The following is a 43,131-nucleotide window of genomic DNA, read 5'->3' on the forward strand; positions in this document are numbered from 1 at the left end:
GGGATAGCCTTTCTAAATGGTTTATTAAGCAATTCTATTTTACCAAGACTATCGCAACCATGCAAAAAGCAACGGCAAAAACCGTTGCTTTTTTGATAGAATCGAGACACTATTGTCCCAGACTCTTATTTGATATTCTTTACAATTTCATTAAATGAAGATATAATTTTTCCTTGTTTTTCTTTGGGTAACCTTGTTAAATTTTCAAAAAGTATTTCTGGGGAGTCTTCTCTTTCTGATGCATATGATTGTAGATTAAAGAACTCCTCGACCGTTAGATTTAGGGCTTTGATCACGGATTCAAGAGTTTTTATCTTAAAATCATACTTCATGTTCTCTATATTTTGAATCGCTTTAACACCTAGGCCAGCGATTTCAGATAACTTTTCCTGACTTAATCCTTGTGCTTTTCTACACTCACGTATGCGAAATGCGATATGCTTTTGTAATTTATTGTATTCCATGTTATATACCATTTTACTATCTGTTTTCTCTAAAAATAAGTATAATAAACTATCCAAAAACGATAAAAGTATGGTAAAATAGTACTATAGTTTAATAAAATGCATAGGGCATTGTACAAAAGGAGTTAATAAATGTCAAAAGCTACGGAAAATAGTCATAGTACTGCTAAAAAATTGTATACAGGTACGGTTATTTCTGCCATCGCAGCAACTGGTCTTGTCGGCACAATCGGAACTGCTCACGCAGATACAGTAGAGCTTCCATTACCTACAACTGCTAAAACTGAACCAGCTTTGGTTGAAAAAGAAGCACCTAAGAAAGTGGAAGTGAAAACTCCTACTAAGGAAGAAGTTGCTGAACTTGGTGCTACTGCTAAACAAACCCAAGAAGATGCAGATAAGGCAAAAGAAGTCTTGGATCAAGCGAATGAAACATCTGATAAAGCAGAAAAGAAAGTCGCTGACTTGAAACAAGCTAAAGACGATGCTCAAAAGATTGCGGACAAAGCAACTCCTGAGGTTATTCAAGGTGCTGAGAAGAAAGTGGAAACTGCGAAAGCAAACGTTCCTACCAAAGAACAAGGGGTATCTTCTGCGCAAACTGAACAAGATGATGCAGACCGTAACGTTGCTATTCAAGGCAAAACTGTTGGTACAAAACAAGCAGAAGTGACTCAAGCGCAAAATGGTGTGACTGATGCTAAAGCAGAAGTGAAAAGCGTTGAGGATGCTTTGAATGGTGTTGGTCTTGCAAATGCTAAAGAAGCGCAAGCAAGTGCAATCAAAGAGGAAAGTGACAGTAAGCAAGCTCAAGCTGATGCGCAAACTTCTCTTGACGCTGCTAAGAAGTTGGACGGTGAGCTTGCTGACCAACTAAACCAAGCTGAAAAGACCGTTAAAACTGCTACAAAAGATGTAGAGCGTACTGAAAACGAAGCTAAAGAAGCGAAAACTAACCGTGATAATGTTCTTGCTACTTATAATCAAGCGGTATCAACTCTTGATGCTCTTCAAGATAGCTCTAAGAAACAAACCATCACTCTTTCACCAGCTTTCATTCAAGCAGTTAAAGATGAAATGGAACTCATGCGTCAAATCCGTTCAGGTGTCGAAATGACTGAGGAAGAACGTAATGCTAAGAGCGATGCCATTTATGACCGTATCGTTGGTTCACAAGTAGAACACAAGAAACTCAATAAATATGTTCCAAGCAAAGCAGACCAAGCAGATGAAACTCGCTACGATATTAACAATCTCCCACAAGAGATTAAAGATGAGTTGAACTACTATGTGGTTGACCTGATTAACCAAATGCGCCGCCAACTTGGACTTTCAGATGTTGTTCTTTCAAAAACTTCTCTTGAATTTGCTGATAAGGTTGCTAAAGAGTATGTGAAAGCGAACTTCTCTAAAGCTATGAAAGATGACTACCGTGCTAAAGGTGGTGTTGGACACTACGCCATCGGTATTAACAAGGTTGCCAAAGAATATGGCATGCCTACAACAGATGCAGAGGAAGAAAACAAAGGTCAACAGTATTATGAGAATACTGTAACGACTTATACCTTCCATAACTTTGACGATGCTGATGGGGTTTACCGTAAAACTCTTGGTGAAATGAAAGAGAAGTTGTACGAAGACCTTGTAATGCTCGTTTCAACTAAAGGTGATTATGGACATACACAGGGTATCCTACAATTTGACTATGCGAATGAAACTATTTACTTCGGTGGTGTCGCACAAAGTAAGACAGATGATTTCTATACTACTCACTTCTTAACTGCTATTCGTAATGAAGAAGTAAAGGACTCTAAATGGGATAAAACACCTATTGCAAACCCACTTAGCGATGAAGTGATTGAGCGCAAATTGAGTGAAGCTCGTCAAGCACTTGCTGATGCTATGACTGCTCGTGATAACACACAAGCTACTTTTGAAGCAAAAACAAAAGCAGAGTCAGATGCAAAACTTGCTCTTACAAATGCTGAAGCTAACTTGACTGCTTTGAAGAATGGTGAAAGTCCACTTGCCAACGCTCAAAAAGCCTTTGATGAAGCGAAAGACCGTCATGATAAAGCAGTTGTAACCCTTTCTAATGCTAACGCTCTTGTTAATAATTTGACTGTTTCTAAAGCTACAAAAGAAGCAACTCTTAAACAAGCGCAAGAAAAATTGAAAGACGCTGAGCAAGTTCTTAAAACTGCACAAGAAGCTCTTAAAGCAGAAGAAACTAAGATGGCTGAACTTGAAGCAATTGCTGAAAGCAAAGCCCAAGCGGTATCAACTGCTAAGAAAGCACTTCAAGATGCACAAGAAGAAGTTAAACAAGCTGAAAAAGAGCTTGCAGACCTTAACGGTGCGCACACTCGTTTGAAAGAAGTAAAAGCAGAGCTTGAAAAAGCAGAAGCAGAGCTTAAAGATGCCTACAAAGCACAAAACGAAGCTAAAGTAGACTATGAGGTTAAGAGCCTTGCAGCAGACCAAGCACAAACTGCTTACGAAACTGCCAAAGCGAAGTTTGAAGAAGCAGAAACAAAACGCTTGGCTGAACTTGCAGACGCTAAACGTAAAGAGCTTGAAAAAGCTGGCTACCAACCAGTTCCAGTTGTAGATAATAAAGGGAATGTTGTGGATTATACAGCAGAAAAAGTAACCGTAGGAACTAAAGACGATAGAACATATCAAGCTCCTGCACAAGCTACAAATGCAAAAGCAGAACCTAAGAAACAACTTCCAAATACAGGAACAAAGGATTCAGGACTTTTAGCATTGCTTGGAGCAAGTGTTGGACTATTTACTTTAGCAGGAAAACGAAGATATAATAGATAAAAAGAAAGAGAGCGGTGGCTCTCTTTTTAATAAATGAAAGGATTGACGATATGAGAACCCCTAAAAGATACTCAGATTTACTCAAACGAAAAGAACTCACTAATGCTATTATTGCAGAATGTATATACTCTGTAAATAAGCGAGCTAAAAACTATCGCGACAAGATAAAAGAATATAAAAACGCAAGATATTATTTACATCAACAAAATAACATTGAAGATGCTGAAGAAAATATGGAAAAATACTATGATATGAAAGAAAAACTATTGAGTAAATATAAACCAACAATGATTCATAAACAGTATATAGGAGAGAAAAAACAACGAGTCTATAGTTATGAAAAAAATTATGAAAAGCTATATAACGAAAAAAGAAATGCTATAGTTTGGAAAAATAGTTACTATGACTATGACACTAACAAGGAAATTGAATTTTTTGATTATAGTTTAGGTAAGAAAGAATATCTTTATTTTTTGTACTATGAAATAGGTGAATATAGTTTTCATTCTCCAATTGATGAAAAAAGAGTAAAAAATTCTCAATTAGAAATCAAAGAGATAGATGAAGACTTTCAAACTCGTGGAGCAGATATTGTGGATTTACTATCAAAACAATTTGTACAAAAAGTAATAGATTTGTTGGAAAGTGGAGAGTATACATTGTTGGAATAGGAAAAAATTGTTCATCAAACATGTATAGTGATAAATTAAAAGAGAGCAGTGGCTCTCTTTTCTAATGAATGGAAACAAATTAGTATATATGTGAAAATTTTATATAAGGGAAACTTTTGATATTCTGGTTCGATTTTTGCTTATTTTTGATGAAAGTTTACCTTATTTTGATGAAATTACTTAAAATTAGTTGAAATTTTATTTTTTGAAAGCTTATGAAAACGTTGATTTTAAAACACTTTGAAATTAGATGAAATAAGTGGTGCCCCAACCAGGTCTTAAGAAAGCTCGTAAAGCATCACAATTTAGTAAACGTTAATTCGAAAGAATTACTGTACTTACAAAGAGCACCTTTCGGGGTGTTCTTTTTTTATTGACACCTTGTGGATTTATAATTAGAAATCTCCTTGAAGGGTATCAGGTAAATGAAAAATTTGGCGATCATATCCTATTTCTTCGTACTTTAGTCTAATACCTATAATGTAAAAAACTCTAGCTATCAGGTAGTTGATAGTTAGAGTTTTTTCTATTCATATGATTTAATGAGATTAAATAAGGCTTCTACTTCTGATGACAGTGTAGCTGATTTGAGATAAGCGTAATAAACTGTAAATGTTATCTGGTCCTCCGGTACTAGAGGAATTTTTATTAAATCATCATCTTCATCAGAAAGTGCGATATCAGCCAGCAAACTAAGGCCAATCCCTTTCTTTAAAAGTTCTTTAATGATGACAATGTCGTCACTCTTAAAGAATATTTCTGCCTTGTTTTGATACTTTTGATTAAGCAGTTCAAAAGCTTTCAAGTGAACAAAGTGTTCGTCTAAAAGTATAAAGGATTGATCTACTAAATCTTCAAAAGTGAGGGAAGGAGCGGTAGCAAGAGGATGGTTCTTAGACAAAACGACATACAGTTCTTTATGAAAGAGTTCATGTGTCTCTATTGAAGGATGATTGAGTGGTTCAATCAAGCCGAGTAGACTTGCATCAAGGTCTCCTTTGAGGAGAAGATTTAATAATTCTACGGAGCCACCGCGGATCGGGCGTACCTTTTTTAAAAAATCGAATTGATCTTTTTCGCTTAAGGCAGCAAAGAGATACTGAATGATAATAGGAGGGAATCCTACAGTAGAGTATTGGGCCAAGGAACGATTGATTTCTTTGCGAGTAGAAATGACCTCAGGTAAGATCTTTTCTGTATGCTTTAGAAGGATTTGTCCTTGAGGAGTGAGTTTGAAGGAACGATGCGAGGGATCGTGGTGAATCAATTTGCAATTAAAAGATTCTTCTAAGCGCTTGATGGCATAAGAAATAGATGGTTGGCTGACTTTGTGTTGTTTTGCAACTTCCGTATAGGATTGAAGCTGGCAGAGGTCATAAAAATATTGTAGATCTTTTAAATTCATAGGGGCTCACTTTCATTAGTTGGAGAAGGAAAATAAGTGGAAATCACCAGATAAATACTTTTTATCCGTATCCCACAATTTGACTATACGAGTATTCGCTGGTTAAAATGTAAGTGAGTCAGGGATATCAAAGGTTATCTAAGATACTTTCAAAAATGACCAACATCTTTTCTCGTTTATCAATAGGGAGTTGTTTAACCTTCATGTTGATTCTTTTGAGTGAAAGATTGTCGGTCTTATCAGAGGTTGATTCAAGGCTATCAAAATTGAAAAATTCCTCTGGGGTCATCTTTAGGGCGACAATCAATTTTTCAAGACTGTGAATGGTCAGATTCACATTTTGGTTTTCAAGTTGATTGATATACTTAAGCCCGAGACCCGCTTGTTCCGAAAGTTCTTCCTGGCTCATTTTTTTCTGTGTTCGAAAATATTTCACTTTTTGGGAAATATATTGTTGTAAATAGTTTTTATTCGTCATATAAATAGAATACAAGTTTTGCATGACAAAAAAACATCTTAAAAAATACAAAGTATTGTATAACAAACTTATATAATATTTATTTTAATTCGGATTGCCAATTTGTATGATTAGTTTCTTTTACTCGAAACTTTTAGTAAAGAGTGATCATCGAGAGTTTTATGAGTTCAGAACTTTATAAAATATAACAACTTAAAGTGCCATTAACAATAGTGTTTTAAGTATAAAGAGCTTATTAGAAAATTGTCTTCGTAGACTCATTATAACATATGCGTACACAATAGTATTTTTTAAACAACAAAGTTTTCCAAACAATTCATTTTAAGTGGTATAATAGGAGTAAAAAGGAGGTTGCACTATGACTGCACATGATATTTTAAACAACCCTTTCCTTAATAAGGGAACTGCCTTTACCTTAGAGGAGCGAAAGGAACTAGGTCTTATTGGTTTACTGCCACCGTATGTTCAAACGATTGAAGAGCAAGCGGCGCAAACTTATGCACAAATGCAAACAAAAGCCAATGATTTGGAAAAGCGTCTTTTCCTAATGGAAATTTTTAATACCAACCGGACTCTTTTCTATTACCTCTTTTCTCAACATTTGGAGGAATTCAATCCAATTGTATACGATCCAACCATTGCAGATACCATTGAAGGCTATAGTGACCTCTTTGTAGACCCCCAATATGCGGGATATCTTGATATCAATCATCCTGAAAATATTGAAGCTACTTTGAAAAATGCCGCTGGGGATCGCGAGATTCGTCTCATTGTTGTAACAGATGCAGAAGGAATCCTTGGAATCGGTGACTGGGGAACAAATGGTGTCGATATTTCTGTTGGGAAATTGATGGTCTACACGGGTGCTGCTGGAATCGATCCTTCTATGGTTCTTCCTTTAGTTATTGATGCAGGGACTAACCGCGAAGAACTTCGTAACAATCCTAATTACTTAGGAAATCGTCACGAACGGGTTCGCGGAGATCGTTACTACGACTTCATTGACCAATTTGTTCAAACAGCAGAACGTCTCTTTCCTAAACTCTACCTTCACTGGGAAGACTTCGGTCGCTCGAATGCTGCCAATATTCTTGAAAAATACCGAAAACAAATTCCAACTTTTAATGATGATATTCAAGGTACAGGAATCGTTACCCTAGGTGGTATCTTTGGTTCACTGGATATTAGTGGTGAAAAATTAACAGATCAAGTTTATCTCTGCTATGGTGGTGGTACTGCGGGCGCAGGAATTGCCGCTCGTGTTCTTCGTGAAATGGTGAGTGAAGGTCTTTCTGAAGAAGAAGCCTATAAACATTTCTTTATGGTTGATAAACAAGGTCTTCTCTTTGATGACATGGATGACCTGACCCCTGAACAAAAACCGTTTGCTAAGAAACGTGCCGACTTTAGTAACGCAGACAAGTTGACTGACCTGCTTGAAGTAGTGAAGACTGTGAAGCCAACCATTCTTGTAGGAACTTCAACTCAACCTAATACCTTCACTAAAGAAATAGTAGAAGCTATGTGTGAAAATACAGAACGTCCGATGATCTTCCCTTTGTCAAATCCAACCAAACTAGCAGAAGCTAGTGCCAAAGATTTGATTGAATGGTCAGATGGCAAAGCTTTTGTCGCAACAGGAATTCCTGCTGATACAGTTTCTTATAAAGGTGTCGACTATGTGATTGGTCAAGCCAATAATGCCTTGATTTACCCAGGTCTTGGTCTAGGTATGCTGGCTTCTGAAGCAAGTCTTTTGACTGATGAAATGATTGGAGCAGCAGCTCATTCATTGAGTGGTATTGTTAATCCAGGCCAACCAGGAGCTCCTGTCTTGCCACCATTTAAGTATGTAGCAGATGTTTCTATTAAAGTAGCAGAAGCAGTCGCTAAAAAAGCACAAGAGCAAGGTCTTGCGCGTGCTAAGGAAACAGATATGGCCAAAGCAGTTCGTGATTTGAAGTGGTATCCAGAGTATAAATAATTCACTGCTGCTGTCTATCCTTCGCTAGCGACAGATTTGTATGGGCTGTGGACTTAAGTAATTTAGAAAGGATACCTATGTCACTCTTTTTAACCTCGATTACGAGTATCATTCCGATTATCGCTATCATTGTTTTGGGGTATATTCTTCAGGTGAAGGGATGGTTTGGAGATGCCTTTGGACCTAACCTATCTCGTTTGATCATGAATGTAGCTTTGCCAGCGTCAATCTTTGTGTCAGTAATGAAATACCTAACACTAGATAAACTAATCAGTCTTTCTGGAGGTCTCCTTTATACATTTGTGGCCTTTATCTTGGGCTATATCGTAGCTTATATTGTAGTTATGGTTTTCAAGGTTCGTCCAGGACGGCGAGGAACCATGATTAATACCTTTGTGAATGCCAACACTATTTTTATTGGTTTACCTTTAAACGTTGCTCTTTTTGGGGATCAGGCTCTTCCTTATTTCTTAATTTACTATATCACCAACACGATTTCCACTTGGACATTGGGCGTGTATTTGATGACGAGCGATAGTAAATCGGGTCAAAGCAAGAAGGAAACTAAATTTGATTGGAAGAAATTACTACCAGCCCCGCTTGTAGGTTTTCTTGTTGCTCTGCTATTTTTGATTCTCCGAATCTCTATTCCAGATTTCGCAACGAATACCTTAACCTATGTTGGAAATATCGTCACTCCCCTATCTCTGATTTATATTGGTATCGTTCTTGCAAAGGCAGGTTTGAAAACTATTACTTTTGATAAAGATACAATTGTCACTTTAGTTGGACGCTTTATCCTAGCTCCTCTAATCATGCTTCTTGTATTGAAGTTCTTTGCACCAAATATGGCGACAGTAGAATTTAAGACCTTTATGATTCAGTCCGCTACACCAGCTTTAGCTGTTCTTCCGATCCTTGCTAATCAGGGAAAAGGAGATGTGGAATTCTCTACGAATGTGGTGACTCTAAGTACGGTTCTATTTATCGTTGTTATTCCAATATTACAAACTTTGTTAGGATAAGAAGGAAGAGATAGGATTGAAAGTTTTGCGTTAAGAAATTGCACTATTTTAGATACATAAATTCTTATTTATTGAAATAGAAATCAGAAGAAACTCTTCGGACGTTTCCTATCAAGCGCTTTTGAGCTTTCCTAAAAGCCAGACTTTTCAAACCAGGATTGAAAAAAGCTTGTAAAGCTAGCCAGTTCTCTAAACGTTAATTCGTTGATGGGTAGCAGAATACAAACGAAAACACTTTGCATCTTGCAAGGTGTTTTTTTCTATGAGAACTGGCGGTGCGCAATTAGGATAGCTCTAGCGACTTTAGTCGCTTACAAATGTGGCTGCAACCTGACGAAGTCAGTTGCCTCAAAAGGTTCATCAACACGATACTATCAACGTTTCGAAACACTTCGTGGTTCATGCCAAGGGGTATTTTTTGATGGTTTTTAGCAAAATTCACACCACTAGTCTTTGTTTTATACAATTTCTTCCTAGTATCAGTTTAGTATGATATAATTAAATACGAATAATATAAAGGAGTTATAAATGAAAATAGGAAAAGGCATCAATTGGATTTTGATTCTGTTAAGTTGCTTAATTGCTATAGTACTGATAAGTTTTATGTTCTTCTTTAATCATAAAAAGCAAGATGTAGAAGCAGTAAATGCTACAACAGAACAGGTTTCTACCACTAGTACAACAACCACTAGTACAACGACTACTCAAGATAGTGTTACGACTACTGAGGAAAAAATCTCGACACAAGAAGAGCAAACGAATGCTGAATCACAAAAAATAGATGAGCAAGCCATTCTAAATGGAGATTTCTCGACTCTAGTTGGAACTTGGAGAAATGGACTTGGGCAAGAATTTACATTCGATAAAAATGGACTAGTAAACAGTAGAAACATTGAAAAAAAGAGCATGGGTAGCCATGGAACGATTGAATTTAGCATTAGAGATGGTATCTCAGGCTATGGAATGAGTATTTATCCTGCTGGACTTATTATGCCTGGGTTAGATACTGATTTAACTCAAAATAGGCTGATTGCTGGTCAAGCTGCTCCAACCAGATCAGAACAAGTTTTTTATAAAGTAGACTAAATGATTAACCATCTCATCAAATTTGAGATGGTTTTCTTCTTTATTTGTAAGTCATGATTATTTTATGAAGATGAAGCAAGTAGGGTTCAAAAACAACTTTCAGAGGCGTTCCAGCCTGTTTAGCAAGATGTTGGAGTTTATGAGGACCTTGCTGGATATTATTTTTCTTCATAGTATGTTGTGTTATAATGTAGATACGATATGAAAAAATTAAGATAGCTCTGTAAATTCTGTAAATGTCACTTTGTGTGAACATGAGTAAATTTGAGTTTAGAGAATGATAGGAGATGGTTTACAATGATAAGGTTAGAGTTGATGTCTGAAGAAAATAGTATAGATATTTATTCTTTTGAAAAAGAAAATCGGGAGTATTTTGAGCGAAGTTTACCTCCTAGACCAGCTCACTATTTTGACTTAGAAGGTTTTAAAGAAATTACAAGGGAATTGTTAAGGGAACAAGAGAGCCATGATGTCTACATGCATCTTATTAGAGATGCACAAGGCATTATGGTCGGAAGAATCAATTTAAGTATTTTAGGGAAGGATAGAAAAACAGCAGAACTTGGATATAGGATTGGAGAAAATGTTACCAATTTAGGATATGCAAGCGAAGCAGTTAAACTCGTTTTAGAAAAGGCCTTTACTACTTATGGTTTACATAAAATCATTGCAGGAACGGCAAGGGACAATCAGGCTTCTCAGAGAGTGCTTTTAAAAAATGGTTTCACCTTTAGTAGAATCATAGAGAATGACTTTCAAATGCATAACGAGTGGATTCATACGGCAGTATTTGAGATAAGGAATCTATAGCATCATCATTCCCAGTCGTTTGCCAAAACTAAACATTTCTAGTAGACATTTGTCTACTTTTATACGGAAATTATAGTAGAATGAATCTAGAACAGTACACCAAGACTGCTAAAAATGTTTTAGAATCTATATTGTACTACTCTAAGTTCAATCCACTATAGCATTCTTTGTTCTTGTTTTTAGTCCTCTATCGTCATGATTACAAGCCAATTTGTATCTATAATATCTCTTTATTAGCCTTGTTTCTTGTCAAACTTTTTAATCCTCAGATCAAGACGAATATCTTATCAGCTAGTTTTGCTAGGGGATTTAATATTCTATTAAATGCTTTAATTTTCTTTTGTCTTTATTTTTTTGAATTAAGGAATCTTAGTTTTAGTCTTTTCTTATTCTTTTGTTTACTATATTTTATAAAAATTTTTATCATTCCTTTATGTTTGGTTTATAGTCAAAATTCTAAGTATGATCCTTATCTGGTACATAGTAATTTCTTTAAGAGGAATGCTTCATATGTGATGCATGTTTAATTTTATAAAAATGCTGACTTTCTACTTTTTGGTAGGAAGTTTTTTATTATTTCCATATCGAAATAGTTGACAGATGTAATTTAGGGTGTTACAATAATTAAAAAGTTCGATATAGAATAAAAAAGGAGACAAAATGGACAAGATGTTAGGAGGTTACCAAGCTCTACAGATTCGATTGTTAAACGGGCGTATCTTTCAAAAACTCTTGAGCAATGAACCAGATGCTCAATACAGAAGTGAACAGGGAAAAATTTTAACGATTTTGTGGAAGCAAGAGTTAGGGTGCGCTACAGCGACCGATATCGCTCTTGTGACGGGTCTAGCCAATAATACATTGACCAGTATGGTTAAGAAATTGGAAGAACAAGGCTTGGTCACGATTGAACCTTGCACACAAGATAAAAGGAAAAAATATATCTCTTTGACAGACCTCGGTTGGGCGCAAAAAGAAATTGGAGACCGTGTTAGCAAAGAATTGGGTGAAATTTTCTACCAAGGCTTTTCGGATCAAGAAATCCAAGAATTTGAAGCTTATCAAGAGCGTATTATCTCAAATCTAAAAGCTAAAGAAAATGACATCTAGGGAAAGGAAGTAACAGTTATGATCGGAATTACAGGTGTAACAGGGAAATTAGGCTCCTATGTGGCTGATCTTGTTGATAAGAAAGGAATCGCTTCAGTCCATCTAGCAAGAAGCCCAGAGCGTGCAAAAGTTTATGCGTCTGCGGAAATCCGTAGATTGTCCTATACCAATACTCCAGAGGTGGTTGAAGCCTTGAAGGGGATCGATACTTTGTTGATGGTTTCTGCTAGGGAAAATCCAGAGCGTGTCAAGGAGCACAAGGAGTTTTTAGATGCTGCAAAACTAGCAGGGGTGCAACATATCGTTTATACCTCCTTTTATGGGGCAGATGAGAAAGCAACTTTTACCTTGTCTCGAGATCATGCCCAGACGGAAGCCTATATCAAGGAGTTAGGGTTCACCTACACTTTTTTGAGAGATAATTTTTATTTGGATTTCTTGATTGATATTGCACTTGAAAATGGAGAGATTCGTGGTCCGGCCGGCAGTGGTCTTGTGTCAGCTGTTGCCCGTAAGGACACATCTAGGGTTGTAGCAGAGATTCTTTTAAATCCTAAGGACTGGGAAAATCAAACCTTGAATTTAACAGGGCCAGAGGATCTTTCCATGGAAGAAATCGTAGCGCTTCTCTCAAAAGAGACCGGTAAGACCATCGCGTATGTGGATGAAACAGTAGAAGAAGCTTATGAGTCACGGAAAAAATGGCCAGCACAAACTTGGGAGTACGATGCCTGGGTCAGCACTTATACAGCTATCAAAGTTGGGGAACAAGCTGGGGTTTCAACAGATATCGAAAAAGTTCTAGGGCATCCGGCAAGTAGCCTATTGGATATTCTTAGAGATAGAAAACTTATTGAGGAAAAACATGATTGAATACAAACATGTGGCCTTGCGCTACACGGATAAAAATATTTTAAAAGATGTCAATCTCCGCATTGAAAATGGAGAATTCATGGTGCTAGTGGGTCCTTCAGGATCTGGTAAGACCACCATGATCAAGATGATTAACCGTCTCTTGGAGCCAACGGATGGTAATATCTATATGGATGGGAAACGCATCAAAGACTATGACGAACGGGAGTTACGTCTCAGTACCGGCTATGTCCTTCAAGCTATTGCCCTATTTCCAAATTTAACAGTTGCTGAAAATATAGCATTGATTCCTGAGATGAAGGGTTGGAGCAAGGAACAAATTGCCTCTAAAACAGAAGAACTCTTGGACAAGGTGGGTCTGCCTGCTGCAGAGTATGCAAAGCGCATACCTAGTGAGTTATCTGGTGGGGAGCAACAGCGGATTGGGATTGTGCGGGCCATCATTGGGGAACCAAAGATTCTATTGATGGACGAACCTTTTTCAGCTTTGGATGCTATCTCCCGCAAGCAGTTGCAGGCTCTTACCAAAGATTTGCACAAGGAGTTCGGTATGACTACCATCTTCGTTACTCATGATACGGACGAGGCCTTAAAATTAGGCGATCGAATTGCTGTTTTACAGGATGGGGAGATTCGCCAGGTCGCAGAACCTGAAACAATTTTACAAGCGCCTGCGACAGACTTTGTAGCAAACTTGTTTGGAGGTAGCCTTCATGTCTAATTTGATTTCAACCTTTCATGATCGATTTAGTGAATGGGTAACAGCTCTGGGACAACACTTACAATTATCTCTTTTGACCTTATTGGTCGCTATTTTTCTGACCATCCCACTTGCGGTTTACCTAAATGCTCATAAAAAAGCAGCGACCTGGGTGCTACAAGTTGCAGGTATCTTCCAGACCATTCCTTCAATGGCCTTGTTGGGGCTCTTTATTCCTTTCATGGGGATTGGAACCTTACCAGCACTCACAGCCCTTGTCATTTACGCTATTTTCCCGATTTTAGAAAATACAATCACAGCCCTGAATGGCATTGATCCTAGTCTTGAGGAGGCCGGGATTGCTTTTGGGATGACCAAGTGGGAGCGACTCAAGAAGTTTGAAATTCCACTTGCCATGCCTGTCATTGTATCGGGGGTTCGAACAGCGACCGTTATGATTATTGGGACAGCGACTCTAGCAGCTCTTGTGGGAGCTGGTGGATTGGGCTCCTTTATCCTTTTGGGAATTGATCGTCGGAATGCTAGTCTCATTTTAATCGGTGCAATCTCATCAGCTATTTTGGCCATTCTCTTTAATGTTGTTCTCAAATGGTTGGAAAAGGCAAAGTTGCGTACGATTGTTGCAGCCTTTGCGGTGATGCTCCTTGGTTTGGGAGTTAGTTATGCTCCAAGCATGATTCCTCAGACAGAAAAAGAAAATCTAGTCATAGCTGGGAAATTGGGGCCTGAGCCTGAAATTCTCATGAATATGTACAAGCTTCTCATTGAGGAAAATACGGATATGACGGTGACGGTCAAGCCTAACTTTGGGAAGACAGATTTCCTTTATCAAGCGCTGAAAAAGGGTGATATCGATATCTATCCAGAATTTTCTGGAACAGTGACAGAGAGTCTCCTCCAACCATCTCCACAAATTGGGCATGACCCAGAAAAGGTTTACGAGGTGGCTCGTGATGGCATTGCCAAACAGGATCAACTAGCCTTTCTTAAACCCATGGCTTATCAAAACACTTATGCTATAGCAGTTCCCAAAAAAATTGCGCAAGAATATGGACTTAAGACGATTTCAGACTTGAAAAAAGTGGAAGGACAGCTCAAGGCAGGATTCACTCTAGAGTTTAACGATCGTGAGGATGGAAACAAGGGCTTGCAGTCTGTTTATGGATTGAATCTCAATGTGGCAACCATGGAGCCAGCCCTTCGCTACCAAGCCATCCAGTCAGGGGACATTCAAATTACAGATGCTTACTCGACAGATGCTGAAATTGCTCGTTATGATTTAGTGGTTTTGGAGGATGATAAACAACTCTTCCCTCCATACCAAGGCGCTCCACTGATGAAAGCTAAATTACTCGAAAAACATCCTGAGTTGGAAGCAGTCCTCAATAAACTAGCTGGTAAAATCACCGAGAGCCAGATGAGTCAGATGAACTATCAGGTTGGTGTGGAAGACAAGTCGGCAGAAACAGTAGCGCGTGAATTTCTCCTTCAAGAAGGAATACTTCAAAAATAAATATAGAAATTACTTTATACTAACAAAAACCCCATCTTGCTTTTTAGATAAGATAGGGTTTTTGTATTAGAATAAAAGTAGTATAAGTGTCAATACTATAGCAAATGTAATTCTGATGATATGGTGAGACTTTTTAAAGGTTCCTTTCTGTTTGTCATTCCAATAGGCCCCGTAGCAAATTAATCCACAGCCAATCAGCCAAAGAGATAGTGCGACAATCGACAAAAAGAAGTAGAGAAAGATAGATAAGGTTGCAAAGAAGTAGAGGAAGATAGATAAGGTTGCAAAGAAGTAGAGGAAGATAGATAAGGTAGCAAGGATACTTCCGATAAGGAGAAGCTGATTTCCTAGGGGATTCCTGCCTTTTCTTAATTCTGAAAGGCTAGCCAATAAATGATGAAGAGGAAAAGCAAGAAGTAAGAAGGCTATCAAAATAACAAGAATAATAACGAAGTTCATAAGATTTCCTCTCTAGCTAGAATAATGATGATTTATTTTTGTTTGTTTGTCATTTCCATGACGTCTAAGTAAAATCTCACTATTTGATCTTCCTTATAAGATTTCCCTTTTTTGAGCCACCAAGTCAATGTTTCGATGAAGTTAGTTACGACAAAATGCTTGAGATAGGAAGCAGGAATATTAGGGTAAGAAGCTTGCAAGTCCTCTACGACCATGGGGTAGACGTGGTGTTCCAATTCTTTCTGTAATTGGCGGAGGAAGTAGTCATTTTTTGAGAAAAGGAGGCTGGTGACGTGGTCTTGATTTTTCTTAAAATGCGAAAAGATATGGGACAAATAAGCTTCTGTAGATATATTTTCCTCGCGTTCAAAAAGATGATGAAAGAGATACCGGCAGAGCTCATCTAGGAGTAATTCCTTACTCTCATAGTGACTGTAAAAGGTGGAGCGACCAACATCTGCCAGGTCTATAATCTCCTGAACTGTGATAGTTTCGTAATCTTTTTGATTCAATAATTGTAAAAAAGCAGTATAGATAGCTTTTCGTGTCTTGGTAATGCGGCGATCTTGAGCAACCATATGGACAATTTGAACAAATTGTTCAGTAACTTACAAAGAGAACAGTTTGCCCCTATCCTTTCTTTTCGGAGTAAGAGATAATACTAGTAAAGGGAATATTTATACTACTATTATACCAAAGGAGGATGAAAAAATGACAACGAAACGTGCTGTTTGGCTGGCTTTTTTCTTAAATTTGAGTTATGCAATTGTCGAGTTTATCGCTGGTGGAGTATTTGGTTCGAGTGCTGTGCTTGCTGACTCCGTTCATGACTTGGGAGATGCAATCGCAATTGGGGTATCAGCCGTTCTTGAAACAATTTCCAATCGTGAAGAGGATAGTCATTACACCTTGGGTTACAAGCGCTTTAGCCTTCTAGGAGCTTTGATAACGGCTGTGATTCTCATGACAGGATCTGCTCTAGTCATTTTGGAAAATATAAGGAAACTATTTCATCCACAACCTATCAATGATGAAGGAATCCTCTGGCTTGGAATTATTGCGGTTAGTATAAATGTGCTAGCAAGTCTAGTGGTTCGTAAGGGGAAAACGAAGAATGAGTCTATTCTTAGCCTGCATTTTTTGGAAGATACCCTGGGTTGGATAGCAGTCATCCTGATGGCAATTATTCTACGATTTACCGACTGGTATATTCTGGATCCGCTCTTATCTCTTGTCATTTCCTTCTTCATTCTGTTAAAGGCTATTCCACGTTTTTGGTCTACACTCAAGATTTTCCTCGATGCCGTGCCAGAAGGAGTGGATATCAAGCAAGTAAAGAGTGATTTGGAACGGTTGGAGTATGTGGCTAGTATCAATCAGCTTAACCTATGGACCATGGATGGTTTGGAGAAAAATGCCATTATCCATGTTTGTCTAAAAGAGATCGGACAGATGGAGGTTTGTAAAGAATCCATTCGAACCCTACTCAAAGATTGTGGTTTTCAAAATATTACCATTGAGGTAGATGCAGACTTAGCAAGCCACCAGGTTCATAAGCGTAAAATTGAGGAGTTGGAAGTAGATAAAAGTCATGAACATCATCATTAATGAGATGTAGTATAAGTGAGCGAAAGCTAAATAAAAAGTGTATACTAAAGGTAGTTACATAGAGAGAGGAAATTTTTAAATGAAATCAGCAATTTATACCAAGGCAGGTCAGGTTGGTATTGAAGAGGTTAAACGTCCAAGCATTCAAGAAGCAGATGATGTGATTATCCGTGTGGTACGTGCTTGTGTTTGTGGTTCGGACCTTTGGAGCTATCGTAATCCAGATATTAAAGAGGGTCACAAAAATAGTGGACACGAAGCAATTGGAATCGTTGAAGAAACTGGAAAAGCCATTACAACAGTCAAGCCCGGTGATTTTGTGATTGTACCATTTACTCATGGCTGTGGGGAATGCGACGCCTGTCGTGCTGGATTTGATGGTTCTTGTGACAATCATATTGGAAATAATCTAGGAGGAAATTTCCAGGCTGAATATCTCCGCTTCCACTACGCCAATTGGGCCCTTGTTAAAATTCCTGGACAACCGTCTGACTACACAGAAGGGATGCTTAAATCCCTCTTGACTCTGGCTGACGTTATGCCAACAGGCTATCATGCAGCGCGTGTAGCTGGTGTAAAACCCGGCGATAAAGTTGTGGTTATTGGGGATGGTGCTGTTGGTCAATGCGCTGTCATCGCAGCTAAGATGCGTGGAGCATCGCAAATTATCCTTATGAGTCGCCACGAAGACCGTCAAAAGATGGCCTTGGAATCAGGTGCGACAGCAGTCGTAGCTGAACGTGGGGAAGAAGGCATTGCCAAGGTGCGAGAAATTCTCGGTGGTGGAGCAGACGCCGCTCTTGAGTGCGTCGGTACTGAAGCGGCTGTTGAGCAAGCACTGGGTGTACTCCACAATGGAGGGCGCATGGGATTTGTAGGGGTTCCACATTATAAGAATCGTGCCCTTGGTTCGACCTTTGCTCAAAATATTTCAGTGGCAGGTGGAGCAGCATCAGTTACTACTTATGACAAACAAGTTTTGTTAAAAGCAGTTCTTGACGGTGACATCAATCCAGGACGTGTCTTTACTTCAAGTTACAAACTAGAAGATATTGACAAAGCATATAAGGCCATGGATGAACGCAAGACCATTAAATCTATGATTGTGATGGATTAAAAAGAAAAACCTAATAGGATTTGAGAAACTCTATTAGGTTTTTTTTATGTTCAAGTGTTGTGCTTAATGCAAGGTGCTTTCTCTTAAAGTCAGTTTGGTTCCTAGCATAGTAAGGCTTGGAATTTTACGGCCGTGAAGGACTTCTCTGTTCAAAATATCCATTCCTGTGCGTCCCATTTCTTCGGTGTAGACTGTGATACTGGAAAGTGGTGGGAACACTTGCTTGGTCAGAATAGTATCATTAAAGGAAATAATGCTGACGCGCTCCGGTATGCTGATGTTGGCTTCTTGGAGGGCGCGAAGGGCACCAATGGCCAAGCTATCACTGGCTGCAAAAAATGCCTGTGGAAGCTTCTCTCCTAATTTTTCGATAGCCTCTTTCATTAAGTCATATCCAGATTGGGCAGTAAATAGACCTTGGAAAACGAATTTCTCGTTATAAATCCCTTTTTCTTGCGTATAGGATTTAAAGTAATCTAAGCGTTTATCTGCGATGACTTCCTCTTGGTCAGTGGTCGTTTCAAGTCCGGATAAGATACCAATCTTTTTAAGCCCATGATCTGTAAAGTAATCAACAACCTGGTTAACAGCATTATAAAAATCTGTAATGACACAGGTATGACCAAGAGCAATCGTATCACTGTCTAAAAATACTAGGGGTTTGTGGTATTCCTCAAATGATGCAATCTGTGCTTGGCTAAATTTTCCAATACAAAGGATTCCAATCACTTCTTCACTGAGCGTGAAAGGTTGGTCGTTAAAATAGCGCAAAATGTCATAGTCTAACTCTTGAGCTCTCTTTTCAATTCCAAGACGGATCTGGTAGTAGTAGAGATCTTCTAATTCTCCTTGTTCGCTCACCCACTGGATGATAGCAATTTTTTGTTTGAGTTTATGACTTTCGCCTGTTTTGAGATGTTTTGTATACCCTAGTTCTTCTGCGACGGTTAAGATACGATGTCGAGTTTCTTCTGTAACAGATAGGCTCTGATCGCGGTTGAGAACGCGGGATACAGTTGCGATCGAGACAGAGGCTAGCTGAGCGATATCTTTGAGTGTAGCCATAATTCCCCTCCTTTTTAGGTTATTATAGCATATTTTTGTTGCTTTTTACCTATAGTTTAGTAAAATATAGGTAAAAATGTTGACCAAAGCAAAACCCTTAGGTACAATAGAAGAAAACGATTACAGGTGAAGTTTTTTTACCTAACAATTGTCAAAGGAGAATTCATATGACACAACATCTTACTGCTGATGCACTTCGCAAGGACTTTCTTGCTGTTTTTGGTCAAGAAGCAGATCAAACCTTCTTTTCACCAGGCCGTATCAACTTGATCGGGGAGCATACTGACTACAACGGTGGCCATGTTTTCCCAGCAGCTATTTCACTAGGAACTTATGGGGCTGCTCGCAAGCGCGATGATCAAGTTTTGCGTTTCTACTCAGTAAACTTTGAGGATAAAGGAATTATCGAAGTTCCTCTAGCTGACCTTAAATTTGAGAAAGAGCACAACTGGACTAACTATCCAAAAGGTGTTCTTCATTTCTTGCAAGAAGCTGGACATGTGATTGATAAAGGTTTTGATTTCTATGTATTTGGAAATATCCCAAATGGAGCTGGTTTGTCATCTTCAGCTTCTTTGGAGTTGTTGACTGGTGTTGTTGCAGAATACCTTTTTGACCTAAAATTGGACCGTCTAGATTTAGTAAAAATCGGGAAATTGACAGAGAATAATTTTATTGGGGTTAATTCTGGTATCATGGACCAATTTGCTATCGGTATGGGGGCAGACCAACGTGCTATTTACCTTGATACAAATACTTTAGAGTACGACTTGGTTCCACTTGATTTGAAAGACAATGTCGTTGTTATCATGAATACCAACAAACGCCGTGAACTTGCAGACTCTAAATACAATGAACGTCGTGCTGAATGTGAAAAAGCAGTAGAAGAACTCCAAGTGGCTTTGGACATTCAAACCTTGGGTGAATTGGATGAGTGGGCTTTTGATGAATACAGTTACCTCATCAAAGATGAAAATCGTTTGAAACGTGCTCGCCATGCTGTTCTTGAAAACCAACGTACACTTAAAGCACAAGCGGCTCTTCAAGCAGGAGATTTGGACAAGTTTGGTCGTTTGATGAATGCATCTCACGTTTCTCTTGAGCATGATTATGAAGTGACTGGCTTGGAATTAGATACCCTTGTTCACACTGCTTGGGCTCAAGAAGGTGTTCTTGGTGCTCGTATGACAGGAGCTGGCTTTGGTGGTTGTGCGATCGCCTTGGTTCAAAAAGATGCTGTTGATTCCTTTAAAGAAGCTGTAGGCAAGCACTATGAAGAAATCGTTGGCTACGCTCCAAGCTTCTATATCGCTGAAGTGGCAGGTGGAACTCGCATCCTAGAATAGTCAAAAGGAGGTTATTAAGTGACCTTAATAGAAAATTTTGTGACCAAAGTCATTGCAGAAAGTAGCTTTGAAGAGTTGGATCGAATCTATCTAACCAATCGTGTTTTAGCGCTGGTGGGAGATGGAGTTCTTGAAGTTGAGACTGACCAGGATGATTTGATTGAACTAAAAGATCAGCTTGTCGAAGAAGCCGTTCGATTGGAAACAATTGAAGATAGTCAGGCTGAGCGTGAGATTCTCGGTGCTGACCTCATGGACTTGGTAACGCCTTGTCCAAGTCAGGTTAATCGTGACTTTTGGGATACCTATGCCCAGTCACCAGAGCAGGCAATTGCGGATTTCTACCAACTCAGTCAGAAGAATGACTACATCAAACTGAAGGCTATCGCAAAGAATATTGCTTATCGTGTACCATCTGACTACGGTGAACTGGAGATTACCATCAATCTCTCTAAGCCTGAAAAGGATCCAAAGGAGATTGCGGCAGCTAAGTTGGTTAAATCCAGTAACTATCCTAAATGTCAGCTCTGTATGGAGAATGAAGGTTATCATGGTCGTGTCAATCATCCAGCTAGAAGCAATCACCGAATTATTCGTTTTGATATTTCTGGGCAGGAGTGGGGCTTCCAATATTCGCCTTACGCTTACTTTAATGAGCACTGTATTTTCCTAGATAGCAAGCATCGTCCTATGGCCATTAGTCGCCAAAGTTTTGAACGTTTGTTAGCAATTGTGGAGCAATTTCCAGGCTACTTTGCTGGTTCGAATGCAGACTTACCAATCGTGGGTGGCTCCATCCTGACCCATGATCATTACCAAGGTGGTCGTCATGTCTTTCCAATGGAAGTAGCTCATTTACAGAAAAAATTTACCTTTGAAGGTTTTGAAACTGTCAAAGCAGGGATTGTTCAGTGGCCTATGTCTGTGATTCGACTAACTTCAGATTCTAAAGAGGATTTGACAGAACTAGCAGATAAAATCTTACTGGCTTGGCGTCAGTATTCTGACCCAAGTGTACAGGTCTTAGCAGAAAGTAATGGAACACCGCATCATACTATCACACCGATTGCGCGTAAACGAGATGGGCAGTTTGAGTTGGATTTGGTCTTGCGGGACAATCAAACCTCTCCAGAGCATCCAGACGGCATCTATCATCCCCACAAGGATGTCCAACATATCAAGAAGGAAAATATCGGCTTGATAGAGGTTATGGGCTTAGCAATCTTGCCACCACGCTTGAAGGAAGAAGTAGAGCAAGTAGCAGCTTATCTAGTCGGAGAGGATGTTTTAGTAGCCGATTATCACCAAGAATGGGCAGATGAGTTGAAAGAAAGTCATCCTGGATTGACTGATAAAGACCAAGCTCTCGAAATTGTCCAAGAATCTGTGGGTAAAATCTTCGCTCGGGTATTGGAAGATGCAGGAGTTTATAAGCAAACAGAAGAAGGACAGGCAGCCTTTATGCGTTTCGTGGAGCAGGTTGGGATTTTACCTGAATAAGTGCTTCTCCCTTGCACAGAGTCATGAAAAGTAGTATCATAGTGTCGTTTGAAACATCAGGAGGAACGTATGAAAGATTTTCACTTTGACGCTATATCTGCCTTTGAAAACTATGAAATTGAAAAAATGAGAGATGGTCACGTTGTGGTAACGACAAAAGTAGTGGACTCCTCACTCAACTATTATGGGAATGCCCATGGAGGCTATCTATTTACCCTTTGTGACCAAATCAGTGGTCTTGTGGTGATTTCGCTTGGCTTAGATGGAGTGACGCTCCAGTCTTCTATCAACTATCTGAAAGCTGGAAATCTAGGGGACATTCTCACTATCAAAGGAGAATGTGTCCATCATGGACGCACCACTTGTGTCGTCGATGTTGATATCACTAATCAAGATGGCCGAAATGTCTGCAAGGCAACCTTCACCATGTTTGTCACAGGCCAACGATCTGAAGATAGACAGGTGAGGATATAGATAAACAAAAAAGAGGCGTCTGCCTCTTTTTTATGTTTCTTTTTCCACTGTAGTGTAATTCTATTCACTAAATCTTAAAAAATAGCCATCTGGGTCTAAAACTGCAAATTCATGAGGGTAGATATATTGTTTACCAACTCGAAATTCTCTTTTAGTCAAAGGACGATAGATGGGATAGTTGGCTTCCAGCAGTTTTTGGTGGAGCTGAGGGACATCCTTGATACCAAAGGAAATATTGACACCACGACCAAAGGGGTAGTTTAGTTCAGCTAGTTCCTCCTTACTCCCCTCCTCTAGCATAAGTTGGCAGTCTTCAAGCGAAAGGAAGAGAAATTTTTCCTCTGGACGCTCGTATTCGACAGAGAATCCCAATAAGTCGCAGTAGAAGTGACGCGATTTCTCGATATCCGATACGACAAATTCAGGGATGACAGCTTGATAGTCCATTCGTTTTCTCCTTAGAAATCAATCTCCAAGACAATCGGTGTGTGGTCTTGGCGTGGGCCTGAGTCAATCATGTCTGACTTGGTAACCTTGTCTGCTACACGGTTACTTGTGAGCCAGTAGTCGATTCTCCAGCCTGTGTTGTTGATTTTTGAAGTCTTGCTGCGTTGTGCCCACCAAGTATAGCGTTCTGGCACATCGCCATGGATATGGCGGAAGGTATCTGTAAATCCTTTGGCTAAAAGGTTTGTAAATCCTTCACGTTCTTCGTCTGTAAATCCTGGTGAACGGCGGTTGCTGGCTGGGTTGGCAAGGTCAATTTCCTTGTGGGCAACGTTGTAGTCTCCGGTTGCTAGGACAGGTTTTTGCTTGTCTAGTTGAGCCAAGTACTCTGCATATTTGACATCCCAGACTTGACGTTCCTCCAAGCGTTTGAGTCCATCACCAGCGTTTGGTGTGTAAACTTGAGTCACGAAAAATGTATCAAATTCTAGAGTAATGATGCGACCTTCCGAGTCCATAGTAGAAGGGGCGCCAATCTCTGGGAAGCTAACAGTTGGGATCAGTTCTTTCTTATAGAGGAACATGGTTCCAGCATAGCCTTTACGGGCAGGCTCTTGAGAGGAACGCCAGGTGTTTTCGTAACCTGGGAAGAGTTCTTCCAGTACCTCAAGGTGTTTTTTAGTAGGACCTTTAGCTGAAAGCTTGGTTTCCTGGATAGCGATGATATCAGCATCTTCGGCTATCAAGGTTTGTAGGACATCTTGTGATAATTTCGCACGCGCAGAATCACTCGTCAGTGCTGCATTGAGGGAATCAATATTCCATGAGATTAGTTTCATAATGTGTACCTTTTCATTCAGATTATAGACAATATTATACCAGAAAAGAATACATTTCCCCAGCGTATAGTTTGAAAAATCAAGGTCATTCCTTTATAATAAAGAATGATTTATGTAAAGGATTGAAAATAAATGAAATTTTACTCATATGAATATGTCTTGAGCCAGATTGGCCAACAAAATAGTGTCATGATTGGCTTTGGAATATTCTTGCTTGCCATCACTGGATTTTTTGCTTTTAAGGCTTACCGCGACCATCGAGGAACCAAGTTTCGCGAGTTGGTGATGATCTCATCTTTGGCTTTACTGGCTGTCATTCTCGGTATTATATCTACTTATCAGTCAAATCAAGCTTCTAATAATCAATTTCAAACTTCACTCCATTTTATAGAAGTTGTTTCTGAGGATTTAGGGGTGGATAAATCAGAAGTCTACGTCAATACTTCTGCAGCCACAGATGGTGCACTTCTCAAGGTAGGAGACAAATACTACCGTGCTTTAAGTGGGAGTGAACCGGATAAATATCTCTTGGAAAAACTTGACTTGTATCAAACAAGCGACATTGAATTAGTGGAGGCAAACAAATGACATTTAACTATATCGAGATTCTTATTAAACTGGCTTTAGGTCTTGTATCTCTTGTCTTTGTTATCAACATGACAGGGAAGGGAAATCTAGCGCCCAACTCAGCAATTGACCAAATCCAAAACTATGTTCTTGGGGGAATCATCGGTGGGGTAATCTATAATAGCTCTATTACCATCCTTCAGTATGCAGTTATCTTGATTATGTGGACGATTTTAGTTTTGTCGCTTAAATGGCTTACGAACAATGTTGGTTTTGTGAAACAAATGATTGATGGAAAACCAACTCTACTCATCAAAAATGGGGAAATCGATCCAGAAGCCTGCCGTTCTGTCGGATTATCAGCTTCTGACGTAGCCCTTAAACTTCGTAGCCAAGGTATCTTCCAGCTTAAAGAAGTCAAGCGTGCTGTACAAGAGCAAAGCGGTCAGCTGATTGTAGTACAAAATGGAGATGAAAATCCTAAGTATCCTGTCATCACAGACGGTGTCATTCAGTCGGATGTCCTCGATACTCTCAGCTTAACGGAAGAATGGCTCTTAGATCATCTGAATAAGCAAGGATATGATAATGTGGCCAATATCTTTATCGCTGAGTATGATAAAGGTCAACTAAGCGTTGTCACCTATGAATAAGAAAAACCTGGGGTTCATGCCTCAGGTTTCCATTTGTCATTAGAAAGGAATTTTATGTCCATCATCCAAAAACTCTGGTGGTTTTTTAAATTAGAAAAACGCCGTTACCTAGTTGGAATTGTAGCTTTGGTTTTGGTTTCTGTACTAAACCTTATCCCACCTATGGTCATGGGGCGCGTGATTGATGCCATTACTTCGGGACGATTAACACAAGATGAGCTCCTGCTCCATCTCTTTTATCTCCTGCTGGCAGCTTTCGGGATGTATTATCTGCGTTATGTTTGGCGCATGTATATCCTAGGGACTTCCTACCGACTTGGACAAATCATGCGTTCAAGACTATTTGAACATTTTACAAGGATGTCTCCCGCTTTTTATCAGAGTTATCGGACTGGGGATTTGATGGCTCACGCAACCAATGATATCAATGCTCTGACTCGTTTAGCAGGTGGTGGTGTCATGATGGCAGTGGATGCCTCTATCACAGCCTTGGTAACTCTCTTGACTATGCTCTTTAGCATTTCTTGGCAGATGACCTTGGTTGCCATTCTGCCCTTGCCATTTATGGCCTATGCGACTAGTCGTCTGGGGAGAAAGACCCATAAGGCTTTCGGAGAATCACAGGCAGCCTTTTCTGAACTCAACAATAAGGTTCAAGAATCTGTATCAGGTATCAAGGTAACCAAGTCCTTTGGCTATCAGTCTGATGAATTGGCATCTTTCCAGGAAGTCAATGATTTGACCTTCCAAAAGAATCTGCAAACTATGAAATATGATAGTCTCTTTGACCCCATGGTTCTACTCTTTGTTGGTTCTTCCTATGCCTTAACTCTCTTAGTCGGTGCCTTTATGGTGCAAGCGGGACAAGTAACCGTTGGGAATCTTGTCACCTTTATCTCTTACTTGGATATGTTGGTCTGGCCCTTGATGGCTATTGGTTTCCTCTTTAATATTACTCAAAGAGGGAAGGTTTCTTATCAACGAATTGAGAGCATCTTGTCTCAAGAGTCACCTGTCAAAGACCCAGCATCTCCACTTAACGGGATTGAAAATGGGCGCTTAGACTATGCCATTGATCGTTTTGCCTTTGAAGACGAAGAGACGCTGAAAGATATCCATTTTAGCCTCGAAAAAGGGCAAACCTTAGGCTTGGTTGGACAAACTGGTTCAGGGAAAACAGCTTTGATTAAATTGCTCCTACGTGAGTATGACGTTGACAAAGGAGCTATTTATCTAAATGGTCATGACATTCGTGACTATCGACTAGCTGACTTACGTGGTTTGATGGGATACGTTCCACAGGACCAATTTCTCTTTGCTAGTTCTATCATAGAGAATATTTGTTTTGGAAATCCTGACCTACCTTTCTCTGCAGTAGAGAAAGCAACTCAGTTGGCTCAAGTCTATCAAGACATTCAAGCCATGCCTGAGGGGTTTGATACAGTTATCGGGGAAAAAGGTGTTAGTCTATCTGGCGGGCAAAAGCAACGTCTGGCTATGAGTCGGGCTATGATTTTAAATCCTGATATCTTGATTTTAGATGATTCCTTGTCAGCTGTGGATGCTAAGACAGAGTTCGCGATCATCGATAATCTCAAGGAAACTCGCAAAGATAAAACGACTATCATCACTGCCCATCGTCTCAGTGCAGTTGTTCATGCAGATTTGATTTTGGTCATGCAGGATGGTCGCATCATTGAACGAGGTAGGCATGAAGACTTACTAGCCTTGGATGGTTGGTATGCCCAGACCTACCAGTCTCAACAGTTAGAAATGAAAGGAGAAGAAGATGCGGAATAAACAAGAACAATGGGTTGTATTGAAGCGTTTGTTGTCTTATCTTAAGCCCTATGGGGTCCTCACCTTTTTAGCCCTTGCTTTTCTCCTTGCGACGACTGTTGTTAAGAGTATTATCCCCCTAGTAGCTTCGCACTTTATCGACCAGTATCTAAACAATCTCAATCAACTTGCTGTTACAGTTCTGCTAGTTTACTATGGTCTTTACATTCTTCAAACCATTTTCCAATATGTGGGGAACATCCTCTTTGCGCGCGTGTCCTACAGTATCGTTAGAGATATTCGACGTGATGCCTTTGCCAATATGGAAAAACTAGGTATGTCTTACTTTGATAAAACACCTGCAGGCTCTATTGTCTCTCGTTTGACCAACGACACTGAGACCATCAGTGATATGTTCTCAGGGATCTTATCTAGCTTTATCTCGGCAGTCTTTATATTCGTGACGACCCTTTATACCATGTTAGTTCTGGACTATCGTCTGACTGCTCTAGTCTTGCTCTTCCTACCTTTGATTTTCCTTTTGGTCAATCTCTACCGTAAAAAATCTGTCAAGGTCATCGAAAAAACCAGAAGTCTACTGTCAGATATTAACAGTAAGCTGGCAGAAAATATCGAAGGGATTCGCATTATTCAAGCCTTTAACCAAGAAAAACGCCTGCAAGAAGAGTTTGATGAGATAAACCAGGAACACCTAGTCTATGCTAACCGTTCAGTAGCCTTGGATTCTCTCTTTTTACGTCCAGCTATGAGTTTGTTGAAGCTGTTGGGATATGCGGTTTTGATGGCTTATTTTGGCTATCGCGGACTTTATCTAGGAATAACGGCAGGAACTATGTATGCCTTTATCCAGTATATCAATCGTCTCTTTGATCCCCTCATCGAGGTAACGCAAAACTTTTCTACTCTTCAGACATCCATGGTATCAGCAGGTCGTGTCTTTGCACTGATCGATGAGTCCAACTATGAACCGGTCCAAGAAAATGGCCAATTCAAGATTCAAGAAGGGAATATCCGCTTTGAACATGTGTCCTTCTCTTATGATGGAAAACACCAAATTCTCGATGATATTTCCTTTACCGTCAATAAAGGTGAAACCATTGCCTTTGTCGGACATACAGGATCAGGAAAATCATCTATCATTAATGTTCTCATGCGTTTTTATGAATTTCAGTCAGGTCGGGTTCTCCTAGATGATGTGGATATTCGAGAGTATAGTCAAGAGGAGTTGAGAAAAAACATCGGTTTGGTTCTACAGGACCCCTTCCTCTATCATGGGACCATCAAGTCCAATATCGCCATGTACCAAGATATCAGCGATGACCAAGTCAAGGCTGCAGCAGAATTTGTCGATGCAGATTCCTTCATTCAGGATCTTCCATTAGGCTATGATGCTCCTGTGTCTGAGCGTGGTTCGAGTTTTTCAACCGGTCAGCGTCAACTTCTTGCCTTCGCAAGAACGGTTGCCAGTCAACCGAAAATTCTGATTTTGGATGAAGCGACAGCCAATATTGACTCTGAAACAGAAGCCTTGGTTCAAAATTCTCTAGCCAAGATGAGACAAGGTCGGACAACCATTGCCATCGCCCATCGCCTTTCTACTATCCAAGATGCCAACTGTATCTATGTCCTAGACAAGGGACGAATCATTGAGAGTGGCACACACGAGGAACTTTTGGCCTTGGGTGGAACCTATCACAAGATGTATAGTTTGCAAGCAGGTGCTCTTTCCTAGGGAAGAATTCCTTTAAAACACAGATTTCTTGCACCGCCTCTTTCATTTTGTGGTATAATGTAGAATGTTTAAAGATTACATATTAAAAAACAGAGGAGAATGTGCATGCTGAAATGGGATGAACTACCTCAGGAGATGCAATTGAGCGAGGTAAAACCATATTACCAGCTCGTCTCTAGAAGAAAAGGTTCACTGATTCTCAAGCGTTGTCTAGATTTGTTTCTAGCCTTGGTCTTGTTAGTCTTGACTTCACCCGTATTTCTGATTCTAAGCATTTGGATTAAGCTAGATAGCAAGGGTCCAGTCATTTACAAGCAGGTGCGGGTAACCCAGTACAACCGACATTTCAAGATTTGGAAATTCCGGACCATGGTGACAGATGCGGATAAAAAAGGAAGTCTGGTGACTTCTGCAAATGATAGCCGCATCACCAAGGTTGGAAATTTCATTCGTCGTGTTCGTTTGGATGAACTTCCACAATTGGTCAATGTTCTCAAAGGAGAGATGTCCTTTGTGGGAACTCGTCCAGAAGTACCACGCTACACAGAGCAGTATAGCCCTGAAATGATGGCTACCTTGCTCTTGCCTGCAGGGATTACATCGCTTGCCAGCATTAACTATAAGGACGAGGATGCCATTATCAGTCAAATGACTGCAAAAGGTATGACGGTTGACCAGGCCTATGTCGAAAGAGTCCTCCCAGAAAAGATGCACTATAATCTAGCCTACCTACGTGATTTTAATTTCTTCGGGGATATCAAGATCATGTTCCAGACTGTATTTGAAGTTTTAAAATAAAGTAGTCGTAAGATTGAAACCGATCAAAGGAGTAAAACAATGACAAATTACAATATTCCATTTTCACCACCTGATATTACCGAAGCTGAAATTGCTGAAGTAGCAGATACCCTCCGTTCTGGTTGGATCACAACAGGTCCAAAGACAAAAGAATTGGAGCGTCGTCTATCTGTCTATACTCAGACACCTAAGACAGTCTGCCTCAACTCTGCAACAGCAGCTCTTGAATTGATCTTGCGCGTGCTTGAAGTGGGCCCTGGCGATGAAGTTATCGTTCCAGCTATGACTTATACAGCATCATGTAGCGTTATCACTCACGTAGGTGCTACACCAGTAATGGTTGATATCCAAGGTGATACCTTTGAAATGGACTATGACAAGCTTGAACAAGCGATTACTGAGAAGACTAAGGTTATCATCCCAGTAGAACTTGCAGGGATTATCTGTGACTATGACCGTTTGTTCCAAGTTGTTGAGAAGAAACGTGACCTCTTTACAGCTACTAGCAAGTGGCAAAAGGTCTTTAACCGTATCGTTGTTGTCTCAGATAGCGCCCATGCTTTGGGTTCAACCTATAAAGGGCAACCAGCTGGTTCCATTGCAGACTTTACGTCATTCTCTTTCCACGCTGTCAAGAACTTTACAACTGCTGAAGGAGGAAGTGCTACTTGGAAAGCTAATCCAGCTATTGATGATGAAGAAATGTACAAGGAATTCCAAATTCTTTCCCTTCATGGTCAAACAAAAGATGCTCTTGCCAAGATGCAACTGGGTTCATGGGAATACGATATCGTAACACCTGCTTACAAGTGCAACATGACAGATATCATGGCTTCACTTGGTCTGGTTCAGTTGGACCGTTATCCTAGCTTGCTTCAACGTCGTAAAGAAATTGTGACTCGCTATGACCGTGGATTTGCAGGAACTCGTATTCACCCATTGGCGCATGAGACAGATACTGTTGAATCTTGTCGTCACCTTTACGTTACCCATGTAGAAGGTGCTAGTCTCGAGCAACGCAATCAAATTATCCAAGAATTGGCCAAAGCTGGAATCGCAAGTAACGTTCACTACAAACCGCTTCCTCTTTTGACAGCCTATAAAAATCTTGGCTTTGATATGGCAAACTATCCTAAGGCTTATGCCTACTTTGTAAATGAGATTACACTACCGCTTCACACCAAATTAACGGATGAAGAAGTAGATTATATCATTGAGACTTTTATCCGAGTTTCTGAAGAAGTTCTAGGCGCTTCACAAAAATAATTAAAAAAATTAGTAAAAAATTAGTGAAAACGGTTGACAAAGAAAAAACAATAACATATAATTATCTCAACAAATCAGAAAAGTAATTATTTTTAATCTTCAGGAAGCCTGTGGTTACTGTGAACAGGTGGTTGGAACTAGTGAAATTGGGCTGATTTTAAAAGTGAATTTGAAACAATGAAAATTCGGTAGGCACACCTTACAGTGCAACTTGTTGTTAGACAAGGCAGAGATGTAAAGGGGATATTCTCTTTACAATTGAGGTGGTACCGCGTTACAAACGCCCTCACATGGAAGCAAATTCCGTGTGTGGGCTTTTTTCTTATCTTGGAAACAGTAGAAAAGAGGAATCTTATGACAACTAAAGGTTATTTTGGAAAATTTGGTGGTAGTTTTGTACCAGAACCAATTCAGGCTTTATTAGATGAGTTGGAAGTGACTTTTGATAAATACAAGGATGATCCAGAATTTTTGGCAGAATATCGTCATTACTTGAAAGATTATTCAGGTCGTGAGACTCCGCTCTATTTTGCAGAAAGTTTGACGGATTATCTAGGAGGTGCTAAGATCTATCTCAAACGTGAAGATCTTAACCACCTTGGTTCACACAAACTTAACAATGTCCTTGGACAGATTCTTCTTGCTAAACGCATGGGTAAAAAACGTGTGATTGCAGAGACAGGAGCTGGCCAGCACGGTGTTGCGACAGCTGCTGCAGCAGCCAAATTTGGTATGGCCTGTGATGTCTACATGGGGGCAGAAGATGTGGAACGTCAACGTCTCAACGTCTTCCGTATGGAGATGATGGGAGCAACTGTTCATGCAGTTGAAACGGGAACACGTACTCTGAAGGATGCGGTCGATGCAGCCTTTGGTGCGTGGATGAATGACCTTGAAGCTTTCTACGTTTTAGGTTCAGCTGTAGGCCCTCATCCTTATCCAACGATTGTCCATGAATTTCAAAAAGTCATCAGTGAAGAATCACGTCGTCAAATCTTGGAAAAAGAAGGACGTCTGCCAGACTACGTTATTGCCTGTGTAGGTGGTGGTTCGAATGCCATCGGAGCTTTTTCACAGTATGTAGCTGATGAAGAAGTAAAATTGGTTGGGGTAGAAGCTGCTGGTCACGGTTTAGATACCGACAAACACGCGGCAACAATGACCAAGGGCAGTGTAGGAATTGTCGATGGAATGAAAACCTATGCAGTCTTTAAGGAAGATGGAGAGCTCGCGCCAGTTTACTCTATCTCTGCTGGTTTAGACTATCCAGGGGTTGGACCAGAACACGCCTTCTTTAAAGACTCTGGTCGTGTAGAGTATGTTGCAGCGACTGATGAAGAAGCTGTCCAAGCCTTGCTTTTACTTAGCAAGACTGAAGGAATTATTCCAGCTATTGAAAGCTCTCATGCTATCGCAGAAGCAGTCAAACGAGCACCAAAACTAAGTAAAAATGAGATTATCGTCATTAATGTCTCTGGTCGTGGAGACAAGGACGTAGCTGCCATTGCAGACTACCTTGAAGCTAAAAAATAAAAGATGGAAAAATTATAGCTGTTTCTCTCTCAGAGAGCTTGTGGTTGCTGAAAACAAGCAGAGAAAGCTGTAAGGTTGGGTCCATCTGAATTGAGAGAAGAAAACATGATTCTCAAGGGAGTGCCCTTTATCGCACAGCCTGTTACAAGAAGGTTCTGAGACAGGAATAAGAGATAGGAGAAATCCTATAATTGAGGTGGCACCGCGAATTTCGTCCTCACGCAAGTTATTTTGCGTGGGGATTTTTTGTAGAATAAACACGGGATTTAAGAAGAACTGAAAGGGAAATTACAATGGAACGAATCATTCATGGAGATGTTTTATCACCAATCTTGGCTTATATGCGTTTGAACGGACAACACAAGGTCATACTTGAAAGTATCCCAAGAGAAAAGGAAAATGCTCGTTTTTCTATCTTGGCCTATAACCCAGTTTTTGAGATTAAGTTTGAGAATGGAGTTCTTTATCAAAATGGGCAAGTGATTGATCGTGATCCTTTGGATTTCCTCTATGAGGTGACTTGTAAGAGTCAGCACCATTCAGACCTACCTTTTGGTGGTGGAGCTATTGGTTTTGTGGGTTACGATATGATTTCGCTTTATGAAGAAATTGGTCAAATTCCTGAAGATACAATTGGAACGCCAGACATGCATTTCTTCATCTATGAGAGTTACATTGTCTTTGACCACAAGAAGGAAAAAATCCATGTCATCGAGGATGCTCTCTATAGTGAGCGTAGTCAAGAAGACTTGGAAAAAGCCTTGAACCAAGTGCTTGAGGAATTACGCATTCCTGCTCCAAATGAATTTGAAGATTTGGACGTTTCTCCACTTCAGTTTAGACCACATATTGCACCTCAGAAATTTGAAGAAATGGTAGAAACAGCTCGCGACTTGATTCGCAAGGGAGATATGTTCCAATGTGTGCTTAGCCAGCGCTTCTCCGCAGAGGTAACTGGAAATCCTTTTGACTTCTACAGAAATCTTCGAGTGACCAATCCATCAAATTACCTCTACTTTTATGACTTTGGAAATTATCAAATTATCGGTGCCAGTCCTGAGAGCTTGGTTTCCGTCAAAAATGGCATTGTGACAACCAATCCAATTGCAGGTACGCGTCCTAGAGGTGCCAATGACGAGGAAGATGCGACCTTAGCAAATGATCTACTTTCTGATGAAAAGGAAACGGCAGAACACCGAATGTTGGTGGACTTGGGACGAAATGATATCGGTAGAATTGCTGAAACAGCAAGTGTCCAAGTAACCAAGTATATGGAAGTCGAACTTTTCCGCTATGTCATGCATTTGACCAGCGTGGTTAAAGGACGTTTATTACCAGAACTGACTGCCATGGATGCCTTGAAGGCGACACTTCCGGCAGGAACAGTATCGGGAGCACCAAAGATTCGGGCCATGAAACGCATCTATGAACTAGAAACAGAGAAGCGAGGCGTATATGCAGGAGCTATCGGTTACGTATCAGCAACTGGAGATATGGATTTCGCCATTGCTATTCGAACCATGATTCTTAAAAATAAAACAGCCTACGTACAGGCTGGTGCAGGAATTGTTTATGATTCCATCGCTCAGAACGAATACCAAGAAACGATTAACAAAGCTAAATCTATGACTAGAATGGGAGAACTAAGACCATGATCTTATTGATTGACAATTATGATTCATTTACCTATAACCTGGCTCAATATATCGGGAATTTCGCAGAAGTTCAGGTTTTGAGAAATGATGACCCAAACCTTTATGAAGAAGCTACAAAGGTAGATGGATTAGTTTTCTCTCCTGGCCCAGGTTGGCCAGCTGATGCTGGGAAAATGGAAGAAATGATTCGTGATTTTGCAGGTAAGAAGCCTATTCTTGGGATTTGTTTGGGGCACCAAGCCATCGCAGAAGTCTTTGGTGGTAAGTTGGGCTTGGCTCCTAAAGTTATGCACGGTAAACAAAGCCATATTCGATTTGAGACTCCATCAGTTCTCTATCGAGGAATTGAGGACAATCGTCCAGTCATGCGTTACCACAGTATTTTAATTGAAGAGATGCCAGAAGAGTTTGAAGTGACAGCTCGCTCGACAGATGACCAAGCTATTATGGGTATTCAACACAAAACCTTGCCGATTTATGGCTTGCAGTATCATCCAGAAAGTATTGGAACGCCAGATGGTCTATCTTCTATTCAGAATTTTATCGAGAAAGTTGTAAAGTGAGGAACACAAAATGAGAGAAATTATTGAAAAATTAGCGAACTTTGAAGATCTATCAAGTGTTGAAATGACAGATGTTATCGAACGCATCGTGACAGGGCGAGTGACAGAAGCACAAATCGCTTCACTACTTTTAGCTCTTAAAATGAAGGGAGAAACACCTGAAGAAAGAACAGCCCTCGCTCAAGTCATGAGAGGACATGCTCAACACATTCCAACAAATATTCAAGATGCTATGGATAACTGTGGTACAGGTGGAGATAAGTCATTTAGCTTCAACATTTCTACAACTGCAGCCTTTGTCTTGGCAGGTGGAGGAATCCACATGGCCAAACATGGAAATCGCTCTATTTCTTCTAAATCTGGGTCAGCAGATGTCTTGCAAGCTTTGGGAATCAATATTGACCTCAAACCATCACAATTGGGTAAGGTGTTTGATCAAACAGGAATCGTCTTTCTCTTTGCCAAAAACATGCACCCAGCCATGAAATACATTATGCCAGCTCGTTTGGAATTGGGAATTCCAACCATCATGAATTTGACAGGACCGCTCATCCATCCAATGATTTTGGAAACACAGCTTCTAGGAATCAGTCGTCCTGAACTTCTGGAAAGTACTGCTCAGGTCTTGAAAAACATGGGTCGCAAACGTGCCATTGTAGTAGCTGGTCCAGAAGGATTGGATGAAGCTGGTTTGAATGGAACTACCAGCATTGCCCTTCTTGAAAATGGTGAAATTACTTTATCAACCTTTACTCCAGAAGATTTGGGAATGGAACGCATTGCTATTGAAGACATTCGTGGAGGAAATGCTCATGAGAATGCAGCCATTCTTGTCAGTGTTCTTAATAACGAACCAAGTCCATTCTTGGAAACAACAGTCTTAAATGCAGGTCTCGGATTCTACGCCAATGGGAAAGCAGACAGTATCAAGGACGGAGTTGAATTGGCACGTCAAGTGATTGCCAGTGGTAAGGCCCTTGAAAAACTCAGACTACTACAGGAGTACCAAAGATGAGTCAGGAATTTTTATCACGTATCCTAGAGCAAAAGGCGCGTGAAGTTGAAAAGATGGAGCGAGAGGAGCTTCAATCCTTGCGTCAAACTTATCGATTGAGTGAATATTTAAAAAATCACCAAGACCGTTTGCAAATCATTGCTGAGGTCAAAAAGGCAAGTCCAAGTCTAGGTGATATCAATCTTGATGTGGATATCGTAAAACAGGCCCAGACTTACGAGGCTAACGGAGCAGTTATGATTTCTGTTCTGACAGATGAAGTTTTCTTCAAAGGTCATTTGGAGTACCTTCGTGAGATTTCTAGTCAGGTAGAGATTCCGACTTTAAACAAGGACTTTATCATTGATGAAAAGCAAGTCATCCGTGCTCGCAATGCAGGTGCGACCGTCATCTTGCTCATCGTAGCGGCCTTATCTGAAAAACGACTCAAGGAGCTTTATGACTACGCGACAGATCTTGGTCTAGAAGTTTTGGTGGAAACTCATAATCTTGCTGAACTGGAAGTGGCTCATAGACTTGGAGCTCAAATTATCGGTGTCAACAATCGCAACTTGACCACCTTTGAAGTCGACTTACAGACCAGTGTAGACTTGGCCAAATATTTCAAGGATGATTGCTTCTACATTTCCGAATCTGCTATTTTTACAGAGGAGGATGCAAAACGAGTAGCACCATACTTTAACGGAATTTTGGTGGGAACAGCTCTCATGCAAGCTGAAGATGTAGCCCAGAGAATCAAGGAGTTGCAGATTGACAAAGGTTAAGATTTGTGGACTATCGACCAAAGAAGCCGTAAAAACAACTGTGTCGGCTGGTGCAGACTACATTGGTTTTGTCTTTGCTCCTAGCAAAAGACAGGTGACCGTAGAACAAGCCATAGAGCTGGCTAAGTTTATTCCTAGCCATATTCAAAAAGTTGGAGTATTTGTTTCACCCAGTCGGGTAGAACTGTTAGAAGCGGTAGACAAAGTTGGTTTGGATTTTGTACAAGTTCACGGTCAGGTAGTAGATAAACTATTTGAAAATTTACCTTGTGGTAGCATTCAGGCTGTTCAGGTCGATGAAGGGGGGCATGTACCCAATTCTCAGGCAGATTATCTACTCTTTGATGCACCTGTCGCAGGAAGTGGTCAAACATTTGACTGGGGGCGACTGGATACGACAGAACTGGCCCAGCCTTTCTTCATCGCAGGCGGGCTAAATGAGGACAATGTAGCAAGAGCAATTCAGCATTTCTATCCCTTTGCAGTAGATGTATCAAGCGGAGTAGAAACAGACGGACAAAAAGATCATGAAAAGATTATAAGATTTATAGAGAGGGTAAAGAATGGCATATCAAGAACCAAATAAAGATGGATTTTACGGAAAATTCGGTGGACGCTTTGTCCCAGAAACATTGATGACAGCAGTATTGGAGTTAGAAGAGGCTTATCGTGAAAGTCAGGCAGATCCAAGTTTCCAAGAGGAGTTAAACCAACTTTTGCGCCAATATGTAGGTCGTGAAACACCTCTTTACTACGCAAAAAACTTGACCCAGCATATCGGCGGAGCCAAGATTTACCTTAAACGTGAAGACCTCAACCATACAGGCGCCCACAAGATTAACAATGCCTTAGGACAAGTTTTACTGGCTAAACGCATGGGCAAGAAGAAAATTATCGCTGAGACAGGTGCTGGTCAACACGGTGTGGCAACTGCAACAGCTGCAGCTCTCTTCAACATGGAATGTACTATCTACATGGGCGAGGAAGATGTCAAACGCCAAGCCCTCAATGTTTTCCGCATGGAGCTTTTAGGAGCTAAGGTAGAGGCTGTGACAGATGGTTCGCGCGTGCTCAAGGATGCGGTCAATGCAGCCCTTCGTTCTTGGGTTGCAAATATCGATGATACCCACTATATCCTTGGTTCTGCCTTGGGGCCCCATCCTTTCCCAGAAATTGTTCGTGATTTCCAAAGTGTTATCGGAAGAGAAGCCAAACAACAGTACCGTGAATTGACAGGTGAAAATTTACCAGATGCCCTAGTAGCCTGTGTTGGTGGTGGCTCTAATGCCATCGGACTCTTCCATCCATTTGTGGAAGATGAGGCAGTAGCTATGTATGGTGCTGAAGCAGCAGGACTCGGTGTGGATACAGAGCACCACGCAGCTACCTTGACCAAGGGTCGTCCGGGTGTCCTTCACGGTTCTCTCATGGATGTGCTCCAAGATGCCCATGGTCAAATTCTTGAAGCCTTCTCTATCTCAGCAGGTTTGGACTATCCAGGTATCGGTCCAGAGCATTCCCATTACCACGATATCAAGCGTGCGACTTATGTGCCAGTGACAGATGAGGAAGCCTTGGAAGGATTTCAACTTTTGTCTCGTGTGGAAGGAATTATCCCAGCTTTGGAATCTAGCCATGCCATCGCCTTTGCGGTGAAATTAGCCAAAGAACTTGGACCAGAAAAGTCTATGATTGTCTGCCTATCAGGTCGTGGGGACAAGGATGTGGTTCAAGTCAAGGACCGTTTGGAAGCAGATGCAGCAAAGAAGGGAGAAGCTCATGCCTAAGACACTAACAGAAAAATTAAACGCTATAAAAGCAGCTGGAAAAGGAATTTTTGTTCCCTATATCATGGCTGGAGACCATGAGAAAGGTTTGGATGGACTCGGAGAAACAATACACTTTTTAGAAGATTTGGGTGTTTCGGCTATTGAAGTGGGTATTCCCTTTTCAGACCCTGTTGCAGATGGACCTGTTATCGAAGAAGCTGGCTTGCGCAGTCTAGCCCACGGGACCTCTACCCAGGCTTTGGTTGAAACCTTGAAAACCATTGAAACAGAGGTTCCACTTGTCATCATGACCTACTTTAACCCCCTCTTTCAGTATGGTGTGGAGAAATTGGTTAAAGATCTTGCTGATACAGCAGTCAAGGGCTTGATTATTCCGGATCTCCCTCATGAGCATGCTAATTTTGTAGAGCCCTTCTTGGCAGGTACAGACATTGCTTTGATTCCCTTAGTTAGTTTGACAACAGGAATTGACCGTCAAAAAGAACTCATTGAAGGGGCAGAAGGATTTATCTATGCCGTTGCTATCAATGGGGTCACAGGGAAATCAGGAAATTACCGAGATGACTTGGACAAGCACTTGTCTCAACTTCATCAAGTGGCTGACATTCCAGTCTTGACCGGTTTTGGTGTATCCACACAGTCTGATGTAGAACGCTTCAATGCTGTATCAGACGGTGTTATCGTTGGTTCGAAGATTGTTAAGGCTCTGCATGAAGGACAAGTAGCAGAAATCGCTGACTTTATCCGAGAAGCAGTAGCTTCCCAAAAATAATCACGCAAGCAGCTAGCAAGAGGAAGGGCACAAAAGGAAGTCTTTCCTTTTTCTTTAGTAGGAGAAAGGCTAGAATGCCAGTTGTGGAAGCAAATTGAATTAAAATCAGAATTTCTGTAAGTGTAAAGACGAGTGCACAAGAAGCCAGAAAGAGAAAATCACCTGCACCTATGCGAATATTAATAACATGAGCAATGATTCCAAGAATCAAGAAGAAAGCCATAGCCAGATTCCAACTACAGAAAAACATGAGGATTAGGTGGAAAGTCAGCCAGACTAGTAAGGGATATTCCTGATGGCGAAAGTCATAGATGCCCAAGGTCAAGCCGGCAGTGATTAAAATGACTTGTCCCAAAGTTAAAAATCCCACAGCCCCAGCCAGAAAGAGCAGTCCCAAGCAAAACTCAAAGAAAGCATACCAGAAAGGATAGTGGACCTTACAATAGCGACAGCGAAAGCGCCCAATTACTTGAGAGATAATCGGAATCAAATCCAGTGGTCTCAAGCGAGTCTGACAAGAATCACAGTGACTTGCAGGAAAGACGATGGATTGTTCCGGGAAGCGATCGATGACTAAACCTAGAAAGGAAGCAAGAATCGTTCCAACAAGAAAAAAGTAAAGGTGAATCATACTTATTAATTCGGAAAAAATAAGAGAAAGAGTATAATAGTTGGATAAAGGAGAAATTTTAGGAGCAAATATGAAAATTCACTTTGAAAAAGGACTTCAGATAGAAAATGCCCAACTCATTTGTCGCTGGTCTAATGCTTTGGGAGAAAGTTTTCAGAAGCAATGGATGGGACCCAAAATTTCTTATCCCTTGATTGTCCAATCCTTACAAAAGCTGGAAGGAATTTTTTCCATTTTTGCTGGAGAAGAGTTTGTAGGCATCATCCAGCAAATCAAACTAGAAGATAAAAATCTTCATATCGGCAGATTTCTCATAGCTCCACAGAAGCAGGGGAAAGGATTAGGTCGGAAAGTTTTCCAAGACTTCGTTCAAGAAATGTTTGAAAATAAAGAAATAGAGAGTATTTCCCTAACGGTTTTTGAATCAAATCAAAGAGCCAAAAATCTCTACCACAAAGAGGGATTTGAAATCGTTCAAACCATTGAAGTTCCAGAATGTAAATACATAATGAAAAAATCTAGATAAGAACTAAATTACACTAGGAACTGTCCCCTTACAATTTTTAATTCTCAAACTTGTTGCAGAGAAATTTTCTTGATAAAATAGATACATGACTAGATATAAAGCTATAATTTCCTATGATGGCTACGCTTTTGCTGGTTTTCAGCGGCAACCTCATGCGCGTAGTGTTCAGGAGGAAATTGAAAAAACTTTAACCAAATTAAATAAGGGACAAGCCATTACCATTCATGGCGCTGGGCGAACGGACAGTGGCGTTCATGCTTTAGGACAGGTCATCCACTTTGATCTTCCCTATCAGATGGATGAGGAAAAACTTCGTTTTGCTCTTGATACTCAAAGTCCTGAAGATATCGATGTGATTTCGATTGAGATTGTGGCTGATGATTTTCATTGCCGCTATGCTAAGCATAGCAAGACCTATGAGTTTATCGTAGATAGAGGACGTCCTAAAAATCCTATGCGTCGCCATTATGCGACTCATTATCCCTATCCACTCGATGTGGAGCGGATGCAACTTGCTGTAAAAAAATTAGAGGGAACACATGACTTTACTGGTTTTACAGCATCAGGGACTAGTGTGGAAGACAAGGTTCGAACGATCACAGAAGCTAGTCTTAGGGTTGATGAAACAGGGCAGTTTTTGACCTTTACCTTCTCAGGCAATGGTTTCCTCTATAAGCAGATTCGAAATATGGTTGGGACCTTGCTAAAAATTGGCAACAATCGGATGCCCATTGAGCAGATTGACCTGATTTTGGAGAAAAAAGACAGACAGTTGGGAGGCCCGACTGCAGCACCCAATGGTTTGTATTTGAAGGAGATTCGTTATGAAGAATAATCGTATTTTAGCACTTTCAGGAAATGATATTTTTAGTGGTGGTGGACTAGCTGCTGACCTTGCGACTTATACTTTAAATGGTTTGCATGGTTTTGTAGCCATGACTTGCTTGACTGCCTTGACAGAAAATGGTTTTGAAGTATTCCCGACGGATGAGACTATTTTTCAACAACAGTTGGATAGTCTTAAAAGCGTAGACTTTGGAGGGATTAAGATTGGTCTCTTGCCGACTGTTGGTGTTGCTGAGAAAGCATTGAATTTTATCAAGGAAAGATCAGGAGTCCCTGTCGTTCTGGATCCTGTATTGGTTTGTAAGGAAACGCATGATGTTGCAGTTAGCGAACTCTGTCAAGAGTTGATTCGCTTTTTCCCTTATGTATCTGTGATTACTCCTAATCTTCCTGAGGCAGAGTTGCTTGCAGATCAAAAGATTGAAAGTCTGGATGATATGAAAGCTGCAGCTCAGAAATTACATGGCTTAGGAGCGCCAGCAGTCATTATCAAAGGTGGAAATCGCCTTAGTCAGGATAAGGCTGTGGATGTTTTTTATGATGGTCATGACTTTACCATTTTAGAAAATCCAGTCTTAGGAGGTCAAAATGCTGGTGCAGGTTGTACCTTTGCATCGAGCATTGCCAGTCAATTAGTACAAGGAGAGGAGCTCTTACCAGCAGTTGAGAGTTCTAAAGCCTTTGTTTACCGTGCCATCGCACAAGCAGATCAATATGGAGTCAGACAATATGAAGCAAACCAAAACAAGTAAAATCGCCCTATTATCTATACTAACTGCTCTATCAGTAGTTTTAGGTTATATTGTAAAAATCCCAACTCAAGCAGGAATCTTAACTCTTTTAGATGCAGGAATCTTCTTTACCGCTTTTTATTATGGGCGCCGTGAAGGAGCCATCGTTGGGGGTCTAGGAGGTTTCCTCATTGACCTGATTTCAGGTTACCCTCACTGGATGTTCTTCAGCTTGCTTTTCCATGGTCTGCAGGGATATTTTGCAGGTTTTAAAGGAAAATGGCAGGGGCTTGGATTAGTTTTGGCGACTATCATCATGGTAGCTGGATATGCATGTGCGACTGCTTGGATGAAAGGTTGGGGGCAAGCCTGGTTAGATGTCCCTCACAATCTGTTACAGAATTTTGTTGGGATGGTTGTTGGGTATCTTCTATATCGGAGTATCAAGAACATTAGTAAGCAGTAAAAATAGTCTTCCATGGCAACTATTGAAAAAACTCTGATAATTTGCTAAAATGAAAGCTATGAAAACACTCTACGATGTGCAACAATTTCTCAAACAGTTTGGTATCATTGTCTATATGGGAAAACGTCTCTATGACATTGAACTGATGAAGATCGAGTTATCGCGAATCTATGATGCAGGCTTGATGGACAAGCTGGACTATCTTGAAGCGGAGGCTGTTCTTCGCAGAGAGCACAAACTAGAATTAGACTATTTAGAAAAAAATGGAGATTAGGTAATATGGTAACTTGGGTATTATGGGGACTTATTGTAGCGATGTTGGCATGGATGGGATACAACTATCTTCGCATTCGTCGTGCAGCGAAAATTGTAGACAATGCAGAGTTTGAGTCTTTGATTCGTACAGGTCAGTTGATCGACTTGCGTGATCCAGCTGACTTCCACAAAAAACATATCCTTGGAGCTCGTAATATTCCTTCAAACCAATTGAAGACAAGTCTTGCAGCTCTTCGCAAGGATAAACCTGTCCTTCTCTATGAAAACCAACGTGCGCAACGTGTCACAAATGCAGCACTTTTCTTGAAAAAACAAGGTTTCTCAGAAATCTATATCCTCTCTTACGGATTGGATTCTTGGACAGGGAAGGTGAAATCTAATTAACAATGTGAAAAAACTTGTCACATATGTTTAATATAAAGTCTTGGCTTTTTATGGTATAATTGTTAGTATAAAATTTAAGGAGTTTTTTGAAGATGAAAGAAAAGAAAAAACCATCACTTGTTTTAGGTGTCCTATCTATCGTCCTTGGTTTGCTATCTCCAATCGTAGGTCTCGTTTTGGGGATCATTGGTCTAGTCTTGGCTAATTCACATCAAAAAGAATCTGAGCTTGATTACAAAACAGAACGAATTCTTAATATCGTAGGGATTGTAATTTCTGTAGTCAACTGGGTTGCAGGGCTCATTTTAATGATGCACTAATCAGGATTCTAACAAAAAAAGCTTTATCTTTAAAAGCTCAGATTGAAGACAAAGTCCTTGGAAGTCAAGTTTCTAAGGGCTTTTCTTTGTGTAAAGTCGTATAATAGAGGTAAGAAGAGTTGTGAGGTAATCCCTATGTTTCACAAAGAAAATCCTGATTATAATCGTAAGCAATATGGTTTCTATACAATAGACGAATTGGTCCCTAAAGATCACTTT

General features: G+C 40.3%; 45 protein-coding genes and 2 other annotated features. Of the genes, 36 read left to right on the plus strand and 9 right to left on the minus strand.

Annotated elements, in window-relative coordinates:
* Positions 1 to 125 precede the first annotated feature (125 nt).
* Positions 126 to 464 (minus strand): helix-turn-helix domain-containing protein, encoded by a 339-nt coding sequence (locus GEZ89_RS06820; protein ID WP_153225456.1) that lies wholly within the window; start codon positions 462 to 464, stop codon positions 126 to 128.
* A gap of 132 nt (positions 465 to 596) precedes the next feature.
* On the opposite strand from GEZ89_RS06820, the gene GEZ89_RS06825 reads away from it, so the two are divergent.
* Together GEZ89_RS06825 and GEZ89_RS06830 are read left to right on the plus strand one after the other, a co-directional pair.
* On the plus strand, positions 597 to 3,293 hold the full coding sequence (locus GEZ89_RS06825) for an SEC10/PgrA surface exclusion domain-containing protein (protein ID WP_153225457.1): 2,697 nt from the start codon (positions 597 to 599) through the stop codon (positions 3,291 to 3,293).
* Positions 3,294 to 3,343: 50 nt separating this feature from the next.
* Positions 3,344 to 3,964 carry a hypothetical protein gene (locus GEZ89_RS06830; protein ID WP_153225458.1) on the plus strand — a complete coding sequence of 207 codons (621 nt, stop codon included), beginning with the start codon at positions 3,344 to 3,346 and terminating at the stop codon, positions 3,962 to 3,964.
* Positions 3,965 to 4,490: 526 nt separating this feature from the next.
* On the opposite strand, the gene GEZ89_RS06835 is transcribed toward GEZ89_RS06830, so the two are convergent.
* Both GEZ89_RS06835 and GEZ89_RS06840 read right to left on the minus strand, forming a co-directional pair.
* Positions 4,491 to 5,369 carry a LysR family transcriptional regulator gene (locus GEZ89_RS06835; RefSeq protein WP_153225459.1) on the minus strand — a complete coding sequence of 293 codons (879 nt, stop codon included), beginning with the start codon at positions 5,367 to 5,369 and terminating at the stop codon, positions 4,491 to 4,493.
* A gap of 127 nt (positions 5,370 to 5,496) precedes the next feature.
* Positions 5,497 to 5,847 (minus strand): helix-turn-helix domain-containing protein, encoded by a 351-nt coding sequence (locus GEZ89_RS06840; protein ID WP_153225460.1) that lies wholly within the window; start codon positions 5,845 to 5,847, stop codon positions 5,497 to 5,499.
* Between the two features lie 358 nt (positions 5,848 to 6,205).
* Here GEZ89_RS06840 and GEZ89_RS06845 point away from each other — a divergent pair, with 358 nt between their 5' ends.
* The 8 genes from GEZ89_RS06845 (at position 6,206) to GEZ89_RS06880 (ending at position 14,969) form a co-directional block, all read left to right on the plus strand.
* The gene (locus GEZ89_RS06845) at positions 6,206 to 7,831 is read left to right on the plus strand and encodes a malolactic enzyme (protein ID WP_153225461.1); all 1,626 of its coding nucleotides are present in this window, start codon (positions 6,206 to 6,208) and stop codon (positions 7,829 to 7,831) included.
* A 77-nt stretch (positions 7,832 to 7,908) separates the two neighbouring features.
* Positions 7,909 to 8,856: an AEC family transporter gene (locus GEZ89_RS06850; RefSeq protein ID WP_153225462.1), complete on the plus strand. Its 948-nt coding sequence runs from the start codon at positions 7,909 to 7,911 to the stop codon at positions 8,854 to 8,856.
* A gap of 528 nt (positions 8,857 to 9,384) precedes the next feature.
* Entirely contained in the window at positions 9,385 to 9,942 is a 558-nt protein-coding gene (locus GEZ89_RS06855) for a DUF6287 domain-containing protein (protein WP_153225463.1), read from the plus strand.
* Positions 9,943 to 10,239: 297 nt separating this feature from the next.
* Positions 10,240 to 10,752 (plus strand): GNAT family N-acetyltransferase, encoded by a 513-nt coding sequence (locus GEZ89_RS06860; protein WP_153225464.1) that lies wholly within the window; start codon positions 10,240 to 10,242, stop codon positions 10,750 to 10,752.
* A gap of 660 nt (positions 10,753 to 11,412) precedes the next feature.
* On the plus strand, positions 11,413 to 11,862 hold the full coding sequence (locus GEZ89_RS06865; RefSeq protein ID WP_153225465.1) for a MarR family winged helix-turn-helix transcriptional regulator: 450 nt from the start codon (positions 11,413 to 11,415) through the stop codon (positions 11,860 to 11,862).
* 18 nt (positions 11,863 to 11,880) lie between these two features.
* Entirely contained in the window at positions 11,881 to 12,735 is an 855-nt protein-coding gene (locus tag GEZ89_RS06870) for an SDR family oxidoreductase (protein ID WP_153225466.1), read from the plus strand.
* Positions 12,728 to 13,456, plus strand: coding sequence for an ABC transporter ATP-binding protein (locus tag GEZ89_RS06875; RefSeq protein WP_153225467.1), 729 nt, complete (start codon positions 12,728 to 12,730; stop codon positions 13,454 to 13,456). Before GEZ89_RS06870 ends, GEZ89_RS06875 begins: the two co-directional genes overlap by 8 nt.
* Entirely contained in the window at positions 13,449 to 14,969 is a 1,521-nt protein-coding gene (locus tag GEZ89_RS06880) for an ABC transporter permease/substrate-binding protein (RefSeq protein ID WP_153225468.1), read from the plus strand. Before GEZ89_RS06875 ends, GEZ89_RS06880 begins: the two co-directional genes overlap by 8 nt.
* A 66-nt stretch (positions 14,970 to 15,035) precedes the next feature.
* On the opposite strand, the gene GEZ89_RS06885 is transcribed toward GEZ89_RS06880, so the two are convergent.
* Positions 15,036 to 15,428, minus strand: a complete 393-nt coding sequence (locus GEZ89_RS06885; protein ID WP_153225469.1) for a glucuronide permease — start codon at positions 15,426 to 15,428, stop codon at positions 15,036 to 15,038.
* Positions 15,429 to 15,460: 32 nt separating this feature from the next.
* The gene (locus GEZ89_RS06890) at positions 15,461 to 16,006 is read right to left on the minus strand and encodes a TetR/AcrR family transcriptional regulator (protein WP_153225470.1); all 546 of its coding nucleotides are present in this window, start codon (positions 16,004 to 16,006) and stop codon (positions 15,461 to 15,463) included.
* A 133-nt stretch (positions 16,007 to 16,139) separates the two neighbouring features.
* Between GEZ89_RS06890 and GEZ89_RS06895 the strand changes: the two genes are divergently transcribed.
* Together GEZ89_RS06895 and GEZ89_RS06900 are read left to right on the plus strand one after the other, a co-directional pair.
* Entirely contained in the window at positions 16,140 to 17,036 is an 897-nt protein-coding gene (locus GEZ89_RS06895; protein ID WP_153225471.1) for a cation diffusion facilitator family transporter, read from the plus strand.
* 79 nt (positions 17,037 to 17,115) lie between these two features.
* Positions 17,116 to 18,153 carry a zinc-binding dehydrogenase gene (locus GEZ89_RS06900; RefSeq protein WP_153225472.1) on the plus strand — a complete coding sequence of 346 codons (1,038 nt, stop codon included), beginning with the start codon at positions 17,116 to 17,118 and terminating at the stop codon, positions 18,151 to 18,153.
* A 63-nt stretch (positions 18,154 to 18,216) separates the two neighbouring features.
* Here the strand turns inward: GEZ89_RS06900 and GEZ89_RS06905 are convergent, their stop codons facing one another.
* A complete protein-coding gene (locus GEZ89_RS06905) occupies positions 18,217 to 19,218 on the minus strand; it encodes a LacI family DNA-binding transcriptional regulator (RefSeq protein WP_153225473.1) in 1,002 nt (333 codons plus the stop codon).
* 167 nt (positions 19,219 to 19,385) lie between these two features.
* On the opposite strand from GEZ89_RS06905, the gene GEZ89_RS06910 reads away from it, so the two are divergent.
* From GEZ89_RS06910 to GEZ89_RS06920, 3 genes are all read left to right on the plus strand, one after another.
* Complete coding sequence (locus GEZ89_RS06910; RefSeq protein ID WP_153225474.1) at positions 19,386 to 20,564, plus strand: galactokinase; 1,179 nt, start codon at positions 19,386 to 19,388, stop codon at positions 20,562 to 20,564.
* Positions 20,565 to 20,582: 18 nt separating this feature from the next.
* Positions 20,583 to 22,064: a UDP-glucose--hexose-1-phosphate uridylyltransferase gene (locus GEZ89_RS06915; RefSeq protein WP_322741495.1), complete on the plus strand. Its 1,482-nt coding sequence runs from the start codon at positions 20,583 to 20,585 to the stop codon at positions 22,062 to 22,064.
* 69 nt (positions 22,065 to 22,133) lie between these two features.
* Positions 22,134 to 22,538 carry a PaaI family thioesterase gene (locus tag GEZ89_RS06920; RefSeq protein ID WP_045763132.1) on the plus strand — a complete coding sequence of 135 codons (405 nt, stop codon included), beginning with the start codon at positions 22,134 to 22,136 and terminating at the stop codon, positions 22,536 to 22,538.
* 60 nt (positions 22,539 to 22,598) lie between these two features.
* Here the strand turns inward: GEZ89_RS06920 and GEZ89_RS06925 are convergent, their stop codons facing one another.
* Positions 22,599 to 22,985 carry a bleomycin resistance protein gene (locus GEZ89_RS06925; RefSeq protein WP_153225475.1) on the minus strand — a complete coding sequence of 129 codons (387 nt, stop codon included), beginning with the start codon at positions 22,983 to 22,985 and terminating at the stop codon, positions 22,599 to 22,601.
* Between the two features lie 11 nt (positions 22,986 to 22,996).
* Positions 22,997 to 23,824 (minus strand): exodeoxyribonuclease III, encoded by an 828-nt coding sequence (locus tag GEZ89_RS06930; protein WP_153225476.1) that lies wholly within the window; start codon positions 23,822 to 23,824, stop codon positions 22,997 to 22,999.
* A 132-nt stretch (positions 23,825 to 23,956) separates the two neighbouring features.
* On the opposite strand from GEZ89_RS06930, the gene GEZ89_RS06935 reads away from it, so the two are divergent.
* From GEZ89_RS06935 to trpA, 14 genes are all read left to right on the plus strand, one after another.
* On the plus strand, positions 23,957 to 24,412 hold the full coding sequence (locus tag GEZ89_RS06935) for a DUF3290 family protein (RefSeq protein ID WP_153225477.1): 456 nt from the start codon (positions 23,957 to 23,959) through the stop codon (positions 24,410 to 24,412).
* Positions 24,409 to 25,044 carry a DUF421 domain-containing protein gene (locus GEZ89_RS06940; RefSeq protein ID WP_153225478.1) on the plus strand — a complete coding sequence of 212 codons (636 nt, stop codon included), beginning with the start codon at positions 24,409 to 24,411 and terminating at the stop codon, positions 25,042 to 25,044. Before GEZ89_RS06935 ends, GEZ89_RS06940 begins: the two co-directional genes overlap by 4 nt.
* Positions 25,045 to 25,098: 54 nt before the next feature.
* Entirely contained in the window at positions 25,099 to 26,844 is a 1,746-nt protein-coding gene (locus GEZ89_RS06945) for an ABC transporter ATP-binding protein (protein ID WP_153225479.1), read from the plus strand.
* Positions 26,834 to 28,576 carry an ABC transporter ATP-binding protein gene (locus tag GEZ89_RS06950; protein WP_153225480.1) on the plus strand — a complete coding sequence of 581 codons (1,743 nt, stop codon included), beginning with the start codon at positions 26,834 to 26,836 and terminating at the stop codon, positions 28,574 to 28,576. The genes GEZ89_RS06945 and GEZ89_RS06950 overlap by 11 nt, the downstream gene beginning before the upstream one ends.
* Positions 28,577 to 28,681: 105 nt before the next feature.
* Complete coding sequence (locus GEZ89_RS06955) at positions 28,682 to 29,374, plus strand: sugar transferase (protein WP_153225481.1); 693 nt, start codon at positions 28,682 to 28,684, stop codon at positions 29,372 to 29,374.
* A gap of 39 nt (positions 29,375 to 29,413) precedes the next feature.
* The gene (locus GEZ89_RS06960; protein WP_153225482.1) at positions 29,414 to 30,640 is read left to right on the plus strand and encodes a DegT/DnrJ/EryC1/StrS family aminotransferase; all 1,227 of its coding nucleotides are present in this window, start codon (positions 29,414 to 29,416) and stop codon (positions 30,638 to 30,640) included.
* Between the two features lie 60 nt (positions 30,641 to 30,700).
* Positions 30,701 to 30,931: a binding site (T-box leader), on the plus strand.
* A gap of 63 nt (positions 30,932 to 30,994) precedes the next feature.
* Positions 30,995 to 32,173: a tryptophan synthase subunit beta gene (gene trpB, locus GEZ89_RS06965; RefSeq protein WP_153225483.1), complete on the plus strand. Its 1,179-nt coding sequence runs from the start codon at positions 30,995 to 30,997 to the stop codon at positions 32,171 to 32,173.
* Positions 32,164 to 32,395 (plus strand) — a binding site (T-box leader). It overlaps the preceding gene by 10 nt.
* A 71-nt stretch (positions 32,396 to 32,466) precedes the next feature.
* Positions 32,467 to 33,828 carry an anthranilate synthase component I gene (trpE, locus tag GEZ89_RS06970; protein WP_153225484.1) on the plus strand — a complete coding sequence of 454 codons (1,362 nt, stop codon included), beginning with the start codon at positions 32,467 to 32,469 and terminating at the stop codon, positions 33,826 to 33,828.
* Positions 33,825 to 34,391, plus strand: a complete 567-nt coding sequence (locus GEZ89_RS06975; RefSeq protein ID WP_153225485.1) for an aminodeoxychorismate/anthranilate synthase component II — start codon at positions 33,825 to 33,827, stop codon at positions 34,389 to 34,391. The genes trpE and GEZ89_RS06975 overlap by 4 nt, the downstream gene beginning before the upstream one ends.
* A 10-nt stretch (positions 34,392 to 34,401) precedes the next feature.
* Entirely contained in the window at positions 34,402 to 35,406 is a 1,005-nt protein-coding gene (trpD, locus tag GEZ89_RS06980; RefSeq protein ID WP_153225486.1) for an anthranilate phosphoribosyltransferase, read from the plus strand.
* A complete protein-coding gene (trpC, locus tag GEZ89_RS06985) occupies positions 35,403 to 36,170 on the plus strand; it encodes an indole-3-glycerol phosphate synthase TrpC (RefSeq protein WP_153225487.1) in 768 nt (255 codons plus the stop codon). Before trpD ends, trpC begins: the two co-directional genes overlap by 4 nt.
* Positions 36,157 to 36,756, plus strand: coding sequence for a phosphoribosylanthranilate isomerase (locus GEZ89_RS06990; protein ID WP_153225488.1), 600 nt, complete (start codon positions 36,157 to 36,159; stop codon positions 36,754 to 36,756). The genes trpC and GEZ89_RS06990 overlap by 14 nt, the downstream gene beginning before the upstream one ends.
* Positions 36,734 to 37,957, plus strand: coding sequence for a tryptophan synthase subunit beta (trpB, locus tag GEZ89_RS06995; protein ID WP_153225489.1), 1,224 nt, complete (start codon positions 36,734 to 36,736; stop codon positions 37,955 to 37,957). Before GEZ89_RS06990 ends, trpB (GEZ89_RS06995) begins: the two co-directional genes overlap by 23 nt.
* Positions 37,950 to 38,732: a tryptophan synthase subunit alpha gene (gene trpA, locus GEZ89_RS07000; RefSeq protein WP_153225490.1), complete on the plus strand. Its 783-nt coding sequence runs from the start codon at positions 37,950 to 37,952 to the stop codon at positions 38,730 to 38,732. The genes trpB (GEZ89_RS06995) and trpA overlap by 8 nt, the downstream gene beginning before the upstream one ends.
* Here trpA and GEZ89_RS07005 read toward each other — a convergent pair.
* The gene (locus tag GEZ89_RS07005; RefSeq protein ID WP_153225491.1) at positions 38,701 to 39,363 is read right to left on the minus strand and encodes a prepilin peptidase; all 663 of its coding nucleotides are present in this window, start codon (positions 39,361 to 39,363) and stop codon (positions 38,701 to 38,703) included. The genes trpA and GEZ89_RS07005 overlap by 32 nt on opposite strands.
* Before the next feature lie 70 nt (positions 39,364 to 39,433).
* Between GEZ89_RS07005 and GEZ89_RS07010 the strand changes: the two genes are divergently transcribed.
* The 7 genes from GEZ89_RS07010 to GEZ89_RS07040 all read left to right on the plus strand — a co-directional run bounded on the left by GEZ89_RS07010 (position 39,434) and on the right by GEZ89_RS07040 (position 42,912).
* Positions 39,434 to 39,889: a GNAT family N-acetyltransferase gene (locus GEZ89_RS07010; RefSeq protein ID WP_153225492.1), complete on the plus strand. Its 456-nt coding sequence runs from the start codon at positions 39,434 to 39,436 to the stop codon at positions 39,887 to 39,889.
* Positions 39,890 to 39,974: 85 nt separating this feature from the next.
* Positions 39,975 to 40,724 (plus strand): tRNA pseudouridine(38-40) synthase TruA, encoded by a 750-nt coding sequence (gene truA / locus GEZ89_RS07015; protein WP_153225493.1) that lies wholly within the window; start codon positions 39,975 to 39,977, stop codon positions 40,722 to 40,724.
* A complete protein-coding gene (locus GEZ89_RS07020) occupies positions 40,714 to 41,487 on the plus strand; it encodes a bifunctional hydroxymethylpyrimidine kinase/phosphomethylpyrimidine kinase (RefSeq protein ID WP_153225494.1) in 774 nt (257 codons plus the stop codon). Before truA ends, GEZ89_RS07020 begins: the two co-directional genes overlap by 11 nt.
* Complete coding sequence (locus GEZ89_RS07025; RefSeq protein ID WP_153225495.1) at positions 41,465 to 41,932, plus strand: ECF transporter S component; 468 nt, start codon at positions 41,465 to 41,467, stop codon at positions 41,930 to 41,932. The genes GEZ89_RS07020 and GEZ89_RS07025 overlap by 23 nt, the downstream gene beginning before the upstream one ends.
* A 49-nt stretch (positions 41,933 to 41,981) precedes the next feature.
* The gene (locus GEZ89_RS07030) at positions 41,982 to 42,206 is read left to right on the plus strand and encodes a YqgQ family protein (RefSeq protein ID WP_000646475.1); all 225 of its coding nucleotides are present in this window, start codon (positions 41,982 to 41,984) and stop codon (positions 42,204 to 42,206) included.
* Between the two features lie 5 nt (positions 42,207 to 42,211).
* A complete protein-coding gene (locus GEZ89_RS07035) occupies positions 42,212 to 42,592 on the plus strand; it encodes a rhodanese-like domain-containing protein (RefSeq protein WP_153225496.1) in 381 nt (126 codons plus the stop codon).
* A 92-nt stretch (positions 42,593 to 42,684) separates the two neighbouring features.
* Positions 42,685 to 42,912 carry a hypothetical protein gene (locus tag GEZ89_RS07040; RefSeq protein ID WP_000660082.1) on the plus strand — a complete coding sequence of 76 codons (228 nt, stop codon included), beginning with the start codon at positions 42,685 to 42,687 and terminating at the stop codon, positions 42,910 to 42,912.
* The last annotated feature ends 219 nt before the right edge of the window (positions 42,913 to 43,131 follow it).

The sequence above is a fragment of the Streptococcus mitis genome, assembly GCF_009496285.1.
Taxonomy (GTDB): domain Bacteria; phylum Bacillota; class Bacilli; order Lactobacillales; family Streptococcaceae; genus Streptococcus; species Streptococcus mitis_BP.

Coding starts and splice junctions, on each gene's coding strand:
- GEZ89_RS06820 (WP_153225456.1), bottom strand. CDS start 464: ATGGAATACAATAAATTACAAAAGCATATCGCATTTCGCATACGTGAG.
- GEZ89_RS06825 (WP_153225457.1), top strand. CDS start 597: ATGTCAAAAGCTACGGAAAATAGTCATAGTACTGCTAAAAAATTGTAT.
- GEZ89_RS06830 (WP_153225458.1), top strand. CDS start 3,344: ATGAGAACCCCTAAAAGATACTCAGATTTACTCAAACGAAAAGAACTC.
- GEZ89_RS06835 (WP_153225459.1), bottom strand. CDS start 5,369: ATGAATTTAAAAGATCTACAATATTTTTATGACCTCTGCCAGCTTCAA.
- GEZ89_RS06840 (WP_153225460.1), bottom strand. CDS start 5,847: ATGACGAATAAAAACTATTTACAACAATATATTTCCCAAAAAGTGAAA.
- GEZ89_RS06845 (WP_153225461.1), top strand. CDS start 6,206: ATGACTGCACATGATATTTTAAACAACCCTTTCCTTAATAAGGGAACT.
- GEZ89_RS06850 (WP_153225462.1), top strand. CDS start 7,909: ATGTCACTCTTTTTAACCTCGATTACGAGTATCATTCCGATTATCGCT.
- GEZ89_RS06855 (WP_153225463.1), top strand. CDS start 9,385: ATGAAAATAGGAAAAGGCATCAATTGGATTTTGATTCTGTTAAGTTGC.
- GEZ89_RS06860 (WP_153225464.1), top strand. CDS start 10,240: ATGATAAGGTTAGAGTTGATGTCTGAAGAAAATAGTATAGATATTTAT.
- GEZ89_RS06865 (WP_153225465.1), top strand. CDS start 11,413: ATGGACAAGATGTTAGGAGGTTACCAAGCTCTACAGATTCGATTGTTA.
- GEZ89_RS06870 (WP_153225466.1), top strand. CDS start 11,881: ATGATCGGAATTACAGGTGTAACAGGGAAATTAGGCTCCTATGTGGCT.
- GEZ89_RS06875 (WP_153225467.1), top strand. CDS start 12,728: ATGATTGAATACAAACATGTGGCCTTGCGCTACACGGATAAAAATATT.
- GEZ89_RS06880 (WP_153225468.1), top strand. CDS start 13,449: ATGTCTAATTTGATTTCAACCTTTCATGATCGATTTAGTGAATGGGTA.
- GEZ89_RS06885 (WP_153225469.1), bottom strand. CDS start 15,428: ATGAACTTCGTTATTATTCTTGTTATTTTGATAGCCTTCTTACTTCTT.
- GEZ89_RS06890 (WP_153225470.1), bottom strand. CDS start 16,006: ATGGTTGCTCAAGATCGCCGCATTACCAAGACACGAAAAGCTATCTAT.
- GEZ89_RS06895 (WP_153225471.1), top strand. CDS start 16,140: ATGACAACGAAACGTGCTGTTTGGCTGGCTTTTTTCTTAAATTTGAGT.
- GEZ89_RS06900 (WP_153225472.1), top strand. CDS start 17,116: ATGAAATCAGCAATTTATACCAAGGCAGGTCAGGTTGGTATTGAAGAG.
- GEZ89_RS06905 (WP_153225473.1), bottom strand. CDS start 19,218: ATGGCTACACTCAAAGATATCGCTCAGCTAGCCTCTGTCTCGATCGCA.
- GEZ89_RS06910 (WP_153225474.1), top strand. CDS start 19,386: ATGACACAACATCTTACTGCTGATGCACTTCGCAAGGACTTTCTTGCT.
- GEZ89_RS06920 (WP_045763132.1), top strand. CDS start 22,134: ATGAAAGATTTTCACTTTGACGCTATATCTGCCTTTGAAAACTATGAA.
- GEZ89_RS06925 (WP_153225475.1), bottom strand. CDS start 22,985: ATGGACTATCAAGCTGTCATCCCTGAATTTGTCGTATCGGATATCGAG.
- GEZ89_RS06930 (WP_153225476.1), bottom strand. CDS start 23,824: ATGAAACTAATCTCATGGAATATTGATTCCCTCAATGCAGCACTGACG.
- GEZ89_RS06935 (WP_153225477.1), top strand. CDS start 23,957: ATGAAATTTTACTCATATGAATATGTCTTGAGCCAGATTGGCCAACAA.
- GEZ89_RS06940 (WP_153225478.1), top strand. CDS start 24,409: ATGACATTTAACTATATCGAGATTCTTATTAAACTGGCTTTAGGTCTT.
- GEZ89_RS06945 (WP_153225479.1), top strand. CDS start 25,099: ATGTCCATCATCCAAAAACTCTGGTGGTTTTTTAAATTAGAAAAACGC.
- GEZ89_RS06950 (WP_153225480.1), top strand. CDS start 26,834: ATGCGGAATAAACAAGAACAATGGGTTGTATTGAAGCGTTTGTTGTCT.
- GEZ89_RS06955 (WP_153225481.1), top strand. CDS start 28,682: ATGCTGAAATGGGATGAACTACCTCAGGAGATGCAATTGAGCGAGGTA.
- GEZ89_RS06960 (WP_153225482.1), top strand. CDS start 29,414: ATGACAAATTACAATATTCCATTTTCACCACCTGATATTACCGAAGCT.
- trpB (WP_153225483.1), top strand. CDS start 30,995: ATGACAACTAAAGGTTATTTTGGAAAATTTGGTGGTAGTTTTGTACCA.
- trpE (WP_153225484.1), top strand. CDS start 32,467: ATGGAACGAATCATTCATGGAGATGTTTTATCACCAATCTTGGCTTAT.
- GEZ89_RS06975 (WP_153225485.1), top strand. CDS start 33,825: ATGATCTTATTGATTGACAATTATGATTCATTTACCTATAACCTGGCT.
- trpD (WP_153225486.1), top strand. CDS start 34,402: ATGAGAGAAATTATTGAAAAATTAGCGAACTTTGAAGATCTATCAAGT.
- trpC (WP_153225487.1), top strand. CDS start 35,403: ATGAGTCAGGAATTTTTATCACGTATCCTAGAGCAAAAGGCGCGTGAA.
- trpB (WP_153225489.1), top strand. CDS start 36,734: ATGGCATATCAAGAACCAAATAAAGATGGATTTTACGGAAAATTCGGT.
- trpA (WP_153225490.1), top strand. CDS start 37,950: ATGCCTAAGACACTAACAGAAAAATTAAACGCTATAAAAGCAGCTGGA.
- GEZ89_RS07005 (WP_153225491.1), bottom strand. CDS start 39,363: ATGATTCACCTTTACTTTTTTCTTGTTGGAACGATTCTTGCTTCCTTT.
- GEZ89_RS07010 (WP_153225492.1), top strand. CDS start 39,434: ATGAAAATTCACTTTGAAAAAGGACTTCAGATAGAAAATGCCCAACTC.
- truA (WP_153225493.1), top strand. CDS start 39,975: ATGACTAGATATAAAGCTATAATTTCCTATGATGGCTACGCTTTTGCT.
- GEZ89_RS07020 (WP_153225494.1), top strand. CDS start 40,714: ATGAAGAATAATCGTATTTTAGCACTTTCAGGAAATGATATTTTTAGT.
- GEZ89_RS07025 (WP_153225495.1), top strand. CDS start 41,465: ATGAAGCAAACCAAAACAAGTAAAATCGCCCTATTATCTATACTAACT.
- GEZ89_RS07030 (WP_000646475.1), top strand. CDS start 41,982: ATGAAAGCTATGAAAACACTCTACGATGTGCAACAATTTCTCAAACAG.
- GEZ89_RS07035 (WP_153225496.1), top strand. CDS start 42,212: ATGGTAACTTGGGTATTATGGGGACTTATTGTAGCGATGTTGGCATGG.
- GEZ89_RS07040 (WP_000660082.1), top strand. CDS start 42,685: ATGAAAGAAAAGAAAAAACCATCACTTGTTTTAGGTGTCCTATCTATC.